Source organism: Streptomyces sp. NPDC102451, assembly GCF_044765485.1.
Classification (GTDB): Bacteria; Actinomycetota; Actinomycetes; order Streptomycetales; family Streptomycetaceae; genus Streptomyces.
In genome coordinates this window covers 493454-551124 of the sequence record NZ_JBIWKD010000005.1, presented here as the reverse complement: position 1 = coordinate 551124, position 57671 = coordinate 493454, and the positions used below count along the sequence as shown (strand labels likewise).

Sequence of the window (57671 nt, the reverse complement as noted above, 5' to 3'; positions counted from 1 at the left end):
GGTGGGCGTCGTTGAGCAGCCGCAGCCGGACCGTGTCGGTGGGCGGCGGCGCCGGAACCGTGCCGAAGCCGAGCTTGCCGAAGAGACCGAGGTGGATGTGGATCCAGGCCGATCCCTCGAAGCCGAGGAAGAGGTGCTTGCCGTGCGCGTCGACGCCGGTGAGGGTCCGGCCGTCCAGCAGTGCTGCGCTCCCGGAGAACTTGCCCTGAGGGCTGCTCACCCGCACCGGACGGCCCGCGAACCTCTCGTGGTGGTCGGCGGCGAGGCGGTGGATCGTATGCCCCTCGGGCACGGCGTATCTCCTGGGAACGCGCTTGTGCCGCCGGGCACGGGTCCCGGCGGCACAAGGGAGGCGGGTGCGGGTTCAGCCCTGCTGCGGGTGGTGGGCCGGGATCGGGGGGAGCTCGCCGGTGGTCTCGTACTCGGTGAGCATGTCGATGCGCCGGGTGTGACGCTCCTCACCGGAGTACGGGGTGGCGAGGAAGATCTCCACGAACTTGGTGGACTCCTCCACCGTGTGCATCCGGCCGCCGATGGCCACCACGTTGGCGTCGTTGTGCTCACGGCCGAGCGCGGCGGTCTGCTCGCTCCAGGCGAGCGCGGCGCGGACGCCCTTGACCTTGTTCGCGGCGATCTGCTCGCCGTTGCCCGAGCCGCCGATGACGATCCCGAGGCTGTCCTTGTCCGCGGCCGTCCGCTCGGCGGCACGGAGGCAGAACGGCGGGTAGTCGTCCTGGGCGTCGTAGATGTGGGGACCGCAGTCGACGGCCTCGTGGCCGTGGGCCGTGAGCCACTCGACGAGGTGGTTCTTCAGTTCGAAGCCGGCATGGTCGGAGCCGAGGTACACGCGCATGGTGCGAAGTGTGGCACGGACGGGGCGGGGTAACCGTCAGCGGGGTCGGGACCCACCGGGCTTTCCCCGCATCAGGTCCGGGCCCTCCGGGGCGTGTGCGCAACGCCACTCACGCAACGATCGGGTCAAGGAAGCGGACGAAGGGGTTCCGTTTTTGGTTTCCATCGGGCTTGAATGCGTGGCTGCGCCCTCGCACCACCCCCGCTGAGGGCAGCAACACCGACACACGTGATCAGAAAACGTAAGGATTCGATCCATGACGTCGCAGACGACTCTGGCCGGACCGGGCCAACAGCCCGGCGAGCCGGGTAAGCCGGATTCTCCGGACGGGCTCCAGGCCGGTCTCAAGAACCGTCATCTCTCGATGATCGCCATCGGCGGCGTGATCGGAGCGGGCCTCTTCGTGGGCTCCGGCGCCGGTATCGCCGCCGCGGGACCGGCCATCCTCCTGTCGTACGCGCTCGTCGGCCTGATGGTCGTCTTCGTCATGCGGATGCTCGGCGAGATGGCCGTGGCCCGCCCGAGCTCCGGTTCCTTCTCCGCCTACGCCGACCAGGCGCTGGGCCGCTGGGCCGGCTTCTCCATCGGCTGGCTGTACTGGTTCTTCTGGGTCGTGGTGCTCGCCGTCGAGGCCACGGCGGGTGCCAAGATCCTGGAGAGCTGGGTCCCCGGTGTGCCGCAGTGGGCCTGGGCCCTGATCGTCATGGTGGTGCTGACGGCGACCAACCTGGTCTCCGTCGGCTCGTACGGCGAGTTCGAGTTCTGGTTCGCCGGGATCAAGGTTGTGGCGATCGGCGCGTTCGTCGTCGTCGGCCTGCTCGCCGTCTTCGGCATCCTGCCGGGTTCGGACAACGCGGGGTCGGGGCTCGCCCACCTCACGGACGCCGGCGGGTTCTTCCCCGAAGGGCCCGGGGCCATCCTCACCGGTGTGCTGATGGTCGTCTTCTCCTTCATGGGCAGCGAGATCGTGACGCTGGCGGCCGGTGAGTCCGAGAACCCGCAGCGGGCCGTCTCGAAGGCCACCAACAGCGTGATCTGGCGCATCGCCATCTTCTACCTGGGTTCGATCTTCGTGGTCCTCACCCTGCTGCCGTGGAACGACCCCTCGATCGTCGAGGACGGTTCGTACGTCGCCGCGCTGAACGCCATCGGCATCCCGCACGCCGGCCAGGTCATGGACGTCATCGTGCTGACGGCCGTGCTGTCCTGTCTCAACTCCGGCCTCTACACGGCCTCCCGCATGGCCTTCTCGCTGGGACAGCGGGGAGACGCGCCCAAGGCGTTCGCCCGGGTGAACAAGCGGGGCGTGCCGCAGGCGGCGATCCTGTCGTCCGTCGTGTTCGGCTTCGTCGCCGTGTTCTTCAACTACCAGTGGCCCGACACGGTCTTCGCGTTCCTGCTGAACTCCTCCGGTGCGGTCGCCCTGTTCGTGTGGCTGGTGATCTGCTTCACCCAGCTGCGGATGCGCGGCATCATCCTGCGCGAGGCGCCCGAGAAGCTCGTCGTACGGATGTGGCTCTTCCCGTACCTGACCTGGGCGACGATCGCGATGATCTCCTTCGTCCTGGTCTACATGCTGACCGACGACGCCGGACGCGAGCAGGTGCTGCTCTCGCTGCTGGTCGCGGCGCTGGTGGTGGCCGTCTCGCTGGTGCGCGAGGCCCGCAGCCGGAAGGCGAAGGCGCCGGTCGAGTGATCGGTACGCATACCTGACGGCGGATGTCAGGTATACCCGGGAGGCTCTCCCTCGCCCCGCGAACCCCGCGAGCGAACGGAGAGCCTTTCCCATGAGCACCACTCCCGCGGTCGACAGTTTCCAGACCGGCTCCGCCATCCGCCCCGACCTCCTGGTGGAGGCGTCGGACGCCGCCGACGTACGGGCCGCGGTGCGTGACGCCGCCGCGCGCGGCCTTTCCGTCGCCGTCCACGCGACCGGGCACGGGCTGCCGGGCCCGGTCGAGGGCGGGGTGCTGATCAGCACCCGCCGGATGGACGGCGTGGAGATCGACCCGGAGCGCCACACCGCGCGGATCGGGGCGGGCGCGACCTGGGGTGCGGTCGTCGCCGCGGCCGCCCCGCACGGGCTCGCCCCGCTGAACGGCTCGTCGCCGGGCGTGGGCGCCGTCTCGTACACGCTGGGCGGCGGGCTGGGCATCCTGGCCCGGGAGTTCGGGTACGCCGCCGACCACGTCCGCTCGCTCGACGTGGTGACCGCCGACGGGGTGCTGCGCCATGCCACCCCGGACGTGGAGCCGGACCTCTTCTGGGGGCTGCGGGGCGGCGGACACCGGCTGGGCGTCGTGACGGGCCTGGAGATCGGCCTGGTGGCCGTGGACCGGCTGTACGGCGGCGCGCTGGCCTTCGACGGGGAGGCGGCCCCGGAGGTGCTGCGGCGCTACCTGGAGTGGACCCGGACCGTGCCGGACACCTGCACCTCCTCCCCGTCGGCGATGCGCTACCCCGACATGCCGCAGCTGCCGGAGGCGCTGCGCGGGCGGTACGTGGTCTCGGTGCGCGTCGCGTACACCGGGCCGGCCGCGGACGGCGAGGCCCTGGTGGCGCCGCTGCGCGCGATCGGGCCGGCGCTCTCGGACTCGCTGCGGGAGATGCCGTACACCGAGAGCCACACCATCCACAGCGACCCGCCGTTCCCGCACGCCTACTACGGCGAGGGCCTGATGCTCCGGGACCTGGACGCCGGAACAGCCGCCCGGGTGCTGGAGCTGACGGGCCCGAAGGCCCCGATGATGACGGTGGTCCAGCTCAACCACCTCGGCGGCGCCCTCGCCGTGCCGCCGGCCCACGACAGCGCGGTGCCCCACCGGGAGGCGGGCTTCCTGCTGCGGCTGCTGTCACCGCTGGACGGTACGGACGTGACGGCGGTACGGGCGCTGTACGCGCGGGTGGCGGCGGAGACGGCGCCGTACGCCCTGGGCCGGGCGCTGAACTTCTCCTTCGGCGGCGGGGACCGCACCGACGGCTTCCACAGCACCGGGACACGCGAGAGGCTCGCCGGTCTGGTGTCGCGATACGACCCGGCGAGCCTCTTCGGTGGTGCGTACGAGCAGGGCCCGGTCAGCCGCGACGCCCGATGAGCTTCCAGGAGGCGGGCAGCGCGCCCATGGCCAGCGCGGCCTTGAGGGCGTCACCGATGAGGAACGGAACCAGGCCGGCCGCGATCGCGGCGCTCATCGACATGCCGGTGGAGAGCGCCAGGTACGGCACGCCGACCGCGTAGATGATGAGGGAGCCGACCACCATCGTGCCCGCGGTGCGCAGGACGGAGCGGTCACCACCCCGGCGGGCCAGGCCGCCGACGACCGTGGCGGCGAGCAGCATGCCGAGGACGTAGCCGAACGACGCGCCGCCGGCGCCGGAGGAGCCCTCGGAGAACCACGGCATGCCGGCCATGCCGACGAGCGCGTACAGGGCGAGGGAGAGGAAGCCGCGGCGGGCGCCGAGCGCGGTGCCGATGAGCAGCGCGGCGAAGGTCTGGCCGGTGACGGGGACCGGGGAGCCGGGGACAGGCACGGCGATCTGGGCCGCGATGCCGGTGAGGGCGGCGCCGACGACGACCAGCGCCGTGTCCACGGCGTAGCGGAGCCGGGCTGCGGGCAGCAGGTCGGCGAGGACCGCTCCGGAACGGACGGGGGCGGCAGCAGTACTCATCGGGACTCCGCGGGTGAGGTCGGCAGGCAGGGACGGGACTGAAGGTGACGTTAGCCGACTGCATATCCCGCGATCACCATCAGCCGCCCACAAAGCGATGGTTGAGGGGTTAGTCGGGTTCGAACAAAGAGCGTCACGCAATCACTCGGCAGCGTGACGCTGGTCACGAAGGTGGGGGTGTATCTCGTCCTCGATTCGGGCAGCGGTGCCGCCGCGTGAGACTGTAGGTTCCCCATAAATGATCCGAGAGTGATCCGCAGCTCATGCACGACGCGCCCCCCACGCACTCCCCCATACGGTCCGAGCCCCTGGCCCACGGCCTGAAACAGCGCCATCTGACGATGCTCGGTCTGGGCGGGGTGATCGGCGCCGGTCTCTTCGTCGGGTCGGGTGCCGGGATCGCGGTCGCCGGGCCCGCCGTCGTCGTCTCGTATCTGATCGCGGGCGCGCTCGCGATGCTGGTGATGCGGATGCTCGGCGAGATGTCGGCGGCGATGCCCGCGTCGGGTTCCTTCTCCGTCCACGCGGAGCGCGCGCTGGGCCGCTGGGCCGGTTTCAGTGTGGGCTGGCTCTACTGGTTCATGCTCGTGGTGGTGCTCGCCGTGGAGGCGACGGCTGCCGCACAGATCGCCCACGCCTGGGTGCCCGCGATGGACCAGTGGCTCTGGGTGCTGCTGTTCATGGTGGTGTTCACCGTGGCCAACCTGACGGCCGTGAAGAACTTCGGCGAGTTCGAGTTCTGGTTCGCGGCGCTCAAGGTGACCGCGATCGTGGCCTTCCTGGTGCTCGGTCTGCTGGCCGTCCTCGGGGTCCTCCCGGACACGGATCCGGTGGGCCTGACGAACCTCACCGGGCAGGGCGGCTTCCTGCCGAACGGCTGGGACGGCGTGGTCTCCGGTGTGCTGACGGTGGTGTTCGCCTTCGGCGGCCTGGAGGTCGTGACGATCGCGGCGGCCGAGACCGACGACCCGGCGCGCGCCGTGGGGCGGGCGGTGCGCAGCGCGGTGGTGCGCATCCTCTTCTTCTACGTCGGCTCGATGCTGGTGATCGTGACCGTGCTGCCGTGGACCGCGCAGCAGGCCGGGCTCAGCCCGTACGTGAAGGTCCTGGACTCGATCGGGGTGCCGTCGGCGGGGCAGATCATGAACATCGTGGTGTTCGTGGCGCTGCTGTCGGCGCTCAACGCCAATCTGTACGGCGCGTCCCGGATGGTCTTCTCGCTGGCCGAGCGCGGCGAGGCCCCGCGCGGGCTGCTGAAGGTGTCCGGCGGGCGGAACAGCGGGGTTCCCCGTCGGGCGGTGCTGGCCTCGGTGGCCTTCGGCTTCGTCTCCGTACTGCTCAATCTGGAGTGGCCGGACACCGTCTTCCTCTACATGCTCAACTCGGTCGGCGCGGTCCTGCTGTTCGTCTGGGGCCTGATCGCCGCCTCGCAGCTGCGGCTGCGGCGCCGGCTCGAACGGGAGGCTCCGGACGCCCTGACGCTGCGGATGTGGTGCTTCCCCTGGCTGACGTGGGTGACCCTGGCCGGTCTGGTGGGCGTCCTGCTGCTGATGCTCACCGATGACGCGGCCCGTCCGCAGGTGCTGTGGTCGGCGGGGGCCACCGCGCTGGTGCTGCTGGTGGCGGGCGTCCGGGAGCTGCGGGCGAAGCCGTAGGCGGGTGGACACCTTGTGTGAGCCCGGTGACCGTATAGCGGACAACGGTTCCCCGTGGTCGGGGCTCGTGGCCACACTGTGGGCCGTCCCCTGTCCCGACCAGTGAACAGAGCCTGTCCATGTCCCGGACCTCCGCGCCGCCCCCCACGGACGCCCCCGCCCCCGCCCCGGCCGCCGACTCGGCGCTCACGCACGGACTCAAGCAGCGCCATCTGTCGATGATCGCCCTCGGCGGGGTCATCGGCGCCGGGCTGTTCGTCGGCTCCGGTGCGGGCATCGCCGCCGCCGGCCCCTCGATCGTCATCGCGTACGGCATCTCCGGACTGCTGGTCATGTTCGTGATGCGGATGCTCGGCGAGATGTCCGCGGCCAACCCCGCGTCCGGCTCCTTCTCCGTCCACGCGGAACGGGCGATCGGACCGTGGGCCGGCTTCACCGCGGGATGGTCGTTCTGGGTGCTGCTCTGTGTCGCCGTCGGGCTTGAGGGCATCGGCGCCGCGCAGATCGTCACGGGCTGGCTGCCCGGCACGCCGGAGTGGGCCTGGGTCGCCCTGTTCATGGTGATCTTCCTCGGCACGAACCTCGCCGCCGTCAAGAACTTCGGCGAGTTCGAGTTCTGGTTCGCCGCGCTCAAGGTCATCGCGATCACGCTCTTCCTGGTGCTCGGCCTCCTCGCGATCCTGGGCGTGCTGCCCGGCACGGACTCCCCCGGCACCTCGAACCTCACCGGGGACGGCGGCTTCATGCCGAACGGCTCCGAGGGCCTCATCATCGGCCTGCTCGCCTCCGTCTTCGCGTACGGCGGCCTGGAGACCGTCACCATCGCGGCGGCCGAGTCGGAGAACCCGGTGCAGGGTGTCGCCAAGGCGGTCCGTACGGCGATGTGGCGCATCGCGGTCTTCTACATCGGCTCGATGGCGGTCATCGTGACCCTCGTGCCGTGGGACGACCCGAAGGTGGCCGAGGTCGGCCCGTTCTACGCGATGCTCGACCACCTCGGCATCAGCGGCGCCGCGGAGATCATGAACGTCGTCATCCTGGTCGCCCTGCTCTCCGCGATGAACGCCAACATCTACGGCTCCTCGCGCATGGCCTGCTCCCTCGTCGCCCGCGGCCAGGGCCCGAAGCTGCTCGGCAAGGTCTCCTCGGGCGTCCCGCGCAACGCGGTGCTGGCCTCCTCGGTCTTCGGCTTCCTGTGCGTGCTGCTCAGCTACTGGCGCCCCGACGACGTCTTCCCGTGGCTGCTCAACATGATCGGCGCGGTGATCCTGGTCGTCTGGATCTTCATCGCGGTCTCCCAGCTCATCCTGCGCAGGCGGACGGAGCGCGAGACCCCGGACCGGCTCGTCGTACGGATGTGGCTCTTCCCGGGCCTGACGATCGCGGCGCTGGCGGCCATGACCGGCATCTTCGTCCTGATGCTGCGCCAGCCCGACACCCGCGACCAGCTGCTGGCGACCGGCCTGCTGACCGCGGTGCTGATCGTGATAGGCGTGGTGCGGCAGAAGCGCGCGGAGCGCCGGGCACCCGCCCGGAACTGAGTGCAGGGGCACGGTCGTCCTGACCTGGAGGCGGCCGTGCCTCAGCCCGGCTGGGCCCGCAGGAGCACCTCGCCGGCCTCCGTACGGAAGTAGCGGACCGAGCGGCCCGACCTGCGGCGCCCGGCCAGGCCGGCCTCCAGCAGCACCTTCAGGTGGCGGCCGACCGATCCCAGGCCCTGGCCCGTGATCGCCACCAGCTCCGTGGTGCTCCTGGGGCGGTCGAGCAGCACGAGGACCCCGGCCCGGGCGGGTCCGAGCAGCCGGCCGAGGCTGTCGGGGACCACGGGCCGGTCCGCGTCGGAGAGGGTGCCGGAGCAGGCGTACACGACCGCGTAGCGCTGCGCAGCGGCGTCCCAGGAGACCCACCCCTGACGCGGCGTGACGGGCACGAACGCCAGTCGTACGCCGACGAGTTCACGGGGCGGGTAGGCGCGCGGATTGACCTGGAGCCGGCTGCCGCCGAGCCACCGCATGCCCGGGTTCATCGTCTCCAGCACCGCGGCCCAGCCGCCCTGGCCGAGCTGCCCGGCGCGCGCCACGATGTCCGCCTCGATGATCCGGCGGCGGCGCGGCCAGTCCGGGAGCACGATGCGCTCCCACACCCATGCGAGCAGATCGGCGGCGATCCCCGGCAGATCGGGGCGGTGGAGCACCGCCGGGAGCGGTCCGCCGCCGGACACCTCCAGATCGGCGCGGGCACCGTCGGGGGACGTCCCGCGCACCCGGGCGAGGTCTTGGGCGAAGGTGGTCCCGCCGGTGGGCGGCGGGGTGAGGAAGTCCGCGTTCCAGTGGCCGCCGAGACCGGTCCGTACGAACTGCGCGGTGGCGGGGTCGTCGGCCAGACGCTCCCGGTAGGCGGGCCGGTGGGTGTCGAACCACGCACGCTCGGCCGGGTTCGCCGCCACCCCCAGCTCCAGGGCCTGGAGCGTCGCCGTGGTCTCGGACAGCTCCGACACGACGAAGCGCCCGGCGGCCAGGGTGTCCGCGTTGACCTGCCACCAGCCCATGGTTTCGCCTCCGGGCGAAACAGTAACGGCACTGCGGACCGCGCGCCGAGACTCCCCGGCATGCTCACCTACCGGGAAGTGTTCCGCGTACCGCAGTTCGGTCCGCTCTTCGTGACGAGTGCCCTGCAGGCCGCCGCATCGACGACGAGCGGGCTTGCCCTGGGTGTCCTCGTGTTCACCTCGACCGGGTCGCCGCTGCTCTCCGCCCTCTCCATGTTCGGTGCCTCGCTGGCCCAGCTGGTCGGCGCCACCCTGCTGATGTCGGCGGCCGACCGGCTCCCGCCGCGCGGAGCGCTGAGCGGCGCGGCGCTCGCCTTCGGCATCGGGACGGCCGTCCTGGCCCTGCCCGGGCTGCCACTGCCGGTGATCTTCGCGGTCGTCCTGGGTGAGGGCGCCGTCGCGGCGGTGATGGGCGGGGTGCGGTACGGGCTGCTCGACGAGGTGCTCCCCAAGGACGCCTTCCTGCTGGGGCGTTCGGTGCTCAACATGTGCGCGGGCACCATGCAGATCTGCGGCTACGCGGCCGGTGGCGTCCTGGTCGCCGTGCTGTCCCCGCGCGGCACCCTGCTCGTCGCGGCCGCCCTGTACGCCGCCGGCGCCGCGGCAGCCTGGTCCGGCCTCACCCGCCGTCCGCCCCGGGCGACCGGGCGGCCCTCGGTGGGCGAGACCCTGCGCACCAACGCGCTGCTGTGGTCCTCGGGCCCCCGGCGGCGCGTGTACCTCTCGCTGTGGCTGCCCAACGGGCTGGTCGTCGGCTGCGAATCGCTCTTCGTGCCCTACCGGCCGGACCGGGCGGGGCTGCTCTTCGCCTGCGCGGCGATCGGGATGCTGATCGGGGACACGGTGACGGGCCGCTTCGTACCGGCGCGGTGGCGGGGCCGGCTGAGCACCCCGCTGCTCCTGCTGCTGGCCGTGCCGTATCTGCTCTTCGCACTGCGGCCCGGCCTGCCGTGGGCTCTGCTCCTGGCGGCCTTGGCGTCCACCGGTTTCTCGGCGAGCCTGCTCCTGCAGGAGCGCCTGATGGCCCTGACCCCGGCCACCATGACCGGCCAGGCGCTCGGCCTGCACGCCTCGGGCATGCTGGCCATGCAGGGCGTGGCGGCGGCGCTCGCGGGCGCCGTGGCCCAGCGGATGCCCGCCGGCGGGGCGATCGCCCTGATGGCGGCCGCTTCGGTCGCCGTCACGCTGGTCCTCGCTGCGGGGCTGCGACGCGACGGAAAGCAGGCACCGGCCGCGCCTGCCCCCGCCACCGGCGGTATCTGAACGCCCTCAGCCCCTCAGTCGCCCCCGCCGCCGTCTCCGCCCCCGCTGTCGCCGCCGCCGTCACCGCCGCCGGAGTCCCCGCCGTCGCCGCCGTCCGCGCCCCAGCCGTCCCCGCCGCCGGGCTCGTTGTCGTCCCTGCCGTGGCCGAGGTTGCTGAACCAGGGGCGGTCCCACGCGACATCGGTGGCGATCGGCTCGCCCCCGTCCCCCACGTACCGCTCCGACCGGAACCGTGCCGTGCCGGTCGTGTCGCCTATCCCGAAGGCGACGGCGAAGGCGTGGGCCATCACGGCGTCCAGCGGGTCGGGGCTCTCGTGGCGGACCGGGGCCAGCGGCCGCAGCACGGTGTCCGGCGTGCGGGCCGGGCGGCGCGGGGGGCGTGCCAGCAGCGCGACACGCCGGTCGTCGCGCAGCAGCCAGGAGTGCGTGGCGTCCTCCCGCCGCAGCACCCAGTGCGCCCCGGGCAGCCGCGCCTCCACCACGCTCTTCGACTTGCGCAGCTTCTTCTTCAGCACGAGCTCCGCCGCGGCGTCGCCGACGCTCAGGCGCAGGCCCTTGGACGGGTCGGGGTCGTCGCCCCGGAAGCCTCGGGGCGCGCGGATCCGTACGGCGGGGGCGTGCGGCCCCCAGACGTCCACGCGCACCAGACGCCGGTCCACGGCGACGGCGACCGGGCCGGCGGGCCCCTCCACGAGCCTCCGCGCGATCCACAGCGGTACGCCCTCGGCCTCGGCCCTGGCCGACAGCGCGGCCACCTGCTCGGGCCCGCCGCACCGGCGTACCGCCAGCTCCCCCAGCACCCGGGCGAACTCGGCGGCCTGACGCACTTTCAGCGGGGTGGCGGTGCCGGTGACCCGGGTCAGCGGGACGACGCCGGGGCCCTCCGGAAGCCGGTCCAGCGGACGCTCGGACCCGCCGCCTCCCAGCCAGCTCCCGCGCCGGTACGCCTCGGCCATGGCGCCGAGGTTCAGCTCGCCCAGCGGCGTGGTCCGCCCGCCCCTGCGCAGCCGGTCCTCGGCCAGCTCGACGGTCTGTGCCAGCGGATTCCAGGACCGCTCGCCATAGAGCACCTGGCTCACGACAACCCCCCATGTACGTACGCGCCTCGACCGAGGACACCCTCACACACCCCCGGACTCCCCGTGCCCTCGGGTCGGCCGTCCGGCCTCAGGCCAAGGCGAGTGCCAGCAAGGGCAGTTCGCGGCCGGGGACCGAGCCCGAGGGGGTCGCCCCGATCCGTGCCGCACCCATCGCCGTGTAGAAGGACTCGGCGTGGGGGTCGGCGTCGATGGTGAGCCGCACGAAGCCGAGACGGCGCGCCAGCGCCGCCGTGTGGGCGAACAGGAGCCTTCCCACACCCCGGCCCATGGCGTCCGGCTCGACGAACATCATGCCGAGGGCGCCCTCCGGTGGACTCCCGTCCAGCATGGTGAAGCCCAGGAGTCCGCCGTCCCCCTCCGCCACAGCCGTGCGGCGGGCGGTCACCTCGGCGGGGCGGACGGTGAGTTCGTCCCGGCACGCCGCCATGAACGCCCCGTCGTAGCCCCAGTGCGCCTTCGACCTCAGGGCCAGCGCGGTCAGCGCGGCGGCCTCCTCGGGGCGCCCCTCCCGTACGTATGTCATCGCTCCCACAGTATCGGCGACCTAGGACCAAGGGCTGATCACTTCCGCGGCTTCCTCCTGCTAGCCTGCAATTGCGAACAGCTTGCAATAACAACCAGGTAGCAGTTGGAGGGTTCGAACCCATGGCCACGTACACGCTTCCGGAACTCCCGTACGACTACGCGGCGCTCGAACCGGTCATCAACCCGCAGATCGTCGAGCTCCACCACGACAAGCACCACGCCGCGTACGTCAAGGGTGCGAACGACACCCTGGAGCAGCTGGAAGAGGCCCGTGACAAGGAGGCCTGGGGCGCGATCAACGGCCTCCAGAAGAACCTCACGTTCCATCTCTCCGGCCACATCCTGCACTCGATCTACTGGCACAACATGACCGGCGACGGCGGCGGCGAGCCCCTCGCGGCGGACGGTGTGGGTGACCTCGCCGACGCGATCGCGGAGTCCTTCGGGTCGTACGCCGGCTTCAAGTCCCAGCTGACGAAGGCCGCGGCCACCACGCAGGGCTCCGGCTGGGGCGTCCTCGCGTACGAGCCGGTCAGCGGCCGGCTGATCGTCGAGCAGGTCTACGACCACCAGGGCAACGTCGGGCAGGGCTCGGTCCCGATCCTGGTGTTCGACGCCTGGGAGCACGCCTTCTACCTGCAGTACAAGAACCAGAAGGTGGACTTCATCGAGGCCATGTGGCGCGTCGTCAACTGGCAGGACGTGGCGAAGCGCTACGCCGCCGCCAAGGAGCGCGCGGACGTGCTGCTGCTCGCTCCCTGACCTGACGGAGACACCCGAGCGTCCTGCCTCGTGATCGTCTTCTCAACCTTCACCCGGCAGGCGGATCAACGGAGAACCCCCGCGAGGACGTGACTCGCGGGGGTTCTCCCATGCTCGCGGGGCGCTCAGACCTGGAACACGGAGCCGATGAACTCCGAGAGCAGCCGCTCCTTGAGCGGCCCCGGCAGCGCGTCCAGAAGGATGAGTACGGGGGCCATCCGGCCGGGCAGCCCGGCGCCCTCGCCGAGCCCGGCGAAGGCGAGCACGGCGGCGACCTCGTCCGGTCCGAGCGCCGTCGGGTCCAGTTCGGCGGCGAACGCCGCGAGGGCCGGGTCCACCGTCACGGGCTCCAGGGAACGGGCCTTCGCCAGGGCGGCCGCGAGGTCGACGAGCAGTGCGTCGACCTGGCCGACCGTGGCCGGGGTGAGCGTGAGGTGGAGGTTGGGCGGGAGGCCGTCGAAGGAGAGCTGCGGCTGGAGGTACCAGCCGAGCTCGCGCATCTCGTCGGCGAGATGGAGGAGCAGGCTGAGGTCGGGGGCGCCGTCCTCGTCCCCCGCGACGGTGAACGCGACGAGCCCCGCCGCCGGTTCACCGAGTACCCGTACGCCGTCGAGGGAACGCAGCCCCGCGAGCAGCCGGTCCGACGCCTCGGCGACCCGGCCGGCCAGCGTGGTGTAGCCCTCCTCGCCCACGTACTGGAGGACCGCCCAGGCCTGGGCCAGCAGTCCGCCGGACTTGGTGCCCTGCACGGTCGGGTTGACGACCGGGTAGCCGGGCCAGCCGGCGTGCGCGAAGTACTGGTGGCGGCGCAGCTCGGCGTCGCGGTAGAGGACCACGGAGGCGCCCTTGTCGGCGTACGCGTATTTGTGCAGGTCGACCGAGAGCGAGGTGACGCCGGGCACGGAGAGGTCGAAGGGCGCCACCTCGCGTCCGGCGCGCCGCAGGTACGGCAGGATCCAGCCGCCGATGCAGGCGTCCACATGGCAGAGCACCCCGCGCGCCGCGGCCGCCGCGGCGATCTCGGCGACGGGGTCGATCACCCCATGGGCGTACGAGGGGGTGGAGGCGACCACCAGCGCGGTGCGGTCGGTCAGCGCGGCGGCCATGGCGGCCGCGTCCGCGCGGAAGGTGACGGGGTCGACGGGGACGACGACCGGTTCCACGCCCAGGTAGGCGGCGGCCTTGTGGAAGGCGGCGTGGGCGGTGGAGGGCAGCACCAGCTGGGGTGCGGTGATCCCGCGTACGGTCCTGGCGTGGTCGCGGGCGGTCTTCACGGCGAGCAGGATGCTCTCCGTGCCGCCACTGGTGAACGTCCCTTGGGCGCCGGGGGCGCCGAGCAGGGCGGCGACCGCGCCGACCACGTCGTTCTCCAGCCGGGCCACGCTCGGGAAGACCGTGGGGTCGAGGCCGTTGACCGTCGCGAACGCGGTGTACGCCTCGGCGGCCAGCTCGTCGAGGCCGTCGAGCCCCGCGTCGTAGACGTAGGCGAAGGTGCGGCCCCCACGGGTGGGCGCGTCCGCCTGACGCAGGGCGCGCAGCTCGGCGAGCACCTCGGCCGCTGGACGGCCGTCGGGCAGGGCGGGATCAGTCGGCACGGGCGGGCTCTTCCTTGAGGGGGCGGGGCGCGGTCGGGGTCGCGCGGTAGCGGCGCAGCAGCAGGAGGCTCGCGGCGGCGAGCACGGCGGGCAGCACGCTCATCCCGGCGGTGATCCCGGTCAGCGCGGCTGCGGGCTGGTCCACGTGGTGCGCGGCGTCGGAGGAGCGGAAGCCGGTCACGGCCAGCACGAGGGCGAACACCCCCGCGCCCAGGGCGAAGGCGAGGGTCTCGGCCGCCGTCCACAGCCCGGTGAAGGTCGCGGCCCTGCGTCTGCCGGTGGTGGCGGCGTCGGCGGCCAGGGTGTCCGCGAGCATCGTCAGGGGCAGCAACTGCAGCCCGGCGTAAGCGATTCCGACGAGGACGACCGCCGCGTAGCCGATGGCGGGACCGGCGGCGCCGGTGAAGGCGAGGAGTACCGCGCCGGCGGTGTAGAGCAGCGACGCGCACCACTGGGCGTAGGTGACACCCTTGCGGCGGGCCAGCCGGTTCCACAGCGGCATGAAGAGGACCAGCGGGCCGATCAGGCAGGCGAACAGCGGCGTTACCGCGCCCGCCGAGCCGAGGGTGTACGTCGCGAAGTACTGGACGCCGGCGAGCATCACGCCGATCGCGAGGGCCTGCAGGGTCCACATGCCCGCCAGATACAGGAACGGTGTGCTGGAGCGGGCGGCGGCGAGCTGGGCCCGGAGCGAGGGTTCGGCCTCGCTGCGGAGGACCGCCGGGGCGCGGCGGGTAGCGGCCCACGCCCCGAACATGCCGAGGGCCAGCAGTACGGCGACGGCGACGCCCATCAGCCGGTAGCTCTCCGGGGTGTCGCCGTCGGCGTGCGCGATCGCGGGGGCCAGCGCCCCGGACAGCAGGATGGCGACGCCGAGGAAGCCCACCCGCCAGCCGAGGACGCGGCCGCGTTCGTGCGGGTCCTCGGTCATCTCGGCGGGCATGGTCACGTACGGCACCTGGAAGACGGCGTACGCGGTGGCGGCGAGCAGGAAGAGGACGGCGACGTAGCCGGCCGCCGGGGCGCCCCGCAGCGGTGGAGCGGCGAAGATCAGCGCGAAGAGCGGCGGCAGGGTGCAGGCGCCGATCAGCAGGAACGGCCGGCGCGGCCCGCCACCCAGCCGGCTGCGGTCGGAGACGGCGCCGACCAGCGGGTTGATCAGGACGTCCCAGGCCTTGGGCAGGAAGACGGCGGCGCCCGCGACGGCGGCGGGCACGGCGAGGACGTTGGTGAGGTAGTAGAGCAGGATCAGGCCCGGCACGGTCGCGAAGGTGCCCGTGCAGAGCGAGCCCAGGCCGTAGCCGATCCGCACGGTGCGCGGCAGGGGCGGGGCCGCGGGATGGTCCGAACCGGCCGCTGGCATGGGCAGATCCTGAACGATGTTCATCTTTTCGGCAAGACCCGGGCCGGCCGTGACACATGATCGCCATGCGGCGGGCGGGGCACGGCTGCCCCGCCCGCGGCACGCGTGCGGTCAGTCGAAGACGGGGCCCTGCGTACGGGTCCGCTTGATCTCGTAGAAGCCGGGGATCGACGCCACCAGCAGGGTGCCGTCCCAGAGCTTCGCGGCCTCCTCGCCCTTCGGGGCGGGGGTGACGACCGGGCCGAAGAACGCGATCTGCTCACCGTCGGCGCCGGGCACGGCGATGACGGGGGTGCCGACGTCCTGGCCGACCTTGTCGATGCCCTCCTGGTGGGAGGCGCGCAGCTCCTTGTCGTACGCGTCGGAGTCGGCGTACTCCAGGAGCTCGGCCGGCAGGCCGACGTCCGCGAGGGCGCCCGCGATCGCCTCGCGGGTGGGGCCCTCGCCGTTGTTGTGGATGCGGGTGCCGAGGGCCGTGTACAGGGGGCCGACGATGTCGTCGCCGTGCTTCTGCTGGGCGGCGACCACGACCCGGACCGGCGCCCAGGCCTTGGTCCGCATCATGTCCTGGTACTCCTCGGGCAGCTCGTCGATCCGGGGCTCGTTGAGCACCGCGAGGCTCATCACGTGCCAGCGCACCTCGACGTCGCGGACCTTCTCCACCTCCAGCATCCAGCGGGAGGTCATCCAGGCCCAGGGACAGAGCGGATCGAACCAGAAATCGGCCGGGACCTTGCCGCCGGGCGTGCTGTTCTCGGGCATGTCTCTCCTCGTGAAATCGGTCTGCGCCTGTGTGCCGGAACACCATGGGGCCCTCCCGCCATTCCCGCGCGCGGGCGCCGGCGGCCGCATGGGAGGATCAAAAGTCTTAGAACGAGACACAAAGGAGTGCTCCGTGCCCGGTGAGAACCTGTCCCGCGACGAGGCCCGCGAGAGGGCCGAGCTGCTGACCGTCGACGGTTACGAGGTCGCCCTCGACCTGCGTTCCGCCGTCGGTGAGCCCGACGGGGGCGACGAGGCCGGTCCGCGCACCTTCCGCTCGCAGACCACGATCCGCTTCCGCGCCGCCCGCGCGGGGGCCTCGACCTTCGCCGATCTGCTGGCCCCGGCCGTGGACGCGGTGACGCTGAACGGCAAGGACCTGGACCCCACGGCCGTCTTCGACGGCACCCGGATCGCGCTGGACGACCTCGCCGAGGGCGAGAACGTCCTGGTGGTCGACGCGCGGTGCGCCTACAGCAGGACCGGCGAGGGCATGCACCGCTTCGTCGACCCGGAGGACGGCGAGGTCTACCTCTACACGCAGTACGAGCCGGCCGACGCCCGCCGGGTCTTCGCCAACTTCGAGCAGCCCGACCTCAAAGCGCCCTACCGCTTCGAGGTGACGGCGCCCGAGGGCTGGCGCGTCTGGTCCAACGGCGCGGAGGAGCCGCAGGAGGGCGAGGTCCACCGGTTCGCGGAGACGCTGCCGATCTCGACGTACATCACGGTGGTCGTCGCGGGCCCGTACCACTACGTCAGCGACCTCTACACCCGTACGTTCGACGACGGTTCGAAGCTGGAGGTCCCGCTCGGCGCGATGTGCCGCAAGGGGCTCGCGCGCTACTTCGACGCCGACGACGTCTTCCTGATCACCAAGCAGGGCCTGGACTTCTTCCACGACAACTTCGACTACCCGTACCCCTTCGGGAAGTACGACCAGGCGTTCGTGCCGGAGTACAACCTCGGGGCGATGGAGAACCCGGGCCTCGTCACCTTCCGCGAGGAGTACATCTACCGCGGGAAGGTCACCTCGGCCTCCTACGAGCGCCGCGCCAACGTCATCCTGCACGAGATGGCGCACATGTGGTTCGGCGACCTGGTCACCATGCAGTGGTGGGACGACCTGTGGCTGAAGGAGTCCTTCGCCGACTTCATGGGGACGTTCTCGATGGTGGAGGCGACCCGCTTCACCAACGGCTGGACCACCTTCGCCAACAACCGCAAGGCCTGGGCCTACCGCGCCGACCAGCTGCCGTCCACGCACCCGATCACGGCCGACATCCGTGACCTGGAGGACGCCAAGCTGAACTTCGACGGCATCACGTACGCCAAGGGCGCCTCGGTGCTCAAGCAGCTCGTGGCGTACGTGGGACGGGACGCCTTCCTGGAGGGCGCGCGCCGCTACTTCAAGCAGCACGCCTACGGCAACACCCAGCTGGGCGACCTGCTCTCGGTGCTGGCCGAGACGTCCGGGCGCGACATGACGACCTGGTCGCGCGCGTGGCTGCAGACGGCGGGGGTCAACGTCCTGACGCCGGCCGTGACGTACGACGGCGAGGGCCGGATCGCGGAGCTCTCCGTGACCCAGGAGGCCGCCGCCTCCCATCCGGAGCTGCGGCCGCACCGGGTCGCGGTCGGCCTGTACCGGCTCTCCCCGGACGGCGCGCTGGTGCGGTACGCCCGCGCGGAGACCGATGTCGCCGGTGTGCGCACCGTGGTCGCGGAGCTGACGGGGGCCGAGAAGCCCGACCTGGTCCTGGTCAACGACGACGACCTCACGTACTGCAAGGTCCGCTTCGACGAGGGGTCCCTGGCGACCCTGCGCGCGCACCTGGGTGACATCACCGACCCCCTGGCGCGGGCGCTGTGCTGGTCCGCCCTGTGGAACCTCACCCGGGACGCGCTGCTGCCGGCCCGTGAGTTCGTCTCGCTGGTGCTGGCGCACGCCGGCGGGGAGAGCGACATCGGTGTCCTCCAGATGCTGCACGCCTGGGCGCAGTCGGCGCTGGTGCACTACGCCGCGCCGGCCTGGCGCGAGGAGGGCGGCCGGGCGCTGGCCGAGGGCGCGCTGGCGGAGCTGCGGCGCGCGGAGCCGGGCAGCCAGCACCAGCTGACCTGGGCCCGGTTCTTCGCCGCCGTCGCGGCGTCGGACGCGGACTTCCAGCTGCTGGGCGAGCTGCTCGACGGTTCGGCCGTGATCGACGGCCTGGACGTCGACCAGGAGCTGCGGTGGGCGTTCCTGTCGCCGCTGGCCTCGCACGGCAGGGCCGGCGAGGAGGCCGTCGACGCCGAACTGGACCGGGACGACACGGCGTCCGGCAAGCGGCACCACGTGCGGTGCCTGGCCTCACGCCCGTCGGCTGCCGTCAAGGCGCAGGCGTGGGCGGCGGCCGTGGAGTCGGACAAGCTGTCCAACGCGCTCGTCGGGGCGACGATCGCGGGCTTCGAGCAGCCCTCGCAGCGCGAGCTGCTGGCGCCGTACACGGCCTCGTACTTCGAGGCGATCGAGCGGGTCTGGGCCGAGCGGTCCATCCAGATCGGCATGGACGTGGTCAAGGGCCTCTTCCCGGGGCTGCAGGACGACCCCGCGACCCTCACCGCGACGGACGCGTGGCTGACCTCGCACCCCGACGCGGCACCGGCGCTCCGGCGGCTCGTCCTGGAGGCGCGGGACGATCTGGCACGGGTGCTGCGGGGTCAGGAGCGCGACGCGGCGGCGTGAGAATCCGGCGCGCGCCCCGCACACGCGTGCGGGGCGTGCGCCGCACAATCCCCGTCGCGACCACCCTTTTCGGCATTCGAACTGTCGTACTTTAGGACGGTGTCGTCCTGGAATGTCGACGGACGTGTAACACGGGTTATCGCGCCGCGTGCCTGCGGGAACCTCCCCGGCATGACCCAGAACACCCCGCTGTCCCCGCGCCCCGTCCACGAACTGACCCACCGCGTGCAGTCGTCCACCCAGTTGCGCGCCCAGGGCGTGTCCGCCGCGCAGACCGCGGCCCAGTGCATGCCCGGCGGTCCGTGGCAGCAACTGCTCCCCGGCGTGTACCTCCTGAACCCGGGAGCGCCCACGAACGACGACCGGGTGCGCGGCGCCCTTCTCTACGCGGGCCGGCCCCCGGCCGGCTCCCGCCGGACCGTGCCGGCCCAGTCGGGGCACGGCTACGGCGAGGCCATGGTCACGGGCCTGGCGGCACTGGCCCTGTACGGATTCGCCTCGGCGCCCCCGGTGATCGCGCTGCACCGGATCGACGTGCTCGTACCGCGCACCAGGCGGCTGCGCTCCACCCGGTTCGTCCAGGTGACCCGGGCCGCCGTCCTGCCCCGGCCGCAGCGCCGGCTGGGGGTGCCGCTGGCCCCGGTGGAGCGGGCGCTCGCCGACGCGGTGGCCTCGCTCGCGGACGCCTCGACGGTGCGCAGGATCCTGACGGAGGCGGTGCGCGGCGGGCACTGCGAACCGGCTTCCGTCGTACGGGAGCTGAGCGCGGCCAAGCTGCTGGGCCGCGCGCACGTGGTGGACGCCGTGGACGCGCTGCTCGTCGAGGGGCGGGCGATGGCGGAGGGCCGGCTGTACGAGATGGTGCGCACCCACGGTCTGCCCCAGCCGCTGTGGAACGTGGAGCTGTCCCTGCCGGGCGGCAGCTTCCTGGGAGGGGTGGACGCGTACTGGCCGGAGCAGGCGGTCGCGCTCGAACTGGGCGCCCGCTCACCCCGGGAGGAGCACGTCTCCTACGCCGCGGAGCGGGGACATCTGGAACGGCTCGGGGTGACGGTGGTGCGGGTGACGCCGAAGCAGCTGCGGGACTCGACGGCACAGCTGTCGGTGGTGCTGCGTACGGCGATGATGGCGGCCGAGGACCGCGAACCGGCAGCGTACGTGGTGGTCCTGCCCCGGTGACTGGCGCAATGGCACCGGTGGCGGATCTACGCCATGTCGCTTTCTTGTCCTCATCAACTCTCCACAAACACCTGTCATTTACGAAAGGCTGAGCGGTCATCCGGTACCGAATTCCGGACTCTCTCTTTCTTTCACCAACAGGGATGCTGATGACCAAGGAATCCCCCAGCTCCATACCCGGGGCGAGACGCGCGGCACGCATAGCTGCCGCAGCCGGTCTGGCGGCCGCTCTGGCCGCCTCCGGCGCCGCCCCGGTCCTCGCCGCCGACGACCCGGCGGCTTCCCCCGTGAAGCCCGCCGCCTCGAGCACGAACGGCGACAAGCTGGGCGAGGCCGACGCCGATGTGCTGGCGAAGGCCGAGGCCAAGGGCGAGAAGAACATCACGATGATGGTCGCCACCACGCCCGGCGCGACCGAGAAGGTCGCCGAACAGCTGGACGCCGTCAAGGGGTCCGTGCTGGGGCAGACGTACGACAAGCTCGGCTACGTCCGGGCGACCGTGCCGACAGCGACCGCCGAGGCCACCATCAAGGCGGCGCAGAAGCTCTCCTCCGTCCAGGGCATCGATCTCAAGCAGGAGATCAAGCTGGACGACCCGACGCCCGCGGGCGACCGGGCCGCCGGGGCGAAGCAGCCGAAGGCCACGGGCAGTTACGCGGCGCCGGGCAAGAACACCCCCGCGAAGAACCCGTACAACCCGTCCTTCGAGACGGGCGCGGTCGACTTCGTGAAGCAGCACCCGAAGGCCGACGGCCGCGGGATCACCATCGGCGTCCTGGACTCCGGTGTCGACCTCGGCCACCCCGCGCTGCAGAAGACCACCACCGGCGAGCGCAAGATCGTCGACTGGGTGACGGCGACCGACCCGGTCAACGACGGCGACGGCACCTGGCTGCGGATGACGGCCTCCGTGGCCGGCCCGACGTTCACCATCGGCGGCCGCACCTACTCCGCGCCGGAGGGGTCCTACAAGATCCAGCTGTTCTCCGAGGCCGCCACCAAGGGTGGCGACATGGCCGGGGACCTCAACCGGGACGGCGACACCACCGACGTCTGGGCCGTGCTCTACGACCCGGTCGCCGGCGCCGTCCGCGTCGACCTGAACAACGACGCGGACTTCCGCAACGACGCCGTGCTGAAGCCGTACAAGGAGAAGCAGCAGGTCGGCTACTTCGGCACGGACAACCCGGCGACGCAGATCGTCGAGCGCATCCCGTTCGTCGTCGAGACCCGCAAGGACGTCGTCTACAACGCGGCGGGCTCGAAGGCCGACTACGTCAACATCGGCGTCATCGAGAGCGAGCACGGCACCCACGTCGCGGGCATCACCGCGGCCAACGGCCTGTTCGGCGGCAAGATGAACGGCGCGGCGCCCGGCGCCAAGATCGTCTCCTCGCGCGCCTGCACCTGGTCCGGCGGCTGCACCAACATCGCGCTGACCGAGGGCATGATCGACCTCGTCGTCAACCGCGGCGTCGACGTCGTCAACATGTCGATCGGCGGCCTGCCGCCGCTCAACGACGGCAACAATGCGCGCGCCGAGCTCTACAAGCGCCTCATCGACATCTACGGCGTCCAGCTGGTCATCTCGGCCGGCAACGAGGGCCCGGGTGTGAACACCATCGGTGACCCCGGCCTCGCCGACCACGTCATCTCGGTGGGCGCGTCGATCTCCAAGGAGACCTGGGCCGCCAACTACGGCTCGAACGTCACCAAGAAGTACGACATGCTGCCCTTCTCCTCGCGCGGTCCGCGTGAGGACGGCGGCTTCACGCCGACGCTGACGGCACCGGGCGCGTCGATCAACACCACGCAGACCTGGTTCCCCGGCGGTCCGGTCAAGGAGGCGGGCTACTCGCTCCCCGCCGGCTACTCCATGCTGCAGGGCACCTCGATGTCCTCGCCGCAGGCCGCCGGCGCGACGGCGCTGCTGCTGTCCGCCGCGAAGCAGAAGCACATCGAGCTGCCCCCGGCCGACCTGCGAACCGCGCTGACCAGCACCGCCACCCACATCGACGGCGTGCCCGCGCACGCCCAGGGTTCCGGTCTGATCAACATCGTCGGCGCCTGGAAGCAGATCGAGAAGCAGGGCACCCCGGCGCACGAGTACACGGTGAAGGCCCCGGTCGACACCGCGATCGACTTCGCGCTGAAGGACCCGGGCTTCGGCACCGGCCTGTACGACCGTGAGGGCGGCCTGAAGGCCGGCCAGAAGAAGTCGTACGACGTCACCGTCACCCGCACCACGGGTCCGGACAAGGCCGTCAAGCACAAGCTGTCCTGGAAGAACAACGACGGCACCTTCACGCTGACCGGTTCGAGCACCGTCTCGCTGCCGCTCGGCAAGCCGGTGACCGTCAAGGTCCAGGCGAAGCCCCGCACGGCGGGCGTCCACAGCGCGATCCTGCAGGTGGACGACGCGAAGACCAGCGGCGTGGACCAGCAGATCCTCTCCACCGTGGTCGTCGCCAAGGACCTGGTGAAGCCGGGTTACGCGTTCTCGACGACCGGCTCGGTGCAGCGCAACGGCACCACGTCGTACTTCGTGAACGTGCCGGCGGGTGCCGAGACCCTCGAGGTCGCGCTGAGCGCCCTGCGCTCGGGCAGCCAGACACGGTTCATCTCCATCCACCCCTACGGGGTCGCGGTGGAGGACAGCTCGACGATCTACTGCTACCCGAACTACGAGAACCCGGCCAACACCTGCCGTCCGGACACGCGCTCCTACAAGGCGCCGCAGCCGGGCGTCTGGGAGATCGAGGTCGAGTCCCGCCGTACGTCGCCGCTGCTGGACAACCCGTACAAGCTGGATGTCTCGCTGCTGGGCGCCTCCTTCGACCCGGCGGTGCAGACCATCCCCGAGGCCAAGATCGGCACCCCGGCCGCGGTGGACTGGAAGGTCACCAACAACGCCGGTGACCTGGAGGGCTCCCTGAAGGGCGGCTCGCTGGGCTCGGCCGACGTCGAGCGTCCGTCGATCTCGACGGGTGGCGAGTACGTCAAGGAGGTCACCATCGGCGCGGGTGTCGAGAAGCTCGACATCGCCGTGGGCAACACCTCGGACGCCAACGCCGACATCGACCTGTACGTCTACAAGGGCGACACCGAGGTCGGTGCCTCGACGACGGCGGGCTCGGAGGAGTCGGTCAGCCTGGTGAACCCGGCGGCCGGCACGTACACCGTCGTCATCGACGGCTACTCGGTCCCGGCGGGGACCACCGAGTACGACTACCGCGACGTGTACTACGCACCGTCGCTCGGTGAGATCAAGGTCGACGAGTCCAAGGCCGTGAAGCTGGCCAACGGCGCGTCCGCCCAGGTCGGCGCCGAGGTCGTGGTCGCCGGAGCGGCTCCCGAGGGCCGGCAGTTCTTCGGCGAGGTCCAGCTGGTGAACGCCCGCGGCACCGCGGCCGGCACCGGCAGCGTCGTGATCGAGAAGGTCGCGCCGTAGCCGTAGCGACGGTGTGATCCGTACGACACCGCACGACTGTGGGGCGGGGGCTCTCAAGGGCTCCCGCCCCACAGCTCTGTGCGCGGTCCGTCCGCCTGCCGGACAATGGATTGGACAAGGAAGCCGTGGACATACGCATCATGGACCGGCAACCGTGCCCGTTCGCATCTGTGAGGGAGTTCCAGTGAAGGTCGGAATCGTCGGCGCCACCGGTCAGGTCGGCACAGTCATGCGCAGGATCCTGGCCGAGCGGAAGTTCCCCGTCGCCGAGCTGCGGCTCTTCGCCTCCGCGCGTTCCGCGGGCTCCACCATCACGTACGAGGGCACGGACATCACGGTCGAGGACGCCTCCACGGCGGACTACACCGGTCTGGACATCGTGCTGTTCTCCGCCGGTGGCGCGACCTCGAAGGCGCTGGCCGAGAAGGTCGCCTCGCAGGGCGCCGTCGTGATCGACAACTCCTCCGCCTGGCGCAAGGACCCCGAGGTCCCGCTGGTGGTCTCCGAGGTCAACGCGCACGCGATCGCGAACCGCCCCAAGGGCATCATCGCCAACCCGAACTGCACCACGATGGCCGCCATGCCCGTGCTGCGCCCGCTGCACCAGGAGGCGCAGCTCGACGCGCTGACCGTCGCGACCTACCAGGCGGTGTCCGGCTCGGGTGTCGCCGGTGTCGCGGAGCTGCACGGCCAGGCGTCCAAGGTCGTCGCCGACGCGGACAAGCTGACGCACGACGGCGACGCGGTCGACTTCCCCGAGCCGGCCGTCTACAAGCGCCCGATCGCCTTCAACGTGCTGCCGCTCGCCGGTTCGATCGTCGACGACGGTTCCTTCGAGACCGACGAGGAGCAGAAGCTCCGCAACGAGTCCCGCAAGATCCTGGAGATCCCGGAGCTCAAGGTGTCCGGCACCTGCGTCCGGGTCCCGGTCTTCTCGGGCCACTCGCTCCAGATCAACGCCCGTTTCGCCCGGCCCATCAGCGTCGAGCGCGCCTACGAGCTGCTGAAGGACGCCGAGGGCGTCGAGCTCTCCGAGATCCCGACCCCGCTCCAGGCGGCCGGCAAGGACGCTTCCTACGTGGGCCGCATCCGCGTCGACGAGACCGTCGAGCACGGTCTGGCGCTGTTCGTCTCCAACGACAACCTGCGCAAGGGCGCCGCGCTGAACGCGGTCCAGATCGCGGAGCTGGTGGCGGCGGAGCTGAAGGACTGACGCCCTCCCCACGCACGCGAAGGGGCGGTCACCGGGATCCGGTGGCCGCCCCTTCGCGTCTCTTCCGCCCTCAGAGCGCGAGGTGCCTGCGCAGGGCTGTGTCGATCTCGGCCATGCGCTGCCGGGGGACGGCGCCGACGCGTCGGAGGAATCGCTCCTGAGCCATGGCACGCACTTGCTCGCACTGCACTTTGGAGTCCTTGGGCAGACCGGACTCGTCCGCGTGCAGGAGCACCTGGAAGGGATAGACCCGGGAGGTGTTGGAGGTCAGCGGCACCACCGTGACCACGCCCCGCCCGGTTCGGTCCACCACAGCGTTCGCACCGTCGTTCGAGACGATCACCGAGGGACGGGCCCTGTTGGCCTCGCTGCCTCGTACCGGTTCGTATTCCACCAGGTAGATCTCACCGCGCTTCATCGGTCAGCCCATCGCCGGAGAACCGGTCCCAGAAGGCGGCGTCCTCGCTCGCGTCCCATTCCGCGAAGGCCGCCTCGTAGTCGGCCTCCAGGTTGGAGGCGCGCAAAGCCTCGATGGCGGCGTGTATCACCGCCGACCGGGAGTCCGCCTCGGTCTTCGCGGCGTACTCGTCGACGAAGGCGACATCCTCCTGCGGCAAGCTCACACTGATCTTCATGCCACCCATCCTACCAAGGTAGGAACAGTGCAGCTACCCGTCGGCGTCACCCTCGTCGCACCGCCACCGGTCGAGCGGAAAACGGACATCGCGCTGGGACCACCCCGCGTGGAAGGATGACCGGAAACATCGCATATCAAGGAGATGACCGCGTGCCTGGCACGAATCTGACCCGCGAAGAGGCACAGGAGCGGGCGCGCCTGCTGACCGTGGACGCGTACGAGATCGATCTCGACCTCTCCGGCGCACAGGAGGGCGGCACCTACAGGTCCGTCACCACCGTGCGCTTCGACTCCGCCGAAGCCGGTGCGGAGACCTTCATCGACCTGGTCGCCCCCGCGGTGCACGACATCGTGCTGAACGGCAAGGACCTGGACATCGCCGCCGTCTTCCGGGATTCCCGGATCGCGCTGAAGCACCTCCGGGCCGGCGCCAACGAGCTGAAGGTCGTCGCCGACTGCTCGTACACCAACACCGGTGAGGGCCTGCACCGGTTCGTCGACCCGGTCGACGAGCAGGCCTACCTCTACACCCAGTTCGAGGTCCCGGACGCGCGCCGGGTGTTCGCGAGCTTCGAGCAGCCCGACCTCAAGGCGACCTTCCGGTTCACCGTGAAGGCACCGTCCGGCTGGACGGTGATCTCCAACTCGCCGACGCCCGAGCCCGAGGGCGATGTCTGGTCGTTCGAGCCGACACCGCGCATCTCCACGTACATCACGGCCCTGATCGCCGGTCCGTACCACGCGGTGCACAGCAGTTACGAGAAGGACGGCCAGTCCGTGCCGCTCGGCATCTACTGCCGGCCGTCGCTCGCCGAGTACCTCGACGCGGACGAGATCTTCGACGTCACGCGGCAGGGCTTCGACTGGTTCCAGGAGAAGTTCGACTACGCGTACCCCTTCGCCAAGTACGACCAGCTCTTCGTCCCCGAGTTCAACGCCGGGGCGATGGAGAACGCGGGCGCGGTCACCATCCGCGACCAGTACGTGTTCCGTTCGAAGGTCACCGACGCGGCCTACGAGACGCGCGCCGAGACGATCCTCCACGAGCTGGCCCACATGTGGTTCGGCGACCTGGTCACCATGGAGTGGTGGAACGACCTCTGGCTGAACGAGTCGTTCGCGACGTACACCTCCATCGCGTGCCAGGCCGACGCGGAGGGCTCGAAGTGGCCGCACTCCTGGACCACGTTCGCCAACTCCATGAAGACCTGGGCGTACCGGCAGGACCAGCTGCCGTCGACGCACCCGATCATGGCGGACATCCAGGACCTCGACGACGTCCTGGTGAACTTCGACGGGATCACGTACGCGAAGGGCGCCTCGGTCCTGAAGCAGCTCGTGGCGTACGTCGGCAAGGACGCGTTCTTCCAGGGCGTGCAGGCCTACTTCAAGGCGCACGCCTTCGGCAACACGCGCCTGTCGGACCTGCTGGGCGCGTTGGAGGAGACCTCCGGCCGCGACCTGAAGACCTGGTCGAAGGCGTGGCTGGAGACGGCCGGGATCAACATCCTGCGCCCGGAGATCGAGACCGACGGGAACGGTCACGTCACCTCGTTCACCGTGCTGCAGGAGGCCCCCGCGCTCCCCGCCGGGGCGAAGGGCGAGCCGACGCTGCGGCCGCACCGGATCGCCATCGGCTGCTACGACCTCGACGCGGCCGGGAAGCTGGTGCGCACGGACCGGATCGAGCTGGACGTCGACGGGGAGCGCACCACCGTGCCGTTCCCGGCCGGCACCCCGCGCCCGGCGGTCGTCCTGCTCAACGACGACGACCTGTCGTACGCCAAGGTCCGCCTCGACGAGGAGTCGCTGCGGGTCGTCACCGCGCACCTGGGTGACTTCACCGAGTCGCTGCCCCGCGCCCTGAGCTGGGCCTCGGCCTGGGACATGACGCGCGACGGCGAGCTGGCGACGCGCGACTACCTGGCGCTGGTCCTCTCCGGGATCAGCAAGGAGACGGACATCGGCGTCGTGCAGTCGCTGCACCGCCAGGTGAAGCTGGCCCTGGACCTCTACGCCGCCCCGGAGTGGCGTGAGGCGGGTCTGAACCAGTGGACCGAGGCGACGCTGGCGCACCTGCGCGCGGCGGAGCCGGCCGGCGACCACCAGCTGGCGTGGGCCCGCGCCTTCGCCGCGACGGCGCGCAGCCCGCTCCACCTGGACGTGCTGCAGTCGCTGCTGGACGGCACCCAGGAGATCGAGGGCCTGGCCGTCGACACGGAGCTGCGCTGGGCGTTCGTGCAGCGCCTCGCCGCGACGGGCCTCATCGACGAGGAGGAGATCGGCGCGGAGTACGAGCGCGACAGGACGGCCGCGGGTGAGCGCCACGCGGCGTCCGCACGCGCCGCCCAGCCCTCCGAGGACGCGAAGGCCGAGGCGTGGGCGTCGGTCGTCGAGTCGGACAAGCTGCCGAACTCGCTGCAGGAGTCGGTCATCGGCGGCTTCGTGCAGACCGACCAGCGTGAGCTGCTGGCTCCGTACGCGGAGAAGTACTTCGCGGCGGTCAAGGACGTCTGGGACTCGCGGAGCCACGAGATGGCCCAGCAGATCGCGGTCGGCCTGTACCCGTCGCTCCAGGTCTCGCAGGAGACCCTGGACGCCACGGACGCCTGGCTGGCCTCGGCGCAGCCGAGTGCCGCGCTGCGCCGGCTGATGTCGGAGTCGCGGGCGGGCGTGGAGCGCGCGCTGAAGGCCCAGGCGGCGGACGCGGCGGCGGCCACCGCGTAACGGACCCGGCACGGCGAGGGGGCGTCTCCGTCAGGGGGCGCCCCCTTCCTGGTCATCGCCCGAAGACGCCGGGGTTGCCTTCGCTCCACACGCTGGTCAGCACGCGGCGCACGATGCGCCAGCCGTCCGGGGTGCGGCGCAGCCGGTCCTCGTAACGGCCTGCCCCGAGGAACTTCTCGCCGCCGGGGATTCCGGCCCGGACGTGCTGGGCCTGGAAGTAGCAGGTGTGTTCCGCCTCGTCACCGTCGATCGTGACGACATGGTTGCCGAGCAGGTGCTGGGTGGCGTCCAGGGGCCGCACGCTCGCACTGATCTCGCGTACGACGGCCGCCGCCCCGGAGACGGCCCGGCCCGACGCGCTGTGTTCCCAGAACACGTCGTCGGTGAACAGATTCCGGAGCCCTTCCCAGTCCCTGGTGTCCAGCGCGGTGGCGTACGCGGTGGCCACGTCGACGACGGAAGCGCGGTCCGCGTGTTCCCGGACCTCCCGCGCGAGCGGTTCCCCCGCCGGGCGCTCCTCCGCGTCCTGCGGATACCAGCGCAGTTCGACGGTGTTGCCGTCCGGATCCTGTACGTAGACCGACTGCGCCCGGCCCCGGGCGCCGAAGCGCTCCCCCGGGCCGTCCAGCACGGTGAAGACTCCCGAGTCGATGACCTGCTGCCAGTCCAGCGGTTCGACGACCAGGCAGATGTGGTCCACGTTGGACTCGCCGCGGGGGCCGCTGAGGAGATCGATGATGGTGGTCGGGCTGACCCGGACCGAGGGGAACGGGGCCTTGCCTGAGCGCCACTCGTCCACCCGTACCGGCTCCAGGCCGAGCGGCCCGCAGTAGAACTCCAGCGCCCGCTCGACGTCCCTCACGTTGAGCACCAGATGGTCGAAGGCCTTGACGCGCAGCATGGGCCGCCCTTTCGGTGTTCACGCCGTCGGTTCCCGCTCGTTCCTCACATCCTCTCCCGCCACACCCTCGCGCCGCTGCCCGAATGAGAACCGCCCGGCGGGCGGGCGCCTGGTGCGCAGCCGTCCGCCGGGCGGGAGTTGTGGGCGCCCGGGGGTGTCAGCCCCTGGACTGCTCGTAGCGGCGGGCCAGTTCGGCCGTGCCCGCCTCCGTCAGGGAGCCGTGCAGGCGCATCCGGGCCACGCCCCCGTCGGGGTAGGCGTCCAGGCGTACGTGGGTGACCACGGCCTCGGTGTCCAGGACGAAGCGGTGCGGGGTGTCGGGCTGGAGCCGGGTGCGGGGCAGGATCTCGAACCATTCGCCGCTCTCGCCGTCGCGGCCCTGGAGGCCGATCCAGCCGGCCGCGTTGCCCTTGAGGTAGGCGGTGTCGATCTCGACCGCGCGCACCGCGCCCTGCGCGGGCAGCCGGAAGCGCACCCAGTCGTTCGTGTCGCGGACCCGGCGGCGGCGGTTCTCCCAGCCGTCGTCCATCTTGCGGGAGGTGCCGGGCAGGATGATCTGGGCCGGCGAGGAGTAGAAGCGGTCCGAGGCGTCCTCGTACATGCCGCCGTTGAGGATCGAGATCAGGTCGATCGTGCCGAGCGCCGCGAGCCAGGCCGGGTCGGGGACGACCTCGCCGTGGACGCGGAGGCGGGCGATGCCGCCGTCGGGGTGCTGGCAGATCCGCAGGTGGGTGTAGCGGCGGCCGCCGGTGACCTCGAAGCCGTTGGCGGCGTGGCCGCGTACGGGGGTCGGCGGGACGAGCTCCTCCCACTTAACGTCGTCGGCGAGGAGCTCCTCCGGCCCGGGGGCGCCTTCCACGGACGTCGCCTGGACGGAGACGCGCTGCGGGTAGTTGCCGCGGAAGTGGGCGGTGTCGACGACGATGCCCCGGATGATCCCGGGCGTGCCCAGCCGGACGATCACCCAGTCGTGGTCCTCGGGTGCGGGGAAGGGGTGCTCGGCGTCCGTGCCCCGGCGGCGGCGGGTCTCCCAGCCGTCCATGATCTTGCCCTTGTGTCCGAAGCGCTCGGGGTCGAAGACGGCGGGTTCGCGGATCAGGAGGTTCTCGCGCTCGGCGAAGAACTCGTCGTTCGCCGCGATCACGCCCGCGCCGAGGCGGCGGTCCGCGAGGTCGACCAGTTCGGTGAAGGGGAAGTCGCCCGCCCGGTAGTCGGCGTAGGGGTCACCGCCGCCGTAGGGGGCCGCGTCGTTGGCGTGCGGGTCGGTGGATGAGGGCTCCGTCTGGATCTTGTCGGTGGGCATGTCCCCACTGTGCCGCCGCACCACCGATCAGGTCCATCGAAACTTTTCGTACGGTTCTTTCAGTTCTGCTGAACGATCCGGCCCGCCGCCCGCTCCAGCGCCGTCAGCACCCGCGCCACCGCCGGCCCGCGCTCGGCGCCCTGCCGTACCGCCGCGACGACATGGCGGTGCGGCCGATCCTCCTCCAGTACGCGCATCTGCACGCCGTCGCGCGGCCGGTCGGAGGCCGAGACCATGCGGGGGATCAGAGCGACGCCCATGCCCGCCCGCACCATGGCCAGGATCGCGGTCCAGCCGGCGGCGCTGTGGGCCTGTTCGGGGACGAACCCGGCGGCCTCGCAGGCCGCGGTGGTGATCTCCGACCACGGGCCGGACCCGCCGAAGATCCAGGGCTCCCCGGAGAGGTCCGCCAGCCGCAGCGCGGGCGCCTCGGCCAGCGGATGGCCGGCTGGCAGGGCCACGTCCAGCGGGTCGGCCAGCAGCGGCAGCAGGGTGAAGCGGGGGTCGCGGGCCGTCGGGGCGTGCGCCGCCAGGGAGAGCGCCAGGTCCACCTCACCGGCCGACAGCAGCTCGTAGGCCTGGGCCGCCTCCGCCTCCCGTACGCGCACCTGGGGCCCGGGCCGGTCACCGGCGGCCAGGAGCTCCACGGCCGGTACGACGAGCGCGGGCACGGCGGTCGAGAAGGCGCCGACCCGCACCAGGCCCGCCTCGCCCCGCAGATAGCCGGTCAGTTCGGCGTCGGCCCGCTCCAGCTGGGCGAAGACCGCCTCGGCGTGGCGCAGTACGAGGTGCGCGGCGTCGGTGAGCCGGACGCGGCGGCCCTGCGCCTCCAGCAGCGGTACGCCGAGCTGCCTGGCGAGGTTGGTGAGCTGCTGCGAGACGGCCGACGGGGTCATGAGCAGGGCCTCGGCCGTGGCGGTGACCGTGCCCCGGTCGCGCAGGGTGCGCAGGATGCGGAGCTTCTTGACGTCCCACTCGGTCATGGCCGAAACCTACCCGGAGCCCGGACATGCCGGTGCGCCGCGCGGTACGTCGTACCGGCGGCGCACCCGGAGAAGGCTCCAGGGTCTTTCGTTCGGATCAGGCCTGATCCGAACGAGAGGCCCTATGCCTGCTTCTTGGACTTGTCGAGGACCATGACGAGTCCGGCGATGACCAGGAACAGGACGATCGGTGTCGCGACGTAGAGGCCGAGGGTCTCCAGCACGTTCAGACCCGGGCCCGGGTCGTCACCGTCGTCGCGGGTCAGCGCGAGCGCGGGGGACGACATGAGCAGCATCATCAGCGTCGTACCGGCCGCGACGGCGCCGGCGCGCATAGCGTTCTTCTTGTCCACGGTGCAAACGTAGCGAACGCCTACGAGGGGCGCGCGCCCGGGGGTGCCGTACGGGACTCCGCACCGTCCGGGCCCTCCGCCAGGACGGCCATGAGCCTGTGCAGCCGGGGTGAGGCGGTGATCTCCTCCAGCGTGACGGGGTGGCCCTCCGCATCGGCGATGGGCAGGCGCCAGTTGGGGTACTGGTCCCAGGTCCCGGGGAGGTTCTGCGGGCGGCGGTCGCCCACGGTGTCCGGGAGCCAGACCCCGGCCATCCGGGCGGGGGTGCGCCGCAGGAAGCGGTGGACGGCGCGGACGGCAGCCTCCTCGTCGCCGTCCCCCTCGGGCAGCAGCCGGAGCCGGGCCAGGAAGGCCAGCCACTCGGCGGTGTCGGCGGCGTCCTCGGCCAGTTCCTGCTCCAGGCCGCGGGTGAGCAGCCCGAGCCGGTGGCGGAGCGTCACATGCTCCCCCGTCAGCCGGGCGGCGGTGGACGGCAGGTCGTGGGTGGTCGCCGTGGCCACGCAGTCCTCGCGCCACTTCTCGGGGGCGAGCGGCCGCCCGGTGCCGCCCCAGTCGCGCTCGAACCAGAGCACGGAGGTGCCGAGCACCCCGCGCCGGGCGAGCGCCTCGCGCACACCGGGCTCGACGGTGCCGAGGTCCTCCCCTATGACGACGGCACCGGCCCGGTGCGCCTCCAGGACGAGGACGGCGAGCATCGCCTCGGCGTCCTGGCCGACGTACGCCCCCTCGGTGGGCGGGCGCCCCTCGGGCACCCACCAGAGCCGGAAGAGGCCCATGACGTGGTCGATGCGCAAGGCGCCCGCGTGGGCGAGGAGACCGCGCAGGAGGTGGCGGTAGGGGGCGTAACCGGAGGCCGCGAGGGCGTCGGGGCGCCAGGGGGGCAGTCCCCAGTCCTGGCCGTGGGCGTTGAAGGCGTCGGGGGGCGCGCCGACGGACATGCCGAGCGCGAAGGCGTCCTGCTGGGCCCAGGTGTCGGCGCCGTCGGGGTGGACGCCGACGGCCAGGTCGTGGACGATCCCGACGGCCATCCCGGACTCGCGTGCGGCGCTCTGCGCGGTGGCGAGCTGGGTGTCCGTGAGCCAGGCGAGCCGGCAGTGGAAGTCGACCCGGCCCAGCAGCTCGGTGCGGGCCCGGGTGCTCTGCGGGGAGCGGGGGGCCCGCAGCCCTTCGGGCCAGTCGCGCCACCGGGGGCCGTGCACCTCGGCCAGGGCGCACCACAGGGCGTGGTCCTCCAGGGCCTGTCCCTGTCCGGCGAGGAAGTCGCAGTAGGCGGCGCGGCGGCCGGGGGTCAGGGGGACCTCGTGGACGATCTCCAGGGCCTGCTTCTTGAGCGCCCAGACGGCGTCCCGGTCGATCAGCGCGCCCTTGTTCAGCACGGCCTCACGCAGGGCCTCGGCCTGCTGGCGCAGGTCGTCCAGGGCCGCCCTGCCGGGCTCGGCGACATGGCCGTACTCCGGGATCGACTCGATGTGCAGATGGACGGGGTCGGGGAAGCGGCGCGAGGAGGGGCGGTACGGGGACGGGTCGGTCGGGCTGCCCGGTACGGCGGCGTGCAGCGGGTTGACCTGGACGAACCCGCTCCCCAGGGTCCGTCCCGCCCAGGCGGCGAGGTCGGCCAGGTCGGAGAGGTCGCCCATGCCCCAGGAGCGGGCGGACAGCAGCGAGTAGAGCTGGACGAGGAAGCCGTGCGTGCGGGCGGGCGGCTGGGGTACGCGGTCCGGAGCGACGACGAGCGTGGCGGTCGCGTACCGGCGGTCCGGCGTACGGACGGTCAGCCGGTGGACCCCCAGGGGCGGTTCGGTCCACCAGGAGGGCGTCCGCGGGGTGTCCGGGGCGGGGGCGGGCGACGGGAGCACCCGCATGCGCAGGGGCGACGGCGCGGCGGTCCCCGGCTCGGGGTCGACCGTCAGGAGCGCACCGGCCGGCAGTGCGGTGAGCGCGGCCGGCAGCGGCTCTCCCGACCAGGCCACCACCGTCGGCGGGAGCAGTCGGGAGGCCGCCGCCGATTCGGCTGCGGCGAGTGATCTCCGTACCTCCGCGGGAGTGGCGGCGTCGACGCCCAGCGCGGCAAGCACGGCCGTGACCGTGTCGTCGGGGACGGACACCGTGACATCCGCGGACGGGGAGAAGGAGGTGGCGACGCCGTGCAGTGCGGCGAGCCGGGACAAGCCCATTCAGACTCCTGGGGACTCCATGCCCCCTGCGGTGCCGGGTGCTGTCGGCTCGCTGGTCAAAGGGGCGACGGCGGCGAGCGGTGGCTCGCTCGTGAGAGGTGTGGCGTCGGCGAGCGGGGGCTCGCTGGTGAGCGGGGCGCTGTCGGCGAACGCGGGCTCGCCGGTCAGGTGGGAGACATCGGCGAGCGGCAGCTCACTGATCATCGGAGGGGCGGTGAAGGTCGGGGATGTGTCGTGTGCCAGCGGATCGGGATCCATGGGGCTCGGTACCTGTTTGGAGAGGGCGGAGAGCAGAAGCTGCGCGGAAGCGGGCATGTTGGCCTCCTGGCCGTGGACAACAGGACACAGCAGGCCTACCCAGAGGGCGCGGGAGCAGGCGTGGACGTGACATAGGCGTTATGACAACGACCCCAACGTGCCGTGGGTCACACTTCGTTCCCCGGCTCGTCGGGTATGGACCGTTTTCGGCCACTCGGCGACTCTTCCCCCAACCCCCGGACGCCACACCGTGCGACACGGTCGGCATACCGGTGCAATACGGCCATGCGCGTTGACACCCCTTCTCCCGGGTGGTGGGCTCGGACGTCACTGCCGGGGCGGGACCGGGACACGGGACCGGGACGAGGACGAAGGAGCGCGGCGTGCGGTTCGGGCGCGGTAAGCATGCGGCGGCCGTGGCCGTCGCCGTGGTCGGCGGGCTGCTCGGCCCGTTCGCTCCGGCCGCCCTCGCGGCCCCCGTCTCCCCCTCCGGCCCCGCCGCGGCCACGCGGGACCGCACCGGTGACGCGCGGCTGCCCGCCGTCTGGCCGCGGCCGCAGTCCTTCAAGGCCTCCGGGCATGCCGTCGCCCTGGGGACCGAGGTCACCCTCCTCGCCGACGCGACAGCCGATCCGTACGCCGTGGACGCGCTCAGGGGGCTGCTGCGCGACGCCGGCGTACGGACGGTGCACGACGCCCTGCCCGGCAGGGGGCCGGTGATCCGGCTCGGCGGGACCGACGCGGGCCGGGCGCTGCGGGCCCTGCGCGCACCCGACCGCGCCGATCTGCCGTCCGGTGGCTACCGCCTCGGCGTGGGCAGGGCCGACGGCCGGCCCACGGTCGCCCTGGACGGCGTCGGCGAGGACGGCCTGTTCCACGGGGTCCAGACCCTGCGCGGGCTCGTGAAGGACGGCACCGTCGCCGGAGCCGTGGTCCGCGACTGGCCGGGTACCGCCGTGCGCGGGATGACCGAGGGCTTCTACGGGCAGCCGTGGACCCTCGACGAGCGGCTCGCCCAGCTCGGATTCATGGGACGTACGAAGCAGAACCGCTACCTCTACGCGGCCGGCGACGACCCCTACCGGCAGTCCCGCTGGCGCGAGGCGTACCCCGCCGACGAGCGCGCCGGCTTCCGCACACTGGCCGGAAAGGCACGGGCCGAGCACGTCACGCTCGGCTGGGCCGTCTCGCCCGGGCAGGCGATGTGCATGGCGTCCGACGAGGACGTGCGGGCGCTGAACCGGAAGATCGACGCGATGTGGGCGCTGGGGGTGCGGGCCTTCCAGCTGCAGTTCCAGAACGTCAGCTACAGCGAGTGGCACTGCGACCTGGACGCGGAGACGTTCGGCAGCGGGCCGGAGGCGGCGGCCAGGGCGCAGGCCCGGGTCGCGAGCGCGGTCGCCCGGCACCTCGCCGACCGGCACCCCGGCGCGGAGCCGCTGTCGGTGATGCCGACCGAGTTCTACCAGGACGGCGCGACCGACTACCGCACGGCGCTCGCCGCGGAGCTGGACGACCGGGTGCAGGTGGCCTGGACCGGGGTCGGGGTCGTGCCGAGGACGATCACCGGCCGCGAGCTGGCGGACGCCCGGGCGGTCTTCCGCCATCCCCTGGTCACCATGGACAACTACCCGGTCAACGACTACGCGCAGGACCGGATCTTCCTCGGCCCGTACACCGGCCGGGACCCGGCGGTGGCAGGCGGGTCCGCGGGACTGCTCGCCAACGCCATGGAGCAGCCCTCGGCGTCCCGTGTCCCGCTGTTCACGACGGCCGACTTCGCCTGGAACCCGAAGGGGTACCGGCCCCAGGAGTCGTGGGAGGCGGCCCTGGACGACCTGGCGGACGGGGACACCGCCGCCCGGTCCGCCCTGGGCGCGCTGGCCGGCAACAGCGCCGGCTCGGTGCTGGGGGGCGACGAGTCCGCGTACCTCCGGCCGCTGCTGGCCGCGTTCTGGGCCTCGCGCACGGCAGCCGACGGGGCGGGCCGTGCCAGGGCGGCGCACGAGCTGCGGTCCGCCTTCGGCGTGATGCGGCAGGCGCCGGAGCGGCTGGAGGCGCCCGTCGGCGGCCGGTTCCGGGACGAGGTGGCGCCGTGGACCGCGCAGCTGGCCCGGTACGGCAGGGCGGGTGAGCTCGCCGTCGATCTGCTGCTCGCGCAGGAGCGGGGCGACGGGGCGGCCGCCTGGCGGGCAGAGCTGGCGCTCGAACCCCTGCGCGAGGAGATCCGGAAGAGCACGGCGACGGTCGGCAAGGGCGTCCTGGACCCGTTCCTGGACCGGGTCGACCGGGAGGCGGACGCCTGGAACGGCACCGACCGCGACACGGGGACGGCAACCCGGGACGCCCACGGCTACACGGTCGGGCTCGGCCGCGCACGCCCGCTGGAGGCGGTCACCACGCTGGCCCGGCCGGGTGACGCGGCGGGGGACGCGGTCCTGGAGGCCCATGTCCCGGGCGTGGGCTGGCGCGGCCTCGGACCCCTGTCCGCGACGGGCTGGACGCAGACGGCGGCGAAGGGGCTTCGGGCGGACGCGCTGCGGGTCACCGTCCCGTCCGCGCGTCCCGTCCTCGTGGGCCCGCCGGCCCCCGGGGTCACGGATGTGCCGCCGCCCCGGGACTCCCCCGAGGTGCGGGCACTCGTCCCGTGGTTCGGTGACGAGCCTGCGGCCCGGCTCGACCTCGTCCACGACAGCACGGACGCCGTGATCGGCGGCGGTCCACAGCGTGTCCAGGCGCGGCTGTCCGGAGGGCGCCCCGGCGAGGTGAAGGGCGGGCTGAAGGCGAAGGCGCCCGAGGGCATCGAGGTGAAGGTGCCGAAGCGGACGACGGTGACGGGCGGCTCGCGCACCGATGTCCCCGTGGACATCACCGTGCCCGACGGCACCCCGGCCGGTGAGTACGAGGTGCCGCTGCGCTTCGAGGGCGAGGAGAGCACGCTGACCGTGCGGGCCTTCCCGCCGGCTTCGGGCCCCGATCTGGTGCGTACGGCGAAGGCGTCCTCGTCCGGTGACGAGACCCCGGACTTCCCCGCGGCGGCCGCCTCGGACGGCGACCCCGCGACCCGCTGGTCCTCACCCGTCGAGGACGACGCGTGGTGGCAGGCCGAGCTGGACCGGCCGGTCCGGCTGGGCCAGGTCGTGCTGCGCTGGCAGGACGCCCACGCCTCCCGCTACCGCGTGCGGGTCTCCTCGGACGGCAGCACCTGGCGTACGGCGGCGACCGTCCGGGACAGCCGGGGCGGGCGCGAGTCGGTCCGGATGGACGCCGGGGACACCCGCTTCATCAGGGTCCAGGGCGACGCCCGGGCCACCGAGTACGGCTACTCGCTCTGGTCGGTCGAGGCCTACGCCGTCACCGGGAAGGACCAGGACGCGCCCTGAGACACCGAAGGCCCGGTAGCTCAGGCGGAAACGCCGTCGATCCGGGCCATCACGTCGTCCGCGCCGAACGGCTGCAAATAGGGCAGCCAGCGCGGATCCCGGTGCCCCGTCCCGATGATCCGCCAGGCGAGACCGCTGGGCGGCGCCGGCGGGTGGTGCAGCCGCCAGCCCAGCTCGGGCAGATGGCGGTCCGCCTTGACGTGGTTGCAGCGGCGGCAGGCCGCCACCACGTTGTCCCAGGCGTGCTGTCCGCCGCGGCTGCGCGGGATGACGTGGTCGACGCTGGTCGCGGCGGCCCCGCAGTACATGCAGCGTCCGCCGTCCCTGGCGAACAGCGCCCGGCGGGTGAGCGGGACGGGCCCCCGGTAGGGCACCCGTACGAACCGCTTGAGGCGGACGACACTGGGCGCGGGCACGGCACGGGTGGCACTGTGCATGAAGGCGCCGGATTCCTCGAGGCAGATGGCCTTGTTCTCGAGGACGAGGACGAGTGCGCGGCGGAGCGGTACGACGCCGAGCGGCTCGTACGAAGCGTTGAGAACCAGGACGTGCGGCACGGTGGATGCCTCCTTGTACGCCGGCGACGCGTGGCTCGCGCCGGGACGATCCGATCTCAGTCTCTCCTCATGCCTGGTCCGAGCGCCACCACGTGCGGGTAACGGGCCGGAGGGATTTTTCTCACCGCCCGGCCCCGCGCACGGCCCGGACACACCGGAACAGGCACTTCAGCAGGGCGGCCGGCCCCGCTGTGGGGTCGGCCACACACGGGGTATCCCCGGGTGAGACGTGTCTCTCCCCCCTCGGCGGCAACGAACCACTCCCCCGGCTTCGTTACTGTGGTTGGTCTGCTGTCGCCCCATCTGGAGGTCCCCGCCGTGTCCCTGTCCGCCCTCCTGGCCGCGGCTCCGTCACCCGGGGCCGCAGGCTCGCTGGACGAAGCCGCCGAGCGGGCCGGGAACGCCGCAGGCTGGGTCGAGGAGAACTGGTCCACCTGGCTGAACACCGGTCTCCGTATCGTCCTCATCGCGGCCATCGCGATCGTGCTGCGCTACCTGATCCGGCGCGCCCTGACCAACCTCATCGACCGGATGAACCGCAGCGCCCAGGCGGTGGAGGGAACGGCGCTCGGCGGCCTGCTGGTCAACGCGGAACGCCGCCGCCAGCGCTCCGAGGCCATCGGTTCCGTGCTCCGCTCGGTGACGTCGTTCCTGATCCTCGGCACCGCGGCCCTGATGATCCTGGGCGCGTTCCAGATCAATCTGGCCCCGCTGCTGGCCTCCGCGGGGGTCGCCGGTGTGGCGCTGGGCTTCGGCGCGCGCAACCTCGTCACCGACTTCCTCTCCGGCGTCTTCATGATCCTGGAGGACCAGTACGGCGTCGGCGACCAGATCGACGCGGGTGTCGCCTCCGGCGAGGTCATCGAGGTCGGCCTGCGCGTCACGAAGCTGCGCGGTGACAACGGTGAGATCTGGTACGTCCGCAACGGCGAGGTGAAGCGGATCGGCAACCTCAGCCAGGGCTGGTCCACCGCCGGTGTCGACGTCACGGTCCGCCCGGTGGAGGACCTGGAGCTGGTCCGCAAGGCGATCGCCGGGGCGGGCGAGACCATGACCAAGGAAGAGCCCTGGTCGGAGCGGTTGTGGGGGCCGGTGGACGTCCTCGGCCTGGACGCGGTGCTGCTCGACTCGATGACGCTGCGGGTCACGGCCAAGACCATGCCCGGCAAGTCGCTTGCGGTCGAGCGCGAGCTGCGCTGGCGCATCAAGCTGGCGCTGGACGCCGCCGGCATCCGGATGATCGGCACCGTCCCCCTCCAGACGGACGGGGAGTCCGCCGCCGACCCGACGGCGGCCATGGCGGCCCCCTCGGCGTACGCGTCGGCGACGTCTCCGCAGTCACTGGCGGCGACCCCGATACCGCCGGCCAACCTCACGAAGTAACCGGCGAAGGACGGCCGGTGCGTACGGCGCCCCCGCAGGTAACGCTTTGGTTGCCTCGGGGGCGCTTCCCATTGACGCCCCGGTGACGCCGCCATACCTTCCTCTCACCGATAGGAAAGTTTCCTAACAGAGGCAGGCGCGTCGCTCATGGCCGGAACCACACCAGGCACCCCCAGCGTTCTGCGCGCCATGAACGACCGGGCCGCGCTCGACCTCCTGGTCACCCAGGGCCCCCTCACCCGTACGCGCATCGGCGAGCTGACCGGGCTCTCCAAGCCCACCGCCTCCCAGCTGCTGGCACGCCTGGAGGAAGCGGGCCTGGTCCGCTCGACGGGCAGCCAGAGCGGGCGCCCAGGGCCGAACGCCGTGCTGTACGAGATCAACCCGGCCTCCGCCCATGTCGCGGCGCTCTCCGTCGGGCCCACCGGGATCGACGCCGTGGTCGCCGACATCACCGGCACGGTGGTCGGCTCCTGCCGGGTGGAGGCCGACGCGGTCGCGGAGGACGTACGGCACCGCACCGCCCAGCTCGTCGCCGAGGCCGTGGACGGCGCCCTGCGTCCGACCGGCCTCGGCCATGACGACCTGGCCGCCGTGGTGGTGGGCACCCCGGGCGCGATCGACCCGCACACCGGGCAGCTGCGTTACGCGCCCCATCTGCCCGGCTGGCACTCCCGCACCCTGCTCGCCGACCTCGCCGAGGTGGTCGGCAGGCCGGTCGTCATAGAGAACGACGTGAACCTCGCCGCCGTCGCCGAGCAGTACGAGGGCGCCGCGCAGGACCACGACCACTTCGTGCTGGCCTGGCTCGACGAGGGCGTCGGCGCCGCGATCGTACTGAACGGCACCCTCCTGCGCGGCGCCACCGGTGGCGCCGGGGAGATCGGCTACATGCCGCTGCCCGGCGCCCCGCTGGCCCGGGGCGGCGCGGCCGACTGGGCGGGACCCGACGCGGGGGGCGGCTTCCAGAGCCAGGTCTCCTCCCCCGCCGTACGCGACCTGGCCGGGGGCAGGCCGCCGGCCGAAGCCCTCGCCGACGAGGCCGTGTGCGCCGAGGTCGCCCGCAGACTGGCCACCGGCCTCGCCTCGGTGGTCGCCGTGATCGATCCCGAACTGGTCGTCCTCTCCGGCCTCGTGGCCCAGGCCGGCGGGGAGGAGCTCCGCAGGCGGGTGGAGGCCGAGATGACCGGTCTGGCCCTGCCCAGACCCCTGCTCCGCATCAGCGACATCAAGGGTGACCCGATCCTGACGGGTGCGCTGCGGACCGCGCTCTCCCAGGCCCGCGACAGCGTCTTCGATACCGCCTGAACCACCCCGACGCCCTGCCGTGCCGCCCGTACCCGGTGGCCCGTACGGCACCCCCATGCCCGATGAGCCCCCGGCACCCCGGTTCCGGGCCGCACCCCCCACCGCCCGTCCCTTCTCCCTGCAGAGGAAGTCCGCCATGGCGCTACGGCGCATTCGTACCCGCGTGCCCCTGGCGCTCGGAGCAGCCGCGTTGCTGCTGTCCGGCTGCGCCAATCCGAGCACCGGCAGCAACACCGACGACCCCACGAAACCCGTCACGCTGAAGTTCTGGCACGGCTGGTCGGCGCCCGGCGAGGTCAAGGCGATCAACGAGAACATCGCCCGGTTCGAGAAGCTGCACCCGAACATCGACGTCGTCTCCACCGGCAATGTGAGCGACGAGACGATCAACCAGGCGCTGCGGTCCGGCGGCGGCGACGCCCCCGATGTCGTCACCTCGTTCACCACCAACAACGTCGGCCAGTACTGCTCCTCCGGCATGTGGGCGGATCTCGACCCGTTCTTCGAGAAGAGCGGGATCGACAAGACGAAGGTCTTCCCTAAGACCCTGCTGGACTACACGAGCTACGAGGGCGTGCAGTGCGCGAACCCCCTGCTCGCCGACGCCTTCGGCATGTACTACAACAAGGACGCCTTCGCGGAGGCCGGCATCGACCGCCCGCCGCACACCATGTCCGAGATGAAGGCCGACGCGGTCAAGCTGACGCGGAAGAAGAAGGACGGCTCGCTCGAACGCGTCGGCTTCATGCCGAACTTCCAGCTCTACCAGAACTCCCCCGACCGGATGTTCGCGCAGTGGGGCCCCGAGTGCTTCGACTCGGACGGCAAGGCGAAGCTCGCCGACGAGCCGAAGACCGAGCAGTTCTTCACCGCCATGCGCTCACTCTCCGACGCACAGGGCGGCTACCACGCCATGGAGCGGCTCCGGGCCACCTTCGGGGACGAGATGTCGTCCCAGAACGGCTTTTTGACCGGCAAGCTCGCCATGCACCTGGACGGTGAGTGGCGCGGGCTGATGCTCGACGAGGCCAAGGCCGACTTCGACTGGGGCGTCGCCCCGCTGCCGGTCCCCGACGACCAGGCCGACACCTACGGACGCGGCTATCTGACCGGCACCGTGGCCGGCATCGCGCACAGCAGCCGGCACCAGAACGCCGCGTGGGAGCTGGTGAAGTACCTGACGCTCGACACCGAGCCGGTCGTCCGCTTCGCCAACGCCATCCACAACGTGCCGTCCACCTTCGACGCGCTCAAGTCACCCGACCTGGCCGCCGATCCCGCCTTCCGCGCCTTCATCAAGATCGCGCAGAACCCGCACAGCCAGGCGGTTCCGCCCTCCAACAACGGCGGTCAGTACATCACTTCGCTCATCGACTTCTCGCAGTCCGTCGAAGCGGGCAGGACCAAGGACCTGCACGGGGCGCTGAAGAAACTCGACGAGCAGATCGACGCCGACAACCTCCAGTCGGAAAACTGAGGAGCCGAGTCATGGCACTGTCCCTCTCCACCTCGGCGAAGTCCGCCGGGCGGGCGACCGAACCGGCCCCCCGCAACTCCCCCCTGCGGCGCAAGCGGAACCGCGAGCGGCTGCGCACCCTGGGGTTCCTCTCGCCCTGGCTGGTCGGCTTCTCGGTCTTCTTCGGCTACCCGCTGATCGCGACCGTCTACTTCTCCTTCATGCACTACAACCAGATCAAGGCGCCCACCTTCGTGGGGCTGCGGAACTGGCGGTACGTGCTGGAGCAGATGCCGCTGTTCGGGCCGGCCCTGTGGAACACGCTGTGGCTGGTCGTCGTGATGGTCGCGCTGCGCGTGGTGTTCGGCCTCGGCATCGGCCTGCTGATCACCAAGATCAAGACGGGCGTCGGACTGTTCCGTACGGCCTTCTACATCCCGTACCTGGCCCCGCCGGTCGCGGCCACGGTCGCCTTCGTCTTCCTGCTCAACCCGTCGACCGGACCGGTCAACGAGATCCTCTCCTGGGTCGGTCTGCACGGCCCGAGCTGGTTCAACGACCCGAACTGGTCGAAGCCCTCGCTGGTGCTGCTCTCCCTGTGGGGCATCGGCGACCTGATGGTCATCTTCATGGCCTCGCTGCTGGACGTGCCGAAGGAGCAGTACGAGGCCGCCGACCTCGACGGCGCGGGCTCCTGGGCGAAGTTCCGCTACGTCACCTGGCCGGCCATCACCCCGATCGTGCTGTTCGCCGTCGTCACCGGCGTCGTGCAGACGATGCAGTACTACACGCAGGCCCTCGTCGCGGGGAAGCTCGCCTCCGGCGTCTCCATCGGCCCGGGCACGGTGATCCAGCCCGGCTATCCGGACCACTCCACCCTGACCGTGCCGCAGCTCGTGTACTCGATGGGCTTCCAGAACTTCAACACCGGCGCCGCGTGCGTCCTCTCGCTCGTGCTCTTCGCCATCGCCATGGCCGTCACCCTTCTGCTGATGCGCAAGAGCGTCGGCCTCATCCCGGCGGAGGACTGAGATGACCACCACCACCCTGACCGGGCCGGACACCGCCGTGGCGAGCCGCCCGAGCGGCGCCGACGCCGCGCGGCACCGCCGTAAGCGCGTCCTGAACTGGATCGCGGTCCACTCCGTGGCCGTCGCGCTCGCCCTGTTCTTCGTCCTGCCGTTCGTCTTCGTCCTCCTCACCTCGGTGATGAGCGACGACCAGGCGATGAGCGGCGATCTGTGGCCGGACTCCTGGAACTGGTCGAACTACTCGACGGTCTTCCACACCCCGGGGTTCCTCGGCTGGTGGCGCAACTCGCTGATGTACGCGCTGCTGGGCACCGTGTTCACCGTGTGCTCGTCGGTGCCGGTCGCCTACGCGCTCGCCAAGTTCCGCTTCCGTGGGCGGCGTACGGCGATGATCCTGGTCATCTCCACCATGATGCTGCCGCCTCAGGTCATCATCATCCCGATGTACCTGGTGTGGGCCCAGCAGTTCCACCTGGCGGGCTCGCTCTGGCCGCTGATCATCCCCATGGCGTTCGGCGACGCCTACTCGATCTTCCTGCTGCGGCAGTTCCTGCTCACCATTCCGCAGGAGTACATCGAGTCGGCGAAGGTCGACGGATGCGGTGAGTTCCGCACCCTGCTCAAGATCGTCGTACCGATGGCGAAGCCGGGCATCGCGGCCATCGCGCTCTTCCAGTTCTTCTACTGCTGGAACGACTACTTCGGCCCGCAGATCTACGCCGCGCAGAACCCGGGCGCCTGGACCCTGAGCTACGGCCTGGAGTCCTTCAAGAGCGCCCACGCGGTCAACTGGAACCTGACGATGGCCGCGACCCTGCTCGTCATGGCGCCGGTCATCATCGTGTTCTTCTTCGCACAGAAGGCCTTCGTAGAAGGCGTCACCCTCACCGGAGTAAAGGGCTGAGAAGCATGAAGCTCGCAGTAGTTGGCGGCGGGTCCACCTACACCCCCGAACTGATCGACGGTTTCGCGAGGCTGCGGGACACCCTGCCGGTCGAGGAGCTCGTGCTCGTCGACCCGGCGGCCGACCGGCTGGAGCTGGTCGGCGGCCTGGCGCGGCGGATCTTCGCCAAGCAGGGCCACCCGGGCCGGATCGTCACCACCTCCGACCTGGACGCCGGGGTCGCCGGCGCCGACGCGGTGCTGCTCCAGCTCCGCGTCGGCGGGCAGGCCGCCCGCAACCAGGACGAGACCTGGCCGCTCGAATGCGGCTGCGTCGGCCAGGAGACCACCGGGGCCGGCGGCCTCGCCAAGGCGCTCCGTACCGTCCCGGTCGTCCTCGACATCGCCGAGCGGGTGCGCCGTACCAACCCCGACGCCTGGATCATCGACTTCACCAACCCCGTCGGCATCGTCACCCGGGCGCTGCTCCAGGCCGGGCACAAGGCCGTCGGGCTGTGCAACGTGGCGATCGGCTTCCAGCGCAAGTTCGCCGCGCTGCTCGACGTGACGCCCTCCGAGGTCCACCTCGACCATGTCGGGCTCAACCACCTGACCTGGGAGCTCGGGGTGCGCCTCGGCGGCCCGGACGGCGAGGACGTCCTGCCGAAGCTGCTGGCTGAGCACGGCGAGAAGATCGCGGGCGACCTGCGCATGCCCCGGCAGATCGTCGACCGGCTCGGCGTGGTCCCCTCGTACTACCTGCGGTACTTCTACGCGCACGACGAGGTCGTACGGGAGCTCGGCACGAAGCCGTCCCGCGCGGCGGAGGTCGCCGCGATGGAGAAGGAACTCCTGGAGATGTACGGGGACCCGGCCCTGGACGAGAAGCCCGCGCTGCTGGGCAAGCGGGGCGGTGCCTTCTACTCGGAGGCGGCCGTCGACCTGGCCTCCTCCCTGCTCGGCGGGGGCGGCTCCGCGGTGCAGGTGGTCAACACGTACAACAAGGGGACGCTGCCGTTCCTGCCGGACGACGCCGTGATCGAGGTGCAGGCCCGGGTCGACGGCACGGGCGCGACCCCGCTGGCCGTGCCGGCACTGGACCCGCTGTTCGCCGGGCTGATCGGGCACGTCACCGCGTACGAGGACCTGGCCCTGGACGCCGCGCTGCGCGGCGGCCGCGACCGGGTGTTCAAGGCGCTGCTGGCCAACCCGCTGGTCGGCCAGTTCGAGTACGCCGAGGCGCTCACCGACAAGCTGATCGCGCACAACCGGGAGCACCTGGCGTGGGCCTGACCGCACATGTGCTCGCGATCGACGCGGGCAACAGCAAGACCGACGTGGCCGTGATCGGCGCCGACGGGACGGTCCTCGGCACCGGGCGCGGGGGCGGTTTCCAGCCGCCGGTCGTCGGGATCGGCACGGCCGTCGACGGGCTGGCGGAGGCGGTACGGCCCGCCCTCGCGCAGGCCGGGGTGGACGGCGTCGACCATGTGGCGGCCTGTCTCGCCAACGCGGATCTCCCGGTCGAGGAACGGGAGTTGGCCCAGGCGCTGGAGGGCCGGGGCTGGGGCGCCACCGTGGAGGTGCGCAACGACACCTTCGCGATACTGCGCGCGGGGGTCGACGAGCCCCGGGGCGTGGCTGTGGTGTGCGGCGCGGGGATCAACTGCGTCGGCATGCGCCCGGACGGGGTGACCGCCCGGTTCCCCGCGATCGGCCGCATCTCCGGTGACTGGGGCGGTGGTTCGGGTCTTGCGGAGGAGGCGCTGTGGTTCGCGGCGAGGGCCGAGGACGGCCGCGGTGAGCCGACGGAACTGGCGCGGACCCTGCCGGGCCACTTCGGGCTCTCCTCGATGTACGCGCTGATCGAGGCGCTGCACCTGGGCCACATCCCGTACGCCCGCCGGCACGAGCTGACGCCCGTGCTGTTCTCCACCGGCGCGGCCGGCGACCCGGTCGCGCGCGGCCTGGTGGACCGGCTCGGCGAGGAGGTCGTGGCGATGGCCTCGGTCGCGCTGACCCGGCTCGGCCTGCTGGAGGAGGAGGTTCCGGTGGTGCTGGGCGGCAGCGTGCTGGCGGCCCGTCACCCGGCCCTGGACGAGCGGATCGCCGAACTCCTCGCCGTACGCGCCCCGAAGGCGGTGGTCCGGGTCGTCTCGGCTGCCCCGGTGCTGGGCGCGGCGCTCCTGGGGCTGGACCACACGGGCGCCGCTCCGGAGGCGCAGACCAGGCTGCGCGCGCAGTACGCCTGAGGACCCAGGGGGGCAGGGCGTCCCGCGGCGGTGCCGCGCGGGGCGCCCTTCGCGTACGGGAACCGATCAGCTGTCCCGAACGTGTTCATGGTGGGGGGAATTGACGGGGAGACCAGGCTGCTCAGGGGCCCGCCCGGCCGATCGCCTTGATCGCCGGCGCTCAGCCTGATCGAATACGCGTGACGGTACGGGATCCGGGCATTCCTGGTGGACTGCGGCCCCTGGGGCCATACTTCTGGCCAGGACGAGTCGTCCCCCGATCGGCCGGGGGGCCCGGGCCGTCGTCATGACCGAGGGGGAGGTCACGTGACATACCCGCCGAGCGGGGCCGCGCTGCGGGAGCCCGGGCCGGACCAGGCGTCCGCGCCCGTGACCGTGCCGGCGCAGCGCCGTGGCGCCCCGTCCGTGGCCGTCGAGCGGCTGCGCGCCGCCGCGACGACCGAGCCGGGCAGGCTGCAGATCATCGGTGCCGCACTGGCCCTGCTGGTCATGGTGTTCGGGGCGGTCACCGTCCTGGAGGTCTCCGGGCGGGCCTCGTCCGCCGACGACGTGGTGAACCGCAGTCAGCCGCTGAGCGCGGACGCCGCGAGCATCTACCGTTCGCTGGCCGACGCGGACACGATGGCGGCGAGCGGCTTCCTGGCCGGTGCCCAGGAGCCGAAGGACGTGCACGAGCAGTACGAGAAGGACATCAAGGAGGCCTCCCGGCTGCTGGTGAAGGCCGCGGGGAGCACCGACCCCTCGTCCTCGTCGCACCAGGAGATCACCACCCTGGGCGAGCTGCTTCCCGAGTACACCGGCCTGATCGAGCGGGCCAGGGCCAACAACCGGCAGGGGCTGCCGCTCGGCGGCGCCTACCTCCGGTACGCCAACCAGAAGATGACGAACGAAATCCTCCCGGCAGCCGAGCGGCTGTACACGGCGGAGACCGGCCGGCTCTCCACCGACTCGGCCGACGCCCGGCGGTGGCCCTTCCTCTCGCTGGGTGCCGGGGTCGTGGCGCTGGCCGCGCTGGTGTGGATACAGCGGCGCAACTACCGCCGGACGAACCGCGTCTTCAACCACGGGCTGCTCGCGGCGACGGCCGCGGCCACGGTGGTGCTGCTCTGGCTGGCGGTGGGGCACACGGTCGCCAGGGCGGAGCTGCATGGTGCGATGGTGAACGGGCAGCAGTCACTCGACGTCCTGAACAAGGCCCGGATCAACTCGCTGAAGGCACGCGCCAACGAGAACCTCACGCTGGTCGCCCGCGGCGCGGTCCTGACCCCGGACGGCACGCAGGACCAGTACGAGACCGACTACGGCACGGGCATGAAGGCGCTCGGCGCAGAGCTGGAGAGCGCGGTGGAGCTCGCCGGCGAGTCCGCGGGCCGCGCCCCGGTGGAGGCAGCCGTCAACAGCGTGTCCGAGTGGCAGGACCGCCACAAGAAGGCCAGGGAGACGGACGACCGGGGTGACTACGACAGTGCGCTGGCGCAGATCATCGGTCCGGAGAAGTCCACGGGCGAGTCCTTCGAGAAGGTCGACGACGCGCTGGAGCTGGCCCTCGCCCATGAACAGGACCAGTTCGACACGGCGGCCGAGGACGGCCGCGGGGCGCTGGGCGGGCTGCCGGCCGGGGCCGCCGTCCTCGCCGTACTGGGTGCGGTCGCCGCGATAGCCGGCGTCAACCGCAGGCTCTCGGAGTACCGGTGAGGGGACGAGGGATGACCAGGGCGAAAGGCTGGGCCGCGCGCGGCGGACTGCGCGGCTGGGGCGGTGTGACAGGCATGGCGGTGGCCTGTGCCGTCACGGCCTCGCTCACCCTGCTGCCGCTGGCGCACAGCGGCGGGACGCTGGGCGGGCAGAGCTCCGGCCAGGGCGCCACCTCCGCGGTGCCCGTGAAGGCCGAGGAGTGCAAGGACCCGGAGGCGAGCCTGCCGGCGTCGAAGGACGACGGCCCGAACATCAGGAAGATCAGGGAGCGCGGCAAGCTGATAGCCGGTGTCGACCAGAACAGCTTCCAGTGGGGTTACCGCAACCCCGAGGCCGGGACGCTCGAAGGCTTCGACATCGACCTCGTGCGGGCCATCGCGGAGGACATCCTCGGCGACCGCGACGCGGTGATCTTCCGTGCCATCCCCACCAACCAGCGCATCGCCGCGCTGGAGCACGACAAGGTCGACGTCGTCGTGCGCACGATGACGATCAACTGCAAGCGTGCCGAACAGGTCGCGTTCTCGACGGCCTACTTCCAGGCCGGCCAGCAGGTCCTGGCGCCCAAGGAGTCCACGATCGACGGCTACGACGCGTCGCTCAAGGGCAAGCGGGTCTGCACGGCGGAGGGCTCGACGGCGTACGACGCGCTGGCGGCGAACTCCTTCGGCGCGGTCTTCAAGGACGCCCACGACGGCACCGCGCAGGACGAGGACCAGCTGACGGTCCCCAACCAGCTGGACTGCCTGGTGCGGCTGCAGCTCGGCGAGGTCGACGCGGTGGTCACGGACAACGCGCTGGCGGCCGGACAGGCGGCCCAGGACCCGGCGGTGGAGCTGAAGGGCGACGGGCCGTTCACCACCGAGTACTACGGCGTCGCCGCGAAGCTCGGCGCCGACGACCTGGTGGCCCGGGTCAACCAGGTGCTGGCCGAGTACCGCCAGGGCGGTGCGGGGAGCCCCTGGATGACGTCGTACCGCGCCTGGCTGGAGGAGGGGCTGCCCGGCATCGAGGGGCCCCCGGCGCCCAAGTACCGGAGCAACTGAAATCGTCCGGGCCCTCGGGCCCGGCGGCAGATACGGAGAGGTGGTCGATGGGCGTGGCGGGATCCTTCCCCGGCTTCACGGGGAGGCCCCCCGGCCCGGTCATGGACCGGGACGAGGCGGACCGTGCGCTGGCCCGGCTCGGAGCGGAGCACGAGGCCATCGAGACCTCGCTCCTCGCCCTGCAGGACCACGCCGGCCGCCGGCTCCTGGAGGGCGCCGATCTGACCGGTGTCACCAAGGAACGCTGGGCCGCGGCCGAGCAGTCGATCACCCTGCTGTGGGGGTACTTCGACGCCTACGCGGCGGCGCTCGCCAGGGCCCGGGAGATCCGTGCCGGGCGCCGCTACCCCGGCAAGGACGACCTGGTGGCCCTGACCGACGTGCTGCGCGGCGACAGCGTGACCGTCGCGAACCCGGGGGCTGTCAGCTCGGGCCCCTCCACCGGTGGTCCGGCCAGGCTCTCCGAGCGGTTCACGCTGGAGGAGCTGGTCGCCCGGATGAACGACCTGTACGCCCGTTCGCTGGACATGGTCGTCACCGCGGACTCCGTGTGGTCGGCGCTGCCCGCCCGGATAGACCTGCTCGCCGCGGAGCTGCGCCGTACACGCTCGCTGGCGCACTCCGTCGGCGTACGCCCCGGGGAGCACCCCGCCGGGGACGACCTGGAGGCGATCACCGAGGAGCTGACCACCCTGCGGGTGCAGGTGATCTCCGACCCCCTGGCGTTCTGGCTGCCCGGCCCCGGCAGCGCGGCGCCCGGCGGCGGGCGCCCCGACACCGCGCGCTACGACCGGGCGGCCCGCGCCCTGGAGGACGTACGGCGGGAGATCGAGGCGGTGCTCGCGGTCCGGCAGGACGCCGAACAGCGCCTGGTCCAGCTGCGTGACGTCCTGTCCCGCGCGGACCGTACGCTCTCGGAGGCCCGTTCCGCGCGCGGCGAGGTGCTGGCGAAGATCGCCGCCTCGGAGGTGCCCGCCGTCAGCGGCCCGCCGACCGCCCTGCAGGAGCGGCTGGCCGCCGCCTCCGAATACCGCAGGCACGCCCAGTGGAACCGGCTGTCGCCACTGCTGGACTCGCTGGAGCGGGAGGCCGAGGACGAACTGCTGCGCGCCCGGGAGTCGCTGACGTCCGTGACGGCGCCGCTCGCGGTCCGTGCGGAGCTGCGCGGCAGGCTCGACGCCTACAAGGCGAAGGTGGCCCGGCACGGGCTGGCCGAGGACCCGCTCCTGATCGAGCGGTACGACGCGGCCCGCCGGATGCTGTGGAGCGCACCGTGCGATCTGCGCGTCGCCGAACAGGCGGTGCTGCGCTACCAGCGGGCCGCCACGGATCTGCTGACACCGCGCCCCCGTGGCGAGCACGGCGGACAGGGGGAGACATCGTGAGTACGGAGTGCCAGCGCCCCACATGCGAGGGCGCCTACGAGGACATGGGCGGCGGCGAGCTGTACTGCGACACCTGCGGCCTCGCGCCGGTCGTGTCGCCGACGGGCATGGTGAGTTCACCGCCCACCGGCATCGCGGGCGGCGGCAGGGGGGGCGGCCGGGGCAGCAGCAGCACTTCGCAGCGGACCGGTTCGCAGGCGTCCGCGCGCTCCTCTTCCCGTTCGTCCACCTCACGGCGTTCGGTCTCCGGGCGGCTCTCCCGCTCGCTGTCCGGAAGCTCCACGTCCCGCTCGGTGTCGGTGCGCTCCTCGGGCGTCTCGACGGGTTCCTCGTCCGGGCGCGGCAGGCTGGGCGCGGGCCTGGTGCTCGTCCCGGACGTGCCGCGGCCCGACCCGCAGACGGCGGTGATGGAGAATCCCGAGGTCCCCGAGCGGAAGCGGTTCTGCTCGCGCTCCGACTGCGGCGCGCCGGTGGGCCGGGCCCGTGGGGAGCGCCCGGGCCGTACGGAGGGGTTCTGCACCAAGTGCGGGCACCCCTACTCCTTCGTGCCCAAGCTGCGCGGCGGCGACATCGTGCACGGGCAGTACGAGGTGGCGGGCTGCCTGGCGCACGGCGGACTCGGCTGGGTCTATCTCGCGGTGGACCGGGCGGTCTCGGACCGCTGGGTGGTCCTCAAGGGCCTCCTCGACACCGGGGACCAGGACGCCATGGCCGCGGCCATCTCCGAGCGGCGCTTCCTCGCGGAGATCGAGCACTCCAACATCGTCCGCATCTACAACTTCGTGGAGCACCTGGACCAGCGCACCGGTTCGCTCGACGGCTACATCGTGATGGAGTACGTCGGCGGGAAGTCGCTCAAGGAGATCGCCAACGAGCGCCGCACCCCGGCCGGGAAGCGGGACCCGCTGCCGGTGGAGCAGGCCTGCGCGTACGGGATCGAGGCGCTGGAGGCGCTCGGCCACCTGCACAGCCGCAACGTGCTGTACTGCGACTTCAAGGTCGACAACGCGATCCAGACCGAGGACCAGCTCAAGCTCATCGACATGGGCGCGGTGCGCAGGATGGACGACGGCGAGTCGGCCATCTACGGCACCGTCGGCTACCAGGCGCCCGAGGTGGCCGAGGTCGGCCCGTCCGTCGCCTCCGACCTCTACACGGTCGCGCGGACGCTCGCGGTGCTGACGTTCGACTTCCAGGGGTACACGAACGTCTTCGTGGACTCGCTCCCCGACCCGGACAACATCGAGGTCTTCCGGAGGTACGAGTCGTTCTACCGGCTGCTGGTGCGGGCCACGGACCCGGATCCGGCCCGCCGGTTCTCGTCGGCCGCGGAGATGGCGGAGCAGCTGACGGGTGTGCTGCGGGAGGTGGTCGCCCTGCAGACGGGGCGTCCTCGCCCGGCGCTCTCGACCCTGTTCGGTACGGAACTGCGTGTGACGGACACGGCGTTGTTCGCTGAGCTGACCGGCGAGGTGTCGCGGCTCGGCGTCCGTACGGGCCCGGCGGGCGGCACGGGACGCTTCGGGCGCCGGCGGGCGGCAGCGGCCGTCCCCGCGGCCACGCTCCCGGCCCCGTCCCTGACGGCCGCCCCGCCCGTCGCCCCCGCACCGCAGGCCGCGCCGCCCGGCGCCGGTCCGCTGTACGCGCCCGACACCCATGTCCGGGGCGGCACCGGAAGCGGCGCGGTGGCGTATGCGCAGCCTCCGGCGGCCGTTCCGGCTCCGCGCGCGCCGGTCCAGGGCCCCGGTGCGCTCCCCGCCGTGTACCCGGGTGCCGGTCCCCGGCTGGCCGCGTTCGACGCGCGGGCGACCTCGCTGGCCCTGCCGGTGCCCCGGGTCGACCCGAACGACCCCAACGCCGGTTTCCTCGCCGGGGTGATGGCGTCGGCGCCCGCGGAGCTGGTCGCGGCCCTGCACTCGGTGCCCGCGGCCTCGCTGGAGACCCGGCTGCGGGAGCTGCGGGCCCGTCTGGAGATGAGCGAACTCGACTCCGCCGTACGGGCGCTGACGTCGGTGGAGACCCAGCATCCGGACGACTGGCGGGTGGTCTGGTACCGCGGGATCACCTCGCTGGTGACCGGTGACAACGAGAACGCCGCACTGTCCTTCGACGCGGTCTACGACGCCTTCCCTGGAGAGCCCGCGCCGAAGCTCGCGCTGGGTGTCTGCGCGGAGGTGCTGGGGCAGCTGGACAACGCCGCGGAGTACTACCGCCTGGTGTGGGCGACGGACCCGAGCTTCGTGAGCTCGGCGTTCGGGCTGGCCCGGGTGCAGATCGCCGCAGGTGACCGGGGGGCGGCGGTGCGCACCCTGGAGTCCGTACCGGAGTCGTCGATCCACTACACGGCGGCCCGGGTCGCCGCGGTGCGGGCCCGGCTGCGTGAGCGGGCCCCGCACGAGCCGCTGATCGACGATCTGTCCGCCGCCGCGGACCAGGTGACGGCGCTGCAGGGCTACGGCCTGGACGCGGTGAGACGTGAGCAGTTGTCGACCGAGGTTCTGGGTACGGCACTTGACTGGGTACTCTCCGGTAGTCCCACGGATCGGCCGGCGGCTCCGCCCTCTCCCGCGGCAGCGGGCCCGAGGACGGTGCTGGGCAGCGAGCTGGACGAGCGGGGCCTCAGGTTCGGCCTCGAACGCTCGTACAGGATGCTCGCCCGGCTCGCGCAGCGGGGCGACGAGAGGATCGAACTGGTGGAGCGGGCCAACCGTTTCCGCCCCCGGACCTGGGTGTGAAGATGTCACAGATCCACCAGCAGGCCTCCTTGCCGGGGTGCCCCAGCTGCGAGGAACCGCTGGAGCCGGGCGACCTGTTCTGCGGAGCGTGCGGGTACGACCTCTCGGCCGTGCCGACGCCGCCGGGTGACCGTCCGACGGTCGCCATCACGGTGCCCGCGCAGGGCGCGGGGGCGGCTGCCGCCGGCGGTCCGGTGGAATGGCCTCCCGCCTCCGTGACGGACAGCGCCGACGTCCCCGCGCCGACGCACCGGCCGGCCGACCTGCCGGGCGTGGACTCGGGCGGCAAGCCCCTGCCCACCGCGGAGGGGACGGCGGTCCGCTACGACGAGCCGGACGCCCCCGAGGCCGCCCCTCAGGGCGGTCCGGACAGCGCGTCGGGCGATTTCGAACTGGCCGCCCCCGATCCCCGTACCGCCGAGCACGCGACCGCCGGTGGAGTGGCGGTGGGCGCCAAGATCTGCGTGGCCTGCCGCTCGGGCCGGGTGGACACCGACGGCTACTGCGAGAACTGCGGCCACGCGCAGCCCCGCGAGCGCGACCACATGGAGCAGGAGCTCGGCTCGGTGGCCGCGGTCAGTGACCGTGGCCTGCGCCACCACCGCAACGAGGACGCGTTCGCGGTGTCCACCACGGCCCTGCCGGACGGCTCACCGGCCGTCGTCGCCATCGTGTGCGACGGCGTCTCGTCGGCGAGCCGCCCCGACGAGGCGTCGGCCGCCGCGGCGAGCGCCGCCAACGAGGCGCTGCTGGAGTCGCTGCCGCGCGGCACGCACCCGCAGCAGGCGATGCACGAGGCGATCCTGGCCGCGTCCGAGGCGGTCAACGCGCTGGCCCAGGAACCGGGTCAGGCGCTGGAGCACGATCAGCACCGCCATCAGAACGCCCCGGCATGCACCCTGGTCGGCGCGATCATGGCGAGCGGTCTGCTGGTCGTCGGCTGGGTCGGCGACAGCCGTGTCTACTGGGTCCCCGCGGACCGCGCCCACGCCTCGGCCCGGCTCACGGAGGACGACTCCTGGGCCGCGCAGATGGTGGCGGCCGGCCTGATGAACGAGGCGGAGGCGTACGCCGACGAGCGCGCCCACGCGATCACGGGCTGGCTCGGCGCCGACGCGTACGAACTGGAGCCGCACACCGCGTCCTTCAAGCCCGACCGGTCCGGCCTGGTGGTGGTCTGCACCGACGGTCTGTGGAACTACGCGGAGGGGGCCGACGAGATGGCCGCGGCCGTGCCGCCCGATGCGTACGAACGGCCGTTGCACGGGGCCCAGGTGCTGGTCGGTCACGCGCTCGACGGCGGGGGCCACGACAACGTAACAGTGGCGCTGCTGCCGTTCGCCGTGACGGCACCAGGGGCAGGATCGGCCTGAGCCGCGTCCGGAGCGCCGGCGCCCGGCCGGCGCTCCGCCCTGCCCTGTCTGTACGCCCCCGCGTCCCGCGCCGGCGCCCTACGCCCTGAACTCCGTCCGCACACCCGTTCTCTGTCTTCGTCTGACATACGTGGAGCCTCAAGGAGCCGATCAGATGGCCAACTTCTCCAAGTCCAGCGTGCCGCAGTTCTCCGTCGAGGTGTACCAGAACGCCTACCTGCCCGAGGGCGGTCGTGACGTCAACGCGATCGTCACCGTCACGTCCACGGGCGGGGGAACGACCGGCGGGGTGCCGCTCGCCGACGGTGCCCCGGCACCCGCGCGCCTCCCGGGGCAGGCGCCGGCCGCCGCCGTGGTGCTCATGGTCGACTGTTCGGGCTCGATGGAGTACCCGCCGACGAAGATGCGCAACGCGCGTGACGCGACGGCTGCGGCCATCGACACCCTGCGGGACGGCACCCGGTTCGCCGTGATCGCGGGGACGCACGTGGCCAAGGACGTGTATCCGGGCAACGGGCGGCTGGCGACGGCCGACCCGGGGACCAAGGCCCAGGCGAAGGAGGCGCTGCGCCGGCTGAGCTCGGGCGGGGGCACCGCGATCGGGACCTGGCTGCGGCTGGCCGACCGGCTGCTCGGGGCCGCCGAGGTCGACATCCGGCACGGCATCCTGCTGACCGACGGGCGCAACGAGCACGAGTCCCCGGAGGATCTGCGGGCCGCTCTGGACTCCTGTGCGGGCCGGTTCACCTGTGACGCGCGAGGTGTCGGCACCGACTGGGAGGTGAAAGAGGTCACAGCGATCGCCTCCGCCCTGCTCGGCACGGCGGACATAGTCGCCGATCCGGCGGGCCTCGCCGCGGACTTCACACGGATGATGGAGAACGCGATGGGCAAGGAGGTCGCGGACGTGGTCCTGCGGCTCTGGACGCCCGTCGGTGTGGAGATCGTGTTCGTCAAGCAGGTGGCTCCCACGGTCGCCGACCTGACCGGCCGCCGCACCGAGGCGGGGCCGCGCGCCGGCGACTATCCGACCGGCTCCTGGGGCGACGAATCCCGGGACTACCACGTGTGCGTCAGGGTTCCGGAGGCCGGGATCGGCCAGGAGATGCTGGCGGCCCGGGTCTCGCTGATCCTGCCGCCCCCGTCCGGCGGCGGCGCCCCGCAGACCCTTTCGCAGGGTCTCGTACGGGCCGTGTGGACCGACGACATGGCCGCGTCCACGTCGATCAACCCCCAGGTGGCGCACTACACGGGACAGGCGGAACTGGCGCAAGTCATCCAGCAGGGGCTGGATGCGCGTAAATCGGGAGACTTCGACGGCGCGACGGCCAAACTGGGCCGTGCGGTGCAGCTCGCGTCGGCCTCCGGAAACGCGGATACTGCGAAACTGCTTTCGAAGGTGGTCGACGTCGTCGACGCGGCGACCGGTACTGTGCGACTGAAAGCGAGGGTCGCGGAAGCGGACGAGATGACACTCGAAACGCGCTCGACCAAGACAGTTCGCGTCAAGAAATAGCGACACGAACGACAGGAACGCAGCCGTACGGAGGCCCTTCCGGCCGACCGGACGGTGCACCGACAAGCATGGCGGCCTCCGGGCCGGACGAGGAGAGGGGGAAGCGCCGACATGCCGACCTGCCCGAACGGACACCAGTCGGGTTCCGAGGACTGGTGCGAGGTCTGCGGACACCGCATGGCCGGGACGGGCGCGCCCACGGGCGCGGTCCCGCCGCCGCCTCCCCCGCCGCCCGCGCCCGGTTACGGCTACCCGGGCCCCGGCTCCGGAGGGCCGACCGCCCAGGCCGAGCTCTGCCCGCAGTGCCGCACGCCGCGTGAGGCGATGGCGCCGTACTGCGAGGAGTGCCGCTGGAACTTCCTCACGAACACGGCGACGTCGTACACCCCGCTGGCTCCGCAGGGCGGTGCCGGGGGTCCGGCTCCCGGCCTGAATCTGCCGCCCGGCTTCCAGGCGCAGCAGGGCCCGCCGCCGCAGCAGCAGCGGGACCCGTTCGAGTACCAGGGTTCCCGGCCTTCGCAGATGAACCGGCCGGCCGAGCCGCTCTCGCCGGAGCAGGGCAGCCGCCCCGGTCCGCCGCCGCCCCCGCCGTCCTTCCAGCAGGGGCCGCCGCCTCCGCCGTCGTTCCAGCAGCAGTCGCCGTCCCCGTTCGAGTCGCAGGGACAGCCGGGTCAGCCGGGTCCCGGCCGGCCGGGTCCCGGTCCGCAGGGTCCTGGCCAGCAGGGCCCTGGCCCTGGTCAGCAGCCTTCGCCGTTCGAGCCGCAGCGGCCGGGCCAGCAGGTCCCGGGCCAGCAGGGTCCCGGTCCGCAGGGGCAGAGCCCGCAGGGGCCCGGCGGCCCCCAGGGTCCCGGTCAGGGTGGCCCGCCGTCGCCGTTCGAGCCGCAGCGGCAGGGGCCGCCTCCCCCGCCGTCGTTCCAGCAGCAGTCCGCGCCGCCCGCGCCCCAGCGGCCGCAGGCCCCGGGGACCGGTGGGGACGACGACTGGATGCTGCCGCCGCCCTCGCAGCAGCAGCCTCCGCAGGCATTCCAGCAGGGCCCGCAGACGCCCCATCCGCCGCTGGTGCCTCGTACACCGCAGGCGCCCCAGCCTCCGCAGCAGCAGTTCCCCGGCCAGGGCCCCGCCCAGGGCGGCGGGGACCAGGGGCCGGGCAGCTGGACGGCCGTCATCGGCCCGGACCGTGACTACTTCCTGGCGATGATGCAGCGCAGCGGCCCCGAGGCGACGGGGCTCAACCTGCCCGCGTACTCCCCGGAGCAGCACCTTCCGCTCACCGGCAACCAGATCACCATCGGCCGCCGCCGGCACAGCACCGGCGAGTCCCCCGACATCGATCTCGCCGTACCGCCGGAGGACCCGGGCGTCTCGCACCAGCACGCGGTGCTGGTACAGCAGCCGGACGGCACCTGGGCGGTCGTCGACCAGAACTCCACCAACGGCACCACGCTGAACGGCGCCGAGGACCCGATCCAGCCCTACGTCCCCGTCCCGCTCCAGGACGGCGACCAGGTGCACGTGGGTGCCTGGACGACGATCACGGTCCGCCGCGACTGAACCGCACGCTCCGGCCGGGGGGGGGGGGGGGGGGGGGGCGGGGCCCCCCCCCGGGGGGGGGGGGGGGGCGGGGGGGCGACATTTACCCCGGCCCCCCGGAAGGGCACACCCGCGACAAGCA

Annotated in this window: 43 protein-coding genes and 2 pseudogenes (1 of these 45 cut by a window edge); 26 read left to right on the top strand and 19 right to left on the bottom strand. The window is 72.1% G+C overall.

What is annotated here, in order from left to right; genetic code table 11:
- Together ACIRD8_RS15385 and ACIRD8_RS15380 are read right to left on the bottom strand one after the other, a co-directional pair.
- Nucleotides 1–292 carry the 5' end (the start) of an Fpg/Nei family DNA glycosylase gene (locus ACIRD8_RS15385; protein WP_403990633.1) on the bottom strand. It extends 530 nt beyond the left edge of the window, so the window shows 292 of its 822 coding nt (coding positions 1–292); the start codon lies at nt 290–292; the stop codon falls past the left edge of the window.
- A gap of 72 nt (nt 293–364) precedes the next feature.
- Nucleotides 365–853 (bottom strand): ribose-5-phosphate isomerase, encoded by a 489-nt coding sequence (locus ACIRD8_RS15380; protein WP_403990630.1) that lies wholly within the window; start codon nt 851–853, stop codon nt 365–367.
- Between the two features lie 256 nt (nt 854–1109).
- On the opposite strand from ACIRD8_RS15380, the gene ACIRD8_RS15375 reads away from it, so the two are divergent.
- Together ACIRD8_RS15375 and ACIRD8_RS15370 are read left to right on the top strand one after the other, a co-directional pair.
- Nucleotides 1110–2549: an amino acid permease gene (locus ACIRD8_RS15375; protein WP_403990627.1), complete on the top strand. Its 1440-nt coding sequence runs from the start codon at nt 1110–1112 to the stop codon at nt 2547–2549.
- Between the two features lie 91 nt (nt 2550–2640).
- The gene (locus ACIRD8_RS15370; RefSeq protein WP_403990624.1) at nt 2641–3948 is read left to right on the top strand and encodes an FAD-binding oxidoreductase; all 1308 of its coding nucleotides are present in this window, start codon (nt 2641–2643) and stop codon (nt 3946–3948) included.
- On the opposite strand, the gene ACIRD8_RS15365 is transcribed toward ACIRD8_RS15370, so the two are convergent.
- Nucleotides 3929–4522: a biotin transporter BioY gene (locus ACIRD8_RS15365; protein WP_403990621.1), complete on the bottom strand. Its 594-nt coding sequence runs from the start codon at nt 4520–4522 to the stop codon at nt 3929–3931. The two genes, ACIRD8_RS15370 and ACIRD8_RS15365, sit on opposite strands and share 20 nt — an antisense overlap.
- A 263-nt stretch (nt 4523–4785) precedes the next feature.
- On the opposite strand from ACIRD8_RS15365, the gene ACIRD8_RS15360 reads away from it, so the two are divergent.
- The gene (locus tag ACIRD8_RS15360; RefSeq protein ID WP_403990618.1) at nt 4786–6177 is read left to right on the top strand and encodes an amino acid permease; all 1392 of its coding nucleotides are present in this window, start codon (nt 4786–4788) and stop codon (nt 6175–6177) included.
- A gap of 119 nt (nt 6178–6296) precedes the next feature.
- Nucleotides 6297–7718 carry an amino acid permease gene (locus tag ACIRD8_RS15355; RefSeq protein ID WP_403990615.1) on the top strand — a complete coding sequence of 474 codons (1422 nt, stop codon included), beginning with the start codon at nt 6297–6299 and terminating at the stop codon, nt 7716–7718.
- 41 nt (nt 7719–7759) lie between these two features.
- On the opposite strand, the gene ACIRD8_RS15350 is transcribed toward ACIRD8_RS15355, so the two are convergent.
- The gene (locus ACIRD8_RS15350; protein ID WP_403990612.1) at nt 7760–8725 is read right to left on the bottom strand and encodes a winged helix-turn-helix domain-containing protein; all 966 of its coding nucleotides are present in this window, start codon (nt 8723–8725) and stop codon (nt 7760–7762) included.
- Between the two features lie 60 nt (nt 8726–8785).
- Here ACIRD8_RS15350 and ACIRD8_RS15345 point away from each other — a divergent pair, with 60 nt between their 5' ends.
- Nucleotides 8786–9988, top strand: a complete 1203-nt coding sequence (locus ACIRD8_RS15345) for an MFS transporter (protein WP_403990609.1) — start codon at nt 8786–8788, stop codon at nt 9986–9988.
- A 14-nt stretch (nt 9989–10002) separates the two neighbouring features.
- Here ACIRD8_RS15345 and ACIRD8_RS15340 read toward each other — a convergent pair whose 3' ends face one another.
- Together ACIRD8_RS15340 and ACIRD8_RS15335 are read right to left on the bottom strand one after the other, a co-directional pair.
- Entirely contained in the window at nt 10003–11067 is a 1065-nt protein-coding gene (locus ACIRD8_RS15340; protein WP_403990606.1) for a hypothetical protein, read from the bottom strand.
- 88 nt (nt 11068–11155) lie between these two features.
- On the bottom strand, nt 11156–11611 hold the full coding sequence (locus ACIRD8_RS15335) for a GNAT family N-acetyltransferase (RefSeq protein WP_403990603.1): 456 nt from the start codon (nt 11609–11611) through the stop codon (nt 11156–11158).
- 122 nt (nt 11612–11733) lie between these two features.
- On the opposite strand from ACIRD8_RS15335, the gene ACIRD8_RS15330 reads away from it, so the two are divergent.
- Nucleotides 11734–12375: a superoxide dismutase gene (locus tag ACIRD8_RS15330; protein ID WP_403990600.1), complete on the top strand. Its 642-nt coding sequence runs from the start codon at nt 11734–11736 to the stop codon at nt 12373–12375.
- Between the two features lie 125 nt (nt 12376–12500).
- Here the strand turns inward: ACIRD8_RS15330 and ACIRD8_RS15325 are convergent, their stop codons facing one another.
- The 3 genes from ACIRD8_RS15325 to ACIRD8_RS15315 all read right to left on the bottom strand — a co-directional run bounded on the left by ACIRD8_RS15325 (nt 12501) and on the right by ACIRD8_RS15315 (nt 16095).
- Complete coding sequence (locus tag ACIRD8_RS15325; RefSeq protein ID WP_403990596.1) at nt 12501–13970, bottom strand: pyridoxal phosphate-dependent decarboxylase family protein; 1470 nt, start codon at nt 13968–13970, stop codon at nt 12501–12503.
- On the bottom strand, nt 13960–15333 hold the full coding sequence (locus ACIRD8_RS15320) for an MFS transporter (RefSeq protein WP_403990593.1): 1374 nt from the start codon (nt 15331–15333) through the stop codon (nt 13960–13962). The genes ACIRD8_RS15325 and ACIRD8_RS15320 overlap by 11 nt, the downstream gene beginning before the upstream one ends.
- A gap of 111 nt (nt 15334–15444) precedes the next feature.
- Nucleotides 15445–16095 carry a DsbA family protein gene (locus ACIRD8_RS15315; RefSeq protein WP_403990590.1) on the bottom strand — a complete coding sequence of 217 codons (651 nt, stop codon included), beginning with the start codon at nt 16093–16095 and terminating at the stop codon, nt 15445–15447.
- Between the two features lie 133 nt (nt 16096–16228).
- Here ACIRD8_RS15315 and pepN (ACIRD8_RS15310) point away from each other — a divergent pair, with 133 nt between their 5' ends.
- The 4 genes from pepN (ACIRD8_RS15310) (at nt 16229) to ACIRD8_RS15295 (ending at nt 24661) form a co-directional block, all read left to right on the top strand.
- Nucleotides 16229–18817 (top strand): aminopeptidase N, encoded by a 2589-nt coding sequence (pepN, locus tag ACIRD8_RS15310; RefSeq protein ID WP_403990588.1) that lies wholly within the window; start codon nt 16229–16231, stop codon nt 18815–18817.
- A 171-nt stretch (nt 18818–18988) separates the two neighbouring features.
- Nucleotides 18989–19996, top strand: a complete 1008-nt coding sequence (locus tag ACIRD8_RS15305; protein ID WP_403990585.1) for a hypothetical protein — start codon at nt 18989–18991, stop codon at nt 19994–19996.
- A gap of 143 nt (nt 19997–20139) precedes the next feature.
- Entirely contained in the window at nt 20140–23448 is a 3309-nt protein-coding gene (locus ACIRD8_RS15300; RefSeq protein WP_403990582.1) for a S8 family serine peptidase, read from the top strand.
- 184 nt (nt 23449–23632) lie between these two features.
- Entirely contained in the window at nt 23633–24661 is a 1029-nt protein-coding gene (locus ACIRD8_RS15295) for an aspartate-semialdehyde dehydrogenase (protein WP_403990579.1), read from the top strand.
- 70 nt (nt 24662–24731) lie between these two features.
- On the opposite strand, the gene ACIRD8_RS15290 is transcribed toward ACIRD8_RS15295, so the two are convergent.
- Together ACIRD8_RS15290 and ACIRD8_RS15285 are read right to left on the bottom strand one after the other, a co-directional pair.
- Nucleotides 24732–25079, bottom strand: coding sequence for a type II toxin-antitoxin system PemK/MazF family toxin (locus ACIRD8_RS15290; RefSeq protein WP_403990576.1), 348 nt, complete (start codon nt 25077–25079; stop codon nt 24732–24734).
- The gene (locus ACIRD8_RS15285; protein WP_033299349.1) at nt 25066–25296 is read right to left on the bottom strand and encodes a ribbon-helix-helix domain-containing protein; all 231 of its coding nucleotides are present in this window, start codon (nt 25294–25296) and stop codon (nt 25066–25068) included. Before ACIRD8_RS15285 ends, ACIRD8_RS15290 begins: the two co-directional genes overlap by 14 nt.
- Before the next feature lie 152 nt (nt 25297–25448).
- On the opposite strand from ACIRD8_RS15285, the gene pepN (ACIRD8_RS15280) reads away from it, so the two are divergent.
- Nucleotides 25449–28025: an aminopeptidase N gene (pepN, locus tag ACIRD8_RS15280; RefSeq protein WP_403990573.1), complete on the top strand. Its 2577-nt coding sequence runs from the start codon at nt 25449–25451 to the stop codon at nt 28023–28025.
- Nucleotides 28026–28077: 52 nt separating this feature from the next.
- On the opposite strand, the pseudogene ACIRD8_RS15275 reads toward pepN (ACIRD8_RS15280), so the two are convergent.
- The 7 genes and pseudogenes from ACIRD8_RS15275 to ACIRD8_RS15245 form a co-directional block, all read right to left on the bottom strand.
- A pseudogene (locus ACIRD8_RS15275) lies at nt 28078–28491 on the bottom strand (nuclear transport factor 2 family protein); the annotation flags it as partial.
- Nucleotides 28492–28545: 54 nt separating this feature from the next.
- Nucleotides 28546–28923: pseudogene (locus tag ACIRD8_RS15270) on the bottom strand (VOC family protein); the annotation flags it as partial.
- Nucleotides 28924–29083: 160 nt separating this feature from the next.
- Complete coding sequence (gene alc, locus ACIRD8_RS15265) at nt 29084–30229, bottom strand: allantoicase (RefSeq protein ID WP_403990570.1); 1146 nt, start codon at nt 30227–30229, stop codon at nt 29084–29086.
- Between the two features lie 59 nt (nt 30230–30288).
- Nucleotides 30289–31212, bottom strand: a complete 924-nt coding sequence (locus ACIRD8_RS15260) for a LysR substrate-binding domain-containing protein (protein ID WP_403990566.1) — start codon at nt 31210–31212, stop codon at nt 30289–30291.
- Nucleotides 31213–31334: 122 nt separating this feature from the next.
- Nucleotides 31335–31547, bottom strand: a complete 213-nt coding sequence (locus tag ACIRD8_RS15255) for a hypothetical protein (protein ID WP_129266937.1) — start codon at nt 31545–31547, stop codon at nt 31335–31337.
- 38 nt (nt 31548–31585) lie between these two features.
- Nucleotides 31586–33739, bottom strand: coding sequence for a 4-alpha-glucanotransferase (malQ, locus tag ACIRD8_RS15250; protein ID WP_403990563.1), 2154 nt, complete (start codon nt 33737–33739; stop codon nt 31586–31588).
- Entirely contained in the window at nt 33740–34054 is a 315-nt protein-coding gene (locus ACIRD8_RS15245; protein WP_403990560.1) for a hypothetical protein, read from the bottom strand.
- A 326-nt stretch (nt 34055–34380) separates the two neighbouring features.
- Here ACIRD8_RS15245 and ACIRD8_RS15240 point away from each other — a divergent pair, with 326 nt between their 5' ends.
- Nucleotides 34381–37380: a beta-N-acetylglucosaminidase domain-containing protein gene (locus tag ACIRD8_RS15240; protein WP_403990557.1), complete on the top strand. Its 3000-nt coding sequence runs from the start codon at nt 34381–34383 to the stop codon at nt 37378–37380.
- A gap of 20 nt (nt 37381–37400) precedes the next feature.
- On the opposite strand, the gene ACIRD8_RS15235 is transcribed toward ACIRD8_RS15240, so the two are convergent.
- Nucleotides 37401–37937: an HNH endonuclease gene (locus ACIRD8_RS15235; protein WP_403990554.1), complete on the bottom strand. Its 537-nt coding sequence runs from the start codon at nt 37935–37937 to the stop codon at nt 37401–37403.
- Between the two features lie 318 nt (nt 37938–38255).
- Between ACIRD8_RS15235 and ACIRD8_RS15230 the strand changes: the two genes are divergently transcribed.
- The 14 genes from ACIRD8_RS15230 to ACIRD8_RS15165 all read left to right on the top strand — a co-directional run bounded on the left by ACIRD8_RS15230 (nt 38256) and on the right by ACIRD8_RS15165 (nt 57550).
- Complete coding sequence (locus ACIRD8_RS15230) at nt 38256–39320, top strand: mechanosensitive ion channel family protein (RefSeq protein WP_403990551.1); 1065 nt, start codon at nt 38256–38258, stop codon at nt 39318–39320.
- Nucleotides 39321–39467: 147 nt separating this feature from the next.
- The gene (locus ACIRD8_RS15225; protein ID WP_403990548.1) at nt 39468–40628 is read left to right on the top strand and encodes an ROK family transcriptional regulator; all 1161 of its coding nucleotides are present in this window, start codon (nt 39468–39470) and stop codon (nt 40626–40628) included.
- Between the two features lie 136 nt (nt 40629–40764).
- Nucleotides 40765–42105, top strand: coding sequence for an ABC transporter substrate-binding protein (locus tag ACIRD8_RS15220; RefSeq protein ID WP_403990545.1), 1341 nt, complete (start codon nt 40765–40767; stop codon nt 42103–42105).
- Between the two features lie 11 nt (nt 42106–42116).
- Entirely contained in the window at nt 42117–43115 is a 999-nt protein-coding gene (locus ACIRD8_RS15215; protein ID WP_403990542.1) for a carbohydrate ABC transporter permease, read from the top strand.
- A 1-nt stretch (nt 43116) separates the two neighbouring features.
- Nucleotides 43117–44019 carry a carbohydrate ABC transporter permease gene (locus ACIRD8_RS15210; protein ID WP_403990539.1) on the top strand — a complete coding sequence of 301 codons (903 nt, stop codon included), beginning with the start codon at nt 43117–43119 and terminating at the stop codon, nt 44017–44019.
- Between the two features lie 5 nt (nt 44020–44024).
- Nucleotides 44025–45290, top strand: a complete 1266-nt coding sequence (locus ACIRD8_RS15205; RefSeq protein WP_403990536.1) for a 6-phospho-beta-glucosidase — start codon at nt 44025–44027, stop codon at nt 45288–45290.
- Nucleotides 45281–46249: an N-acetylglucosamine kinase gene (locus tag ACIRD8_RS15200; protein WP_403990533.1), complete on the top strand. Its 969-nt coding sequence runs from the start codon at nt 45281–45283 to the stop codon at nt 46247–46249. The genes ACIRD8_RS15205 and ACIRD8_RS15200 overlap by 10 nt, the downstream gene beginning before the upstream one ends.
- 306 nt (nt 46250–46555) lie before the next feature.
- Entirely contained in the window at nt 46556–47944 is a 1389-nt protein-coding gene (locus ACIRD8_RS15195; protein WP_403990530.1) for a hypothetical protein, read from the top strand.
- A gap of 11 nt (nt 47945–47955) precedes the next feature.
- On the top strand, nt 47956–48990 hold the full coding sequence (locus tag ACIRD8_RS15190; RefSeq protein ID WP_403990527.1) for a glutamate ABC transporter substrate-binding protein: 1035 nt from the start codon (nt 47956–47958) through the stop codon (nt 48988–48990).
- Nucleotides 48991–49037: 47 nt separating this feature from the next.
- Nucleotides 49038–50375: a hypothetical protein gene (locus ACIRD8_RS15185; RefSeq protein ID WP_403990524.1), complete on the top strand. Its 1338-nt coding sequence runs from the start codon at nt 49038–49040 to the stop codon at nt 50373–50375.
- Nucleotides 50372–53110 (top strand): tetratricopeptide repeat protein, encoded by a 2739-nt coding sequence (locus ACIRD8_RS15180; RefSeq protein WP_403990522.1) that lies wholly within the window; start codon nt 50372–50374, stop codon nt 53108–53110. Before ACIRD8_RS15185 ends, ACIRD8_RS15180 begins: the two co-directional genes overlap by 4 nt.
- Nucleotides 53111–53112: 2 nt before the next feature.
- The gene (locus ACIRD8_RS15175) at nt 53113–54483 is read left to right on the top strand and encodes a PP2C family serine/threonine-protein phosphatase (protein ID WP_403990519.1); all 1371 of its coding nucleotides are present in this window, start codon (nt 53113–53115) and stop codon (nt 54481–54483) included.
- 154 nt (nt 54484–54637) lie between these two features.
- On the top strand, nt 54638–55999 hold the full coding sequence (locus tag ACIRD8_RS15170; RefSeq protein ID WP_403990516.1) for a VWA domain-containing protein: 1362 nt from the start codon (nt 54638–54640) through the stop codon (nt 55997–55999).
- Between the two features lie 111 nt (nt 56000–56110).
- Entirely contained in the window at nt 56111–57550 is a 1440-nt protein-coding gene (locus ACIRD8_RS15165; RefSeq protein WP_403990513.1) for an FHA domain-containing protein, read from the top strand.
- The last annotated feature ends 121 nt before the right edge of the window (nt 57551–57671 follow it).

Coding starts and splice junctions, on each gene's coding strand:
- ACIRD8_RS15350 (WP_403990612.1), bottom strand. CDS start 8,725: ATGGGCTGGTGGCAGGTCAACGCGGACACCCTGGCCGCCGGGCGCTTC.
- ACIRD8_RS15255 (WP_129266937.1), bottom strand. CDS start 31,547: ATGCGCGCCGGCGCCGTCGCGGCCGGTACGACGCTGATGATGCTGCTC.
- ACIRD8_RS15375 (WP_403990627.1), top strand. CDS start 1,110: ATGACGTCGCAGACGACTCTGGCCGGACCGGGCCAACAGCCCGGCGAG.
- ACIRD8_RS15210 (WP_403990539.1), top strand. CDS start 43,117: ATGACCACCACCACCCTGACCGGGCCGGACACCGCCGTGGCGAGCCGC.
- ACIRD8_RS15305 (WP_403990585.1), top strand. CDS start 18,989: ATGACCCAGAACACCCCGCTGTCCCCGCGCCCCGTCCACGAACTGACC.
- ACIRD8_RS15355 (WP_403990615.1), top strand. CDS start 6,297: ATGTCCCGGACCTCCGCGCCGCCCCCCACGGACGCCCCCGCCCCCGCC.
- ACIRD8_RS15185 (WP_403990524.1), top strand. CDS start 49,038: ATGGGCGTGGCGGGATCCTTCCCCGGCTTCACGGGGAGGCCCCCCGGC.
- ACIRD8_RS15360 (WP_403990618.1), top strand. CDS start 4,786: ATGCACGACGCGCCCCCCACGCACTCCCCCATACGGTCCGAGCCCCTG.
- ACIRD8_RS15225 (WP_403990548.1), top strand. CDS start 39,468: ATGGCCGGAACCACACCAGGCACCCCCAGCGTTCTGCGCGCCATGAAC.
- ACIRD8_RS15190 (WP_403990527.1), top strand. CDS start 47,956: ATGACCAGGGCGAAAGGCTGGGCCGCGCGCGGCGGACTGCGCGGCTGG.
- ACIRD8_RS15365 (WP_403990621.1), bottom strand. CDS start 4,522: ATGAGTACTGCTGCCGCCCCCGTCCGTTCCGGAGCGGTCCTCGCCGAC.
- ACIRD8_RS15345 (WP_403990609.1), top strand. CDS start 8,786: ATGCTCACCTACCGGGAAGTGTTCCGCGTACCGCAGTTCGGTCCGCTC.
- ACIRD8_RS15170 (WP_403990516.1), top strand. CDS start 54,638: ATGGCCAACTTCTCCAAGTCCAGCGTGCCGCAGTTCTCCGTCGAGGTG.
- ACIRD8_RS15315 (WP_403990590.1), bottom strand. CDS start 16,095: ATGCCCGAGAACAGCACGCCCGGCGGCAAGGTCCCGGCCGATTTCTGG.
- ACIRD8_RS15220 (WP_403990545.1), top strand. CDS start 40,765: ATGGCGCTACGGCGCATTCGTACCCGCGTGCCCCTGGCGCTCGGAGCA.
- ACIRD8_RS15260 (WP_403990566.1), bottom strand. CDS start 31,212: ATGACCGAGTGGGACGTCAAGAAGCTCCGCATCCTGCGCACCCTGCGC.
- ACIRD8_RS15320 (WP_403990593.1), bottom strand. CDS start 15,333: ATGCCAGCGGCCGGTTCGGACCATCCCGCGGCCCCGCCCCTGCCGCGC.
- ACIRD8_RS15335 (WP_403990603.1), bottom strand. CDS start 11,611: ATGACATACGTACGGGAGGGGCGCCCCGAGGAGGCCGCCGCGCTGACC.
- malQ (WP_403990563.1), bottom strand. CDS start 33,739: ATGGGCTTGTCCCGGCTCGCCGCACTGCACGGCGTCGCCACCTCCTTC.
- ACIRD8_RS15205 (WP_403990536.1), top strand. CDS start 44,025: ATGAAGCTCGCAGTAGTTGGCGGCGGGTCCACCTACACCCCCGAACTG.
- ACIRD8_RS15215 (WP_403990542.1), top strand. CDS start 42,117: ATGGCACTGTCCCTCTCCACCTCGGCGAAGTCCGCCGGGCGGGCGACC.
- ACIRD8_RS15290 (WP_403990576.1), bottom strand. CDS start 25,079: ATGAAGCGCGGTGAGATCTACCTGGTGGAATACGAACCGGTACGAGGC.
- ACIRD8_RS15175 (WP_403990519.1), top strand. CDS start 53,113: ATGTCACAGATCCACCAGCAGGCCTCCTTGCCGGGGTGCCCCAGCTGC.
- ACIRD8_RS15300 (WP_403990582.1), top strand. CDS start 20,140: ATGCTGATGACCAAGGAATCCCCCAGCTCCATACCCGGGGCGAGACGC.
- ACIRD8_RS15330 (WP_403990600.1), top strand. CDS start 11,734: ATGGCCACGTACACGCTTCCGGAACTCCCGTACGACTACGCGGCGCTC.
- ACIRD8_RS15165 (WP_403990513.1), top strand. CDS start 56,111: ATGCCGACCTGCCCGAACGGACACCAGTCGGGTTCCGAGGACTGGTGC.
- alc (WP_403990570.1), bottom strand. CDS start 30,229: ATGCCCACCGACAAGATCCAGACGGAGCCCTCATCCACCGACCCGCAC.
- ACIRD8_RS15245 (WP_403990560.1), bottom strand. CDS start 34,054: ATGCCCGCTTCCGCGCAGCTTCTGCTCTCCGCCCTCTCCAAACAGGTA.
- ACIRD8_RS15370 (WP_403990624.1), top strand. CDS start 2,641: ATGAGCACCACTCCCGCGGTCGACAGTTTCCAGACCGGCTCCGCCATC.
- ACIRD8_RS15285 (WP_033299349.1), bottom strand. CDS start 25,296: ATGAAGATCAGTGTGAGCTTGCCGCAGGAGGATGTCGCCTTCGTCGAC.
- ACIRD8_RS15380 (WP_403990630.1), bottom strand. CDS start 853: ATGCGCGTGTACCTCGGCTCCGACCATGCCGGCTTCGAACTGAAGAAC.